The following is a 57671-nucleotide window of genomic DNA, read 5'->3' on the forward strand; positions in this document are numbered from 1 at the left end:
GCCTACCACATCGCGCGGGTATTCCGTCTGCGTGGCGGCCCGATCGACGCGAACGCCGTGGAGCAGGCGATCCGGACGGTCATCGCCCGGCACGATGTATTGCGCACCCGCTTTTCCATGCAGGATGGCGAGCCATCGCAAACGGTACTGTCCGAAGTGCCGTTCGCCATGACACGCCTGGACTGGTGCAACACGCCGGTCTCCGGCATCGACGCGCGCGTCAGTGCATTGGCTTCGGAGAATGCCCGTACCCCGTTCGATCCGGGCGTTGCCCCGATGCTGCGTGTGACGTGGATCGACTTGCCGATGCAGCAGCATGTGCTGGCCGTCACCATGCATCACCTGATCTCGGACGCCGCATCGAACGATGTCTGGGCGCGCGAGTTTGCTCAGGCCTATCTGGCGGTGGCGCAGGGAACGGACCCGATGGCGACGTTGCCGTCGCTCGCCATTCAATATGCCGATTACGCGCAGCGGCAGCATTCAGGTCTGGTGAGCGGACGGTGGCAGGCGGCGCTCGACGGCTGGCGCCGGGATCTCGCCGACGAGTACGGCCCGTTGCAGCTTCCTGCGCCGTTGACGCGCGAAGCCGGCGTGCGTCGCGGGGTATTGCGCCATGGTCTCGATGCGTCCCGACATGCCGCGCTGAGTGCGTGGTGCCAGCAGGCGGGCGTGACGCCGTTCGTCGCGCTGCTTAGCCTATGGCAACTGACCCTGCGCCGCTATCACGGCGAGGGAGATTTCCTCGTCGGTGTGCCCGTCGACGGACGCCATGTTCCCGGCACGCCGGACCTGATCGGCTGCTTCGTCGGCACTCAGGTATACCGGGCGCACCACCGTCCTGCACGCACGTTGCGCGCGCACGTCGAGGAGGTGAATCGCACCCGCGCGGCGGCGCTCGATCGGCTTGACGTGCCGTTCGAACTGGCGCTGGACGCCGCCCGGCGCAGCGGCCGCAACATTTTCCAGACGATGTTCAACTTCAGCCAGACGGATGCCGCGCCGCAATTGCACGTTGGCGACGTTCAGGTGGATGTGCTGACGCTGTCCAACGACACGCCCCAGTTCGACCTGACGCTGGCGCTCGACTGGCATCGGCTCGGCGCGGACCTCGATCTCGAATACGACCGTGATCGCGTCGATGGCGCGCTCGCCCGCGCGTTGCTCGACGATTTCGGCACGTGGCTCGATGCGCTCGTGAGCGACGCCGGCATGACAGCAGGCGCCGTCGCGCTGACCCCACGCGCATCGACGCATCTTCCCGCGGATTGCCTGCCAGACGAGGTGACGGGCGACGGGCACGATGCGCGTCTCGATCCCGTGCCTGTACGCATTGCGTCGCGTGCGGGGCTCGATCCTTCACGCGTGGCGGTCGTCTGCGGCGAAACCCGTGTCACGTACGGCGAATTGATCGGTCGCGCGGATGCATTGGCGCGCCGTCTCGTCGCCGACGGGGCAGGGCCGGACACCTGTGTCGGCGTGGCGCTGGAGCGCTCTGTCGACATGGTCGTCGCGGTGCTTGGTGTGCTCCGCGCGGGGGCCGCGTACGTGCCGCTCGATCCCGAGTATCCCGCCGAGCGTCTGGCCTATATCGTGGCGGACAGCGGGTTGCAGCGGATCGTCACAAGCCCGGATGTCGCCGCGCGTCTGGCGCTTGCGGCAGATATACGGACGTTCGAGGTCGAATCCAGCGAGGCGGAAAGCAACGACGGTGTGCTCGACGTCATCGTGCAGCCCGAGCACCTCGCCTATGTGATTTACACGTCGGGATCGACAGGGCGACCAAAAGGCGTCATGGTGCGGCACGCGGGGCTTTCGAGCTTCATTGCGAGTCTGGGAGAGCGTCCGGGGCTGGGCATCGACGACCGCTGGGTTGCCGTGACATCGCTCTCGTTCGATATTGCCGCCCTGGAGTTGTATTTGCCGCTCGTGACCGGTGCGCAACTGATCGTCGCGGAAAAGGACACGACGCGAGATGGCGCGGCCCTTGCCCGATTGCTCACGCAGACCCGAGCCACGGTACTTCAGGCAACCCCGGCCACGTGGCGCATGCTGCTCGACGTCGATGCGCACGCCACACCGGCCGGACGCGCCGCGCATACGGCGCTTCAGGGACTGAAAGGTCTTTGCGGTGGCGAAGCCTTGCCGCTGGATCTGGCGCAATCGCTGCGGGTGCGCGGCGTTGCGCTCTGGAATATGTATGGGCCGACAGAGACGACGATCTGGTCGCTGGTCGGACGCTTCGATGGCCACAAGGCCACGCTCGGCGCCCCGATCCGGGCAACGCAAGCGTGGGTGCTCGACGCGAGTCTCAACGAAACGCCGGTCGGCGTGCCCGGCGAACTCTATCTGGGCGGGGAAGGGCTCGCGCGTGGCTACTGGCAGCGCGCGCCCCTGACGGCGGAGCGCTTTGTTCCGCATCCGTTCGCTAACGACGGCGCACGTCTGTATCGCACTGGCGATCTTGTGCGACGTCGCGCCGATGGCGATATCGAATTCATGGGCCGCATCGATCAGCAGGTCAAGATTCGCGGCTTCCGCATCGAATTGGGCGAAATCGAGGCAGGGCTGCTGGCTTGTGACGGCGTGCGTGAAGCCGTGGTCACGGCCCATATGGGGCCAGGCGGTGCGCGTCTGGTCGGTTATGTGACGGCCTTGCAGGGTGTCGCGCTCGACGAAGCCCAACTGCGACGCACCATCGGTCGTACGCTGCCCGATTACATGGTGCCGGCGCGCGTGATCGTGCTGCCCGCCATGCCCCTCACGCCCAACGGCAAGATGGATCGGCGTGCGCTGCCGGTGCCCCAGCAAAGCGATACCGCTTATGAAGCGCCGCGGGGGAGCATCGAAGTCACGCTCGCCGAGGCATGGCGTTCGGCGCTGCGTCTGGAAGAGGGCGCACGCATCGGCCGCGACGACAACTTCTACGCACTCGGTGGCGACTCCATCCTGACGTTAAGAGGCGTGGCGCATGCCGCGCAGTCCGGCGTCGAGTCGACGCCGCGCCAGTGGTTCGAAGCTGCGACGCTGCGCGCGTTGGCCGAGGCGGTGATGCGCGACGTCTTGCCGCAAAGCCGTCCCGAGAGGCTCGTTCGCGATGGCGGGCGATTGCGCGTTGCGGCATCGCATGCCCAGCAGCGTCAATGGTTCCTCTGGTCGTTGCAGCCGGAAAGCCCTGCGTACCACATCACCGGCGCGATGCGTCTGAAGGGCGCGCTTGACGTCGACGCCGTCCGTCACGCGTTCGCCGTGATGGTCGACAGACACGAAGTGCTGCGCACCACGTTCAGCGACAAGACGGACGGGGCGGACGCCGCCGCACTGCACCAGATCGTGCACGCCGAATTGCCGTTCGCGTGGCAGCACATGGAGGTCGCATCGCAGGATGACGCGCACACCAGGGCGCAGGCGTTCAACGACGCGCCGTTCGATCTGCGCACGGGGCCGTTGTTGCGTGTCGCACTGCTGGCGTTGCCAGGTGAGAGAACCCGGCCCTCGCGCGAACACATCCTGCTCGTCGCCATGCATCACATCGTGGCGGACGGATGGTCCGTCGACATCGTGCTGCGCGAGTTTGTCGCGGGCTATCAGGCGGCCACTTCAGGGCAGGCGCAGGCGCTGCCCGCATTGACGCTTCAGTACGCCGACATCGCCGAATGGCAGCGAGGCCGGCTTGCGTCGGGCGAGCAGCGGCGTCAGCTCGACTGGTGGCGCGCCGCGTTGGATGACGGCGAGGCGGCGCCGGTGTTGCTGCTGCCGTCGGATCATCCGCGCGAACCGCTGGCGCAGTACACGGAAGCGTCCGTGCCGTTCTCGCTACCACCGGCGTTGACGGCAGGGGTTCGTGCGCTTGCAGCCGCGCGTCGTGCAACGCCGTTCATGATCGTGCTCGCCGCCTTCCAACTGCTGCTCTCGCGCCACAGCGGCCTGCGCGACATTCGCGTCGGGGTGCCGATTGCGGGACGGGAACTGCCCGAAAGCGCGCCGCTCATCGGTCTGTTCATGAATACACAGGTGCTACGTGGGCGTCTCGATGCGTCGCAAACCGTGGCGCAACTACTCGACCGGACCCGGGCGCATGTGCTGGACGCGGCCACCCATCAAGCCTTGCCGTTCGAAGCCCTCGTGGAAGCCATGGCTCCCGAGCGGAGCCTGACGCACACGCCGCTGTTCCAGGTTCTGCTCAATTACCAGCGAGACGACGCCAGCCCCGTGCAAGCGCTCGAAGGGCTGCACGTCGAACGGTATTTGCCGCGTGCGCGCGCCGCGCAGTTCGAATTGACGCTGAGCGCCAACGAACTGGCATCCGGTGGACTGACGGGGAGCTTCGATTATGCCCGCGAACTGTTCGCACCGGAGACGATCGCCCGTCTGTGCGAGCAGTTCGTGTCGCTGCTCGCAGCGTTCGTCGCCACACCGGGCACTCCGCTGGGCGATCTCGCGCTCCTGACCGGCGAGGCGCATGAGCGTCTCATCGAGCACGGAGAGACGCGACTGGCGGCGGAGGCGTTCATCCCCGTCCACCATCGGCTCGAAATGCACGCCGCGCAGAGTCCCGAGGCACTGGCGCTGCTGCACGACGGCGTCGCACTTTCGCGGGCGACGCTCAACACGCGTGCGAACCGCCTAGCCCATCATTTGATCGCGTTGGGTGTGAAACCCGACACGCGCGTCGGCGTGGCGTTGACACGCTCGATCGACATGGTCATCGGCATTCTCGCGGTGCTCAAGGCCGGTGGCGCTTACGTGCCGCTCGACCCGGACTATCCGCCGCAACGACTCGCCCACATGCTGGAAGACAGCGGCGCGGCGCTGGTGCTCGGCCATGCGGCGAGCGACCATGTGGCGCTGCCCGATGGCGTGATGCGTATCGACGTCAATACGACGCATCAAACCCCGGAGACCGCGCCACTGGTGACACTACGGCCTGAGCATCTGGCTTACGTCATCTACACCTCTGGGTCGACGGGCAAGCCGAAGGGCGTGGCCGTCAGTCATGGTGGGCTCGCGGCGCATGCGCGCGTCTGGGCATCGCTGTGCCGTCTGTCGACCGACGACCGCGTGTTGCAGTTCTCGACGATGAACTTCGACGGTTTCGTCGAACAGCTCTTCCCGGCGCTGCATGTGGGGGCGGCCGTTGTACTGCGCGGGCCGCAGTTGTGGAGCGCAGACGAATTCGTCGCAAACGTCGCACGTGACGGCGTCACGGTCGTCGATTTGCCGACCGCGTACTGGAACGTGCTGGCGCAGGCGCTCGATGGCGCGTCGAACGCGCCGCTCCCGGGCGTTCGACAGTTGCATGTCGGCGGTGAAGCGATGTCCGCGCAGGGATTGCAACGTTGGCGCGATCACGCCGGCCTTCGGCATATCCGTCTGCTCAATACTTACGGCCCGACAGAAGCTGTCGTCACGGCCTCGGCATGGACGGCGGGTGACGCCGCGCGCGACAGCGTCGCCAGCGTGCCGATCGGACGCGCCCTGGAAGGCCGGCGGCTGTATATCGTCACGCCGGACATGACATTGGCGCCACAGGGCGCCATCGGTGAACTGCTGATCGGTGGCGATCTGCTCGCCCGGGGGTACCTCGAGCGCGCTGCGCAGACCGCCGAACGCTTCGTGCCGGATCCTTTCGGCGCCCCGGGCAGCAGGGCATACCGCACCGGCGATCTGGTGCGATGGCGCGCGGATGGGGCGCTGGAATACATCGGTCGCGCCGATTTTCAGGTGAAGATTCGTGGCTTTCGTGTCGAACTCGGTGAGATTGAGGCGGCATTGCTTGCGCAGCCAGGCGTGCGGGAGGCGGTCGTCGCCGCGTTCGACAGCGACGCCGGGACGCGACTGGCGGCATACGTCACGGGGCAGGAGGGGCGAATCCCCGATGCCGCCGTGCTGCGTGCCGCGCTGGAAGCCTCGCTGCCGACACCGCTCGTGCCGTCGGCCATTGTGGCGCTCGACGTCTTGCCCATGACGCCGGGAGGCAAGCTCGATCGCGGCGCCTTGCCTGCACCGTGGTTCGAGCAGAACGGATACGTGGCACCCGCCAGCGAGCGCGAGGTGGCGCTGGCGGAAGTCTGGGCCGAGGTGCTGGGTGTGACACGCGTTGGCCGCGACGACAACTTCTTCTCGCTCGGCGGTGACTCGATTCTGGTGCTGCGCGTCGTCGCTCGTGCCGCGGCGCGCAGTATTACGCTTTCGCCACGTCAGTTGTTCGTCCATCGTTCTCTGGCAGCGCTGGCTGCCGCATCGCTGGCGACGGCAGGGGCCGGGATGGCACCGATCCCGCGGACCCGTCAGTCGAGACAAGCACTGCCCATGTCGCATGCACAACGCCGGCTGTGGTTCCTGTGGCACCTGCAACCCGACAGCAGCGCTTATCACGTGGCCGGAGGCATCGGTTTGCGCGGGACGCTGGATGTGACGGCTGTACGCAATGCGTTCGCATATATCGTGGCGCGGCATGAAGTGCTGCGCACGACGTTCGAAGTCCCGGCGGGCGGGACGGAGGCGGTGCAGGTCGTTCATGATTCACCGGACTTCGCATGGCAGGTGTTCGATACGTCCGCCGAAGACGCCCCGGCGAAAGCCCAAGCGTTTGCCGACGCACCGTTCGACCTGCAACGCGGGCCGCTGCTTCGAGTCGGCGTGATGCGCTTGACGGGGGCCTCGTCCGACACGGATGCAGCCGACTATGCGCTGCTGATCGCCATGCATCACATCGTGGCGGATGGTTGGTCAGTCGGCGTGCTGCTCGACGAGTTTGTCACTGCCTACACTACGCAGCGCAGAGCGAACGAAGACACGCTGACGCCGGCACGCGCCGAATTGCCGAAATTGCCGATCCAGTACGGCGACTACGCTGCGTGGCAGCGCGCAACGTTCGACGGCACCGAGCGCGAGCGGCAGCTTGCCTACTGGCGTGCGCTGCTGGGCGATATCCATCCGGTTGCCGATCTGCCGCACGACCACCGGCGCCATCCCACGGGGGTCTACAAAGCCGCCCGGCACCCGTTCCAGTTGGATGCGACGACAGTCGCGTCGGTGCGCGAAGCGGCCCGACGCCACGGCGTCACACCTTACGTCCTGCTCCTCTCGGCATTTCAAGCGTTGCTGCACCGCTGGTGCGCACAAAGTGAGGTTCGCGTCGGCGTCCCTGTCTCTGGCCGAGACCAGCCCGAAGTTGCCAATCTGATCGGTGTGTTCATCAACACGCTCGTCATGCGGGCCGACTTCCCGGCTCGCCTGCGCACCGCCGAACTGGTGGAGATGGTCGGCGAGCGCACGCAACAGGCCATGGATCATCAGACGTTGCCGTTCGACAGCCTCGTCGATGCCTTGTCACCGACGCGCAGTGTCAGCCACACGCCGCTGTTCCAAGTCATGTTCAATCACCAACGCGAAGACTATCGCGTGCTGCGTGAGTTGCCGGACCTCACGACCCGCCACTTCGACACGGGCGGCGAGGCGGCGCAGTTCGAACTGACGCTGAACGTCAGCGAGGCGTCCGACGGGACGATCGCGGGAAGCTTCACGTATGCCCGCGAACTGTTTGAGGCGTCGACGATGGCGCGTCTGTCCCGTCAGTACGAAACCATGCTCTCGGCGCTGTGTGCCGCTGACGATGCGGTCATCGACGACATCGCGCTCCTGGACACCGAAGCGGCCGCACAACTCGACGCCTGGGGCGTCGCGACCGAGGACTTCTCGGCCGATGTGCCGGTACACGTCAGGATGACGGCGCAGGCACAACGCACGCCCGACGCGATTGCCGTGCGCGCCGATGACGAAGTTCTCACGTACGCTGCACTCGAGCGTCGCAGCAACCAGTTAGCGCATGCGCTGATGTCACAGGGGGTCGGGCCGGATGTCCCGGTGGCCGTCGCGCTCGAACGCGGTGCGGGCATGCTCGTGGCACTGCTCGGCGTGCTCAAGGCCGGTGGTTGCTACGTGCCGCTCGACCCGGCCTATCCGGTGGAGCGTCTGCGTTACATGCTCGCGCACAGCGGCGTGACGCGGCTCGTCACGCAGTCGTCGCTTCAGGCAACGCTGCCGCTGCCGGCGGGATCTGCATGCCTTATTTTGGATCGGCTGGGTAGTTTCGACGCCGAGACATATTCCGACATCGCGCCCGACGTTCATATCGGCGCGGAGCATCTCGCCTATGTGATCTACACGTCGGGGTCGACCGGCAAGCCCAAGGGCGTGATGGTGCGTCACGGCGGGCTGTCGAACTTCATGTCGAGTCTGGCGCAACGCCCCGGGCTGAACGCCAGCGACCGATGGGTTGCGGTGACGTCGCTGTCCTTCGACATTGCAGCGCTCGAACTCTTCCTGCCGCTGATCTCGGGTGCGCAAGTGATCGTCGCCTCGCGAGATACCGCGCGTGATGGCGTCGCGCTCGCCGCGCTGTTGCAGACGAGCGGCGCGACAGTGTTGCAATCGACGCCCGCGACATGGCGCATGCTGCTCGCGGCAGGCAAGCCGTGGCCTGCGTTGCGGGCGCTGTGCGGCGGCGAAGCCCTGCCGCCGGATCTGGCCGACGCCTTGTGTGCGCGCGGCTGCGAACTCTGGAATCTGTACGGGCCGACCGAAGCCACGATCTGGTCGATGCTGGGCCGTGTTGTCGGCAAGCCGGTGCTGGGACAAGTCATCGCAGGCACGCAGGCACGCGTGCTCGACGCTCGTCTCCAGCCCGTACCGCCGGGGGTGGCCGGCGAGCTATATCTCGGCGGCAGCGGTCTGGCCCGCGGCTACTTCGGCCGCGCAGACCTGAGCGCCGAGCGTTTCATCCCCGATCCCTTCTCGCCGGACGGCCAGCGCTTGTATCGCACGGGCGATCTGGCGCGCTGGAAGCACGACGGCACCCTCGAATTCCTCGGCCGCACCGATCATCAGGTCAAGATTCGCGGACACCGGATCGAACTTGGCGAAATCGAGTCCCGGCTCGCCGCCTGTGCTGGCGTGGGCGCTGCAGTCGTCGTGGCGCATGAGGGAGCAACCGGTGCGCAACTGGTCGGATACGTCTGTCCGGAGGCCGGGGCGGCGGGCACCGAAGCGCTGAAGGTGGATGTGCTGCGTGGCGAGCTGGCCGCGCAATTGCCCGACTACATGGTGCCTGCTGTCATTCTCGTGCTGAGCACGCTACCGCTCACGCCCAACGGTAAGATCGACCGCAAGGCGCTGCCCGCACCAGACATTGCACCGCGCCACTTCGTGGCGCCTGAGCCGGGTGATGAGACATTGCTCGCGGACGTCTGGCGTGAGGTGCTGGACGTCGAGCCGATCGGCCGCGACGACAACTTCTTCGCCCTGGGCGGTCATTCGCTGCAAGCGATGCAGATCGTCTCGCTATTGGCCACGAAGCACGGCAAAGTGCTCGCCTTGCGCGACGTGTTTGCGGCTGCGACGCTGTCGGCGCTCGCCAGGTGCATTGCACAGGCGTCGCCGGAAACCACGGGCGCTATCGCTCCGATTCCGTTGCGCGATGATTCGCAGCGCGCGCCCCTCACGCACGGTCAGGCGCGTCTCTGGTTCCTCTGGCAGATGGCCCCGGCAAGTGCCGCGTATCACATGACGGGCGCCTTCCGCCTCGATGGGCAACTCGACACGCGGGCGCTGCAACTCGCTGTGGCTGACGTCGTGAAGCGTCACGACGTGCTGCACAGCCGCTTCGAATCGGTCGACGATACCCCCTGGCAGGTTGTCGACGCGCCCGATGCCTTCGGCTGGGCAATCGAAAACCTTGAGCTTAGCGGCGTCGCCCTGAATGAACGCCTGCGGGCGCTGTCGTCCAGACCCATCGATCTGACGCACGGCCCAATCCTGCGGGTTACGTTACTACGTGTCGGTGAGGCGTCGCACGTTCTGCATTTCGCCACGCATCACATCGTGGCCGACGAGTGGTCGGTGGGTGTGTTGGCACGCGACTTCGGTCATGCCTATACGGCCCGGCTGGCTGGCGACGCCCCGGTTTTCACGCCGCTGGCGGCGCAGTACGGCGACTTTTCCGCCTGGCACCGCGAATGGCTCGACGAAGCCCGCGAATCCGCTCAACTCGACTATTGGCGCCAGCGGCTGGGCGACGAGTATCCGGTGCTGGAGCTACCCGTGGCGCGCAAGCGCACCAGCTTGCGAGCCGATCTCGGCGCGCGCATCACGGCCGAGCTGCCGGGCAACGTCAGTCAGGGCGTGCGCGCGCTGGCACGCCGTCACGGCACGACGCCGTTCACCGTGCTGCTCAGCGCGTGGCAACTCACGCTTTCCCGTTACGCCGCGCAGAAGGACGTGCGCGTCGGCGTGCCGGTCGCCGGACGCGTTCACCCGTCCACCGACGATCTTGTCGGCTTCTTCGTCAATACGCTCGTCATTCGCGCGGAGTTTGCCGGTTTACAGACGCTGGGCGACCTGCTTGCACAGACCCGTGCGCGCATGATCGAAGCGCAGGCGAATCAGGACGTTCCGTTCGCCCGCATCGTCGACGCGTTGCAGGTCCAGCGCAGCCTGAGCCACACGCCGCTGTTTCAGGTGATGTTCAATTACGGCGCGAGGCCCGACAAGCCGACGGCACTGCCGGGCTTGCAATTCGCGCTTCTGGCCAACGAGGCGGCCACCGCCCGGTTCGACCTCGTGCTCAACGTCTTTGAAGACGATGCGTTCGGCCTGTCGCTGACGTATGCCTGCGACATCTTCGAGCGCGACACCATTGCCGAAATGCTCGCATGTTATCGCGCCGTGCTCGACCGGCTCGTCCGTGATGAAACGATGGCGACGCCGCCCGACGTGGCACTAGGCGACGTGCGTCTGGTCGAAGTGCCGACGGAGGTCAACGCGAAACCCGGAAGCGGCAGCGTGACCGGCAAGCCATGGCGGCCGGTCACACAGGCGCTGATCGAGACGGCACGCGCATACGCCGCCAAGCGTGCGGTTCATTGCGAAGGCGAACATCTCACCTACGCCGAACTCGATGCGTGGTCGGAGTGTGTCGCCCGACGGCTCATCGCCTCGGGCGTTCAACGTGAGGAACGGGTGGGGCTGTGCCTACAGCGCTCGGCCGCGATCGTTCCGGCGCTGATCGGTGTGCTGCGCGCCGGTGCCGCGTTCGTGCCGCTCGACCCTGAGTACCCTGCCGACCGCCTGGCCTACATGATGGAGGACGCAGGCGTTTCGTGTCTGCTGACCGACGCCGAAACCCGCGAATCTCTGGCGACACTGTTTGCGCAGTGCGATGCCATCGACGTCGGTCAGCTTCATCCGAAGCACATGCCGGTTGGCGTTGCCGTAGCGACCGAAACTGCCGAATCTGTCAAAACGCTGAACGACATCGAAGTCCATGGCGACCAGTTGGCCTACGTCATCTATACCTCGGGTTCGACGGGCCGACCGAAAGGCGTGGCCGTGAGCCACCGCAGCCTTGCGCTGCATCTGAACGACTTCATCGCGACGTACGGCATTTCCTCGTCCGATCGTCAGTTGCAGTCGTCGACAATCAATTTCGACGTGGCGCTGCACGAAATGCTGCCTTCGCTCATGCGCGGCGGCAGCATCGAAATGCGCGGTGCGAAGCCGTGGGATCTGGCGACGATGAACCGCCAACTGGTCGCGCAGCAAGTCACGTTCGCCCGGATTCCGACGGCGTACTGGCAGCAATGGCTGCGAGAGCCGCCAGCGCCGGCCTCGCTCGCCTTGCGGCAAATCACGGTCGGCGGCGAAGGATTGCCCGGCGACGCGTTGCGGCAATGGCGCAGCGGGCCGCTCGCCCACATCCGCCTGGACAATCTATACGGTCCGACGGAGACCACCGTCGCCTGCATGTATCGCCCGACGCAGGATGCCGATTGCGAACAGCCCATCGTGTCGATCGGCGGCCCGTATCCGTCGCGCGATGTCTACGTCTGCGACGATGCAAGCAACGTGCTGCCGGCCGGCGCGCTCGGCGAACTCTGCATTGGCGGGGAGACGCTGGCACGAGGCTATCTTGGCCGTGCGGCGCTGAGCGCCGAGAAGTTTGTGCCGGACCCGCACCGCAGCGACGGCGCACGCATGTACCGCTCCGGAGACCTTTGCCGGCAGCATCTGGACGGTACGATCGATTTCCTCGGCCGCATCGATCAACAGGTCAAGCTGCGCGGCTTCCGCATCGAACTGGGCGAAGTCGAATCGGCGTTGCGAAGCGTTCCCGGGGTGCGTGAGGCCGTCGCCGAACTGCGAGGGCAGGGCGATGACCGCCAGCTTGTGGGATACGTCACGGGCGACGCTGCACTGATCGATACCGGCACGCTGCGCGATGCGCTGCAAACGCGCTTGCCGGCCTTCATGATTCCGGGCACGTTCGTGCAGCTCGACGCACTGCCTCTGATGCTCAACGGCAAGCTCAATCGCGCGGCGCTGCCGGAACCATCGGCGCCCGTTCCCGCCGAAGCCGCACAAGGCCCGGCAACACCGACTGAATCGCTGCTGTTCGATATCTGGCGCGACACGCTCGGCCGCGACGGCTTCGGACGTCACGACAACTTCTTCGCCATCGGCGGCGATTCGCTCGCAGCGCTCCGGGTCGCAGCGAACGCGCAGCGACGTGGCATTGCCCACTTTTCGCTGGAGGGCTTGTTCTCGCATCCGAGCGTCGCGGGTCTGGCGTCGTGGCTGGATGAGGCCTCCCAAGGCCGGCCGGCGAACATCGTCACTCTCAACAGTGCGACGGCGGCCCGGCAACTTTTCGCCATTCATCCCGGCTACGGCCTCGTCGGCGAGTACCGGGCGTTGGCGAGCGCGCTGGACGGCGTCGCGCAAGTCCACGGCGTGCAGTCGCCGATGTACACCGATGCCGACTGGGCGACGCCGTCGCTCGATGCGCTCGCCCGCGACTACGCCACGGCGATCCGCCGCGTGCAGCCCAACGGCCCGTATCGTCTGCTCGGCTGGTCGAGCGGTGCGGCGATCGCGCGTCATGTGGCGGGCGTGCTTGTCGCAGACGGAAACGTCGTCGACTTCCTCGGCAGCGTGGATGGCGAAGCGCCCCAAAGCGTTGCGTCGTTCGACGAAGCGCTCAACGGACCGCTCAAGGACGTGCCCGACATGAAGCAGGCCATGGCAGTCGAAGACGCGGAAATCGACAGGTTGCAAGCCGCGATGCTGGACGACGCCGAACGCTGGCAAGGCGTAGTACCCGAAGGCGAGGACGGCCGCCGATGGCTCGCCACCGTGCTGCGCATCGGCAAACATTTCGACGCGGTGTCGGCCAGAGGGCTGGATGCCGAACCGTTGCCGGTGCCGATGCATCTCTGGCTGGCCCGCAGCGACGGCGACACGACCGCCGCGCTCGACGCCATCGCCGCCACTCGCGCGTGGCGGGAGCATACGAGCAGCGTAGCCGTGGAGAGTTTCGACACGGATCACACGGGCATTGTGCGTCATCCGGATTTCATCGCGTCGCTGCATCGTGCGATTAGCGCATTGCGCCAACCTGACACTACGGCGAGCGCATCTGACACCACGCCGGGCCATCACTCATGACATTTCGTATCAAACGTTCTGCCGGTCATCGCACGATTCTGGCGAGTCCTGCACTCGGCACCCTCTGTCTGGCCGTCCTCGGCGGCTGTACGGCGGATGCGTCGCATTCCCCTGCGGTGGCCAGTCATGTCGAGTCGCAGCGTGATCGCACGCGTTACCGCGCGCTGATCGAACGGACGACGGACGGCGTGCCGCACGTAGTCGCCAACGATTGGGGAAGTCTCGGTTGGGGCACCGCGTATGTGCAGGCGCAGGACGATCTCTGCACGATGGCGCAAGCGTTCGTCACGTATCGCGGCGAGCGCTCGCGCTACTTCGGCGCACAGGGCACCCAACCGACCGCGACGACGCTCGGCGACGTCGGCAATCTTGACTCCGATTTTTTCTTTCGCTTCGTCGCCGACGACACGCGGCTGCAAGCCTACCGCGCCGCCCAGACACCGCAATTCCGCGAACTCGTCGAAGGCTTTGCCGCCGGTTATAACCGCTACCTGAACGACTGGCAGCGCAACAAGACAGCTTCGTCGCATGCTGCCTGCCGTAGCGAGCCCTGGGTGACGGCAATCACGCCGGAGGATGTCTACCGACGCTTGTTCGCCGCGAATCTCGCGGGCGGTATGGCGCGCTTCGCCGGGCGTGTCGCGAGCGCCATACCGCCGGACACGCCGTCGTCGGCACCGCAACGTCAGAGCAGCGGTGCGTCGATCGAAAAGCTCGCGTTGCGTGCCGGGGAATTCGAAGTCGGTGGCGGGCGAGGCATCGGCAGCAACGCGCTGGCGTTTGGCGCACAAGGCAGCGCGCGCAGCCCGGACGGGAAGGCGGCGCAGTCGGTGCTGCTCGGCAATCCGCACTGGTTTCTCGAAGGGCCGGACCGCTTCTACCAGATGCGCTTGACGATGCCCGGCCAGTTGGACGTCAGTGGCGCCTCGTTTCTGGGCGTACCGGTCGTCATGATTGGGTTCAATCACAACATCGCCTGGACGCACACGGTGTCGGCCGCGCGTCGCTTCGGCCTGTTTCAACTGTCTCTCGCGCCGGACAGCGACACGACCTATCTGGTGGACGGCAAACCCGTGGCGATGACACCTGTTGCCATCACGGTGCCGGTGCGCGAGACCGACGGCACGGTGCATCCCCGTATGCGCACGCTCTATCGCACGGCGATGGGGCCGGTCGTCAATCTCGGGGCCATGTCGCCAGCGCTGCAATGGCGCGCTGCGGCGCAGGGCAAGCCCGGTCAGGCGTTCGTGATTCGTGACATCAACGCGGACAACTATCGGGTGTTCGCGAATTTCCTCGCCTGGGGCCGCGCCACATCGCTCGACGAATTCGTGAAGATCGCCCGCCGCGACGCGGCCACGCCGTGGGTGAACACGGTGGCTATTGGCCGCGACGATCCGCGCGTGTGGTTCGGTGATGTCGGCGCAATACCGAATGTCCCCGACACGCTGGCCGAGCGTTGCATACCGCCGCTGGGCAAGGCTTTCGCGGCCCAGGCGCCGGGTGTGCCGTTTCTCGATGGCGCACGCTCGGCGTGCAACTGGCCATCCAGCCCGGATGCCGCACAAGCGGGCGCCTTACCCGCCGACGCCATGCCGCAGATGTTCCGCAACGATTACGTCGCGAACATGAACAACACGCACTGGATCGTCAACCCGGCGCAGCCGCTCACGGGATTCGCGGCAGTGACGGGGCGCGAGGGCACGGAGATGGGATTGCGTCCGCGACTCGGTTTCCGTCTTGCCGACCAGCGCATTCAGGGCAGCGACGGCCTCGGCGCACCGGGGGCGAACGCCGACACGGTGGCGCGAGCCGCACTCGATGCGAGGTCGATGTCCGCGCTGCTTTTCAAGTCGCAGGCCGTGGCGAATGCATGCAGGGCTGACGGCGGCCGTCAGATCGTGACCGTAGAAGCATTCGAAAAGGCGCAAATTCCCGCGCAAGCCCGAGATGTCGACATCGCCCCGGCATGTGCCGTGCTGCAACGCTGGGACAACACGGGCGGCCCGTTTGCGCAGGGCGCGGTGCTGTGGGACACCTGGTGGGCGCAGATCAAATCGGTGCCGGAAGACAAACGATTCGCCGTGCCGTTGGATCCACAACATCCGCTCGACACCCCGAACACGCTGAACGTCGATGGCAAGACGCTGGCCAAATGGCTGGGCGTCGCCGTATTGCGCCTGCGCGAAGGCGGCTTCACGCCGGACGTCGAAACCGGCTCGGCCATGTACGCAATGCGCAATGGCGTGCGAATTCCGTGGTTCGGCGGCTGCGACGACGAAGGCTATTTCGCGTCGGGCTGCAATCGCGACGCCCGCATCGAGGATGGCGCCCTGAAGATCGACGCCCACGCCTTCTCGAACAGCTACATGCAAGTGGTGACGTTCGGCGCCAGCGGCGGCCCGGTGGACGCGCGCACGCTCATGGCCGGCTCACAGTCCGACGATCCGGCTTCGCCGCACTTCGCCGACGGCACGCTGCGCTACAGCAAGCAGGCGTGGGTTGCCCGTCCACTCGATGCCGTGAGCCTCCAAGATGGGGGCCAGTGGCTGGACAGTGCGCAAGCAACGCCGGCTTCGCTGTCGGATAGCGCCGTGGCGAAAACCGTCGCGGCGCGCTGGCTGACGCTAGCAGCACAAGGGGTGCCTGCAAGGGAAGCCAGTGAACTGCTGGGCACCTCCGAGGCCGACCTCGTCGCGACGGAGCAGGGCAGTGTGATCGTCCCGTTGCGCACGGGGCCCGACAATCTGCCCGCGATGCTTGCCAACCTTCACCGCTTGGGACGCCTGGAGGTGATGGTACGCACGGAACAAGGCATTGGCGAGCGCGTCATTCATTCGTCAAAACCGCTCTTCGATGCTGCGGGCAAGGCGACCAACACGCTGGCCATGACGGTCGATGCGTCGCGGTGGGTGTCCGCGTATGCCGTCACCCGCGACTACGGTCCGAAGCGCGAGCCTTATCGTCAATTGCAGTTCTTCGACGCGCAAGGCCGCAATATTGCCAAGATCACCGCCTTGGACGAAACACACATGACGGACTACGATGCATTGGTCGCGTCATTTCGGGCAAGCGCAGACAACGTGCCGCCGCCGATTTCGCGTGCCGGGGCCGCAGCATCGGCCGCCCCGGTCGGCTCGCAGCCGGCAGTCGCGAAAAATCAATGCCGGCGCGTCGAGCACGACGGCCGTCGTGCAAGGCTGGCATTGGCCGACGCCCTTGACGCCGCGAAGGCGAACGGCTGGCCAGTCCGAATCGGCGTCAGCAATGACGGCGCTTCGTTGGCACAGGAAGGGCGCATCGGGAACGTCCACAATATCGGCGGCGGATGGCTTCGCGTGCAAATCCGTGAGTTCACGTTGCATGTGCGTGCGTCGGGTATCGCCGGACGGTGCGACGACCGTGACGGGCAATACGGACAAATCACGTTGCTTGATGGACGCGGTGCGCCATCCGTCTCGCTGATGCTTGCGCCGCAAGCCACCGCAGCGCAGCGTCAACGCTGGCTCGCGTTGTGGCGGGCGAACGCCACCTCGGCGCTGCCCGCACCGCAACCGCAAAACAACCACAAAGACAATATCGCTCGCGTGGCGCGACATGAGCGTCGCGCGGGCCGGAACCCTCGGAAAGTTGCATGAAACGTCGTAATTTTTGTGTCGGCGCCGCTGCCATGCTGGCGGGTGCCGGTTCTCTGGTCCATGCGGCCAGACGCCTGCCAACGGGATCCGCGTTGCGCATTCTTGCGCCCGATCGGGGCGCAGTGTCGTCGTTGCTTGCCCTGGGTATCGAACCTATGGCTGGCGCGGATCGCGCCTTTTACGATTCGATGGGTGCTGAACCGCGCATGCCGCCTGGCATGAATATCGTCAGTAGTGGCGATCCCATCGAGCCCAACCTCGAACTGATGATCGAGCTGGGCATCAACTGGTGCGTGACCGTGACCACCCCGCAAATCGCCCGCGAACGCATGGGCGTGATCGCGCCGGTGACACATCTGGACATCTTCACGGGCCAGATCGGGGCGCTCGATCGTGCTGCCGAGGGACTGCGCACGCTGGCTCGCCTGACCGGCCGGGAAGATCAGGCCACCGCATATATTGCGCAAGTCGAAGTGCGCATGGCGGACGTCGCCCGCACGCTAGCCGCCAGTGGCCGGCCCGCGCAACGGCAAACGTATCTGGTGACGCTCAACGACGGCGGGCGCTCGATGGTCGCGTACGGACGTAACAGCATCATGTGGGACGTGATGACGCGTGTCGGCCTGCGCAACGCGTGGACACGCAGTACCAATGAATACGGGTTCAGTGTCGGCGGCGTCGAGTTGCTGGCCGAGGTGCCGGACGCCGACATCGTCGTCGTGGATTTCGGCGCATCGACGACGGCGGCCTTGCGTCAACTTGCCGTCAGCCCGTTCTGGAACCGTCTGGCATCCGTGCGCGCAGGCCGTGTGTACCGGATTCCGCTCATCGATCTGTTCAATTCGTATCCCTCGGCAACGACGCTGCTGCGCGGGCTTGGCGAACTCGTTCGCCGCGAGGATTTCCGTCATGTCTAGTGTGGCCATTCCGACGCCGATGCCGCCGCGCGAGAAGTCGCCGCTGTCGTTCGTCCTGCTCCTTTTCGTACTCGCGCTGGGTCTGACCTGGCTCAACCTGCACAACGCGTTGCCGGCCACCGGCTGGCGCGGATTGCTGCCCGGGGCCGATCCCGACGACATGAAGCGCGTGGTGATCGAGTATTCGTTCGCGCCGCGTCTGGCTGTCTCGCTGCTGGCGGGCGTGGCGCTATCGCTCGCGGGCGGGCTGTTCCAGCACGTCTTGCGCAATCCGCTCGCCGAGCCGACGACGCTGGGCGTGGCCGCAGGGGCCAATCTGGCTATGACGGTGACGACGTTGTGGTTCCCGTCGTTGCTGATCGAGCATCGCGATGCCGTGGCGCTCGGCGGGGCGATTGCCGCGTTCTCGCTGGTGTTCGTGATCGCCTGGGCGCACTCGCTCTCGCCACTGGTGCTGATCCTGTGCGGACTGGTCGTCACGCTCTGTGCAGGTTCCATCGGCTCGGTGCTTTCGCTGTTCTTCCATGAGGGCCTGCTCGGCGTGTTCGTCTGGCAATCGGGGGCGCTCAATCAGAATAGCTGGTCCATCGCTCAACAATTACTGCCTCGCGTTGCACTCGGTGCCGTTGCGGCGGCGTTGCTGGTGCGTCCGCTGTCGGTCATAGCGGTAGGAGACGATGCGTCGCGCGCGCTGGGCGTGTCGCTGCGCTGGTTGCGACTGTGTGCGCTCTTCGTCGGCACGCTGCTGTGCGCGTGGATCGTGAGCGCGCTGGGTGTGATCGGATTTGTGGGACTCGCCGGACCGGCGCTCGCCCGTCTGGCAGGCGCACGCACGCTCGGACGACGCCTCGTCTGGGGGGCAGTGATCGGCGCCTTGCTGCTATGGCTGGCGGATCAAATCGTGCAGTGGCTCGGCCTGTGGCTGCCAGAGATTCCGACGGGGATCGCCACGGCGCTGCTCGGCGCGCCGCTGCTGCTCTGGCTCTTGCCGCAATTGCACGACAGCGCACACGTTCATCGACATGGCGGGCCGGTGGTGCAGCGCACGCAACGCAATCTCTGGGTGGCCGTTCTCGGGGCGTTAATCGTGCTTGCTGTGATGACCGTGGCGTCAATTCTCGTCTCGCAAGGGTTAGCCGGGTGGCGTTTCGACACCTTCGAGTCGCTCGGTCGATTGACGTCGCTGCGTGTGCCACGCGTGGTCGGCACGCTGGCGGCGGGCGCGATGCTGTCGGTGGCAGGGGTTCTGATTCAACGTCTGACGGCGAACCCAATGGCGAGCCCGGAAGTTCTCGGGATCTCGTCGGGCGCGTCGCTCGGGCTGATCGTGCTTCTGTTTGCAGTGAACTCGCCGTCCCAGACCATGCAGCTTGCCGCGGCCTCGGCCGGCGCGTTCCTCGCGCTGGGCGCGATGTTCCTGCTCGCGCGCCGCGATGGCTTCTCGCCGGAGCGCCTGATTCTGACGGGTATCGGCGTCAGCACGGTCTTCAGCGGCCTGGCGTCGCTGATGATGGCCAGCGGCGATCCGCGCATGGCGATGCTGCTGGCCTGGATGGCGGGTTCGACGTATGGCGTCGGGGCAACGCAGGCGAGTGTGGCGCTGCTGATCGCCGTGGTGCTGCTGCCGCTGGTGCTGTTCGCGGCACGCGCCCTCGACATTCTGCCGCTGGGCGAGGCCGTCGCCCGGTCGGTCGGTGTGAACGTGGAACGCGCGCGTTTCGGGTTGCTGCTCGCCGCTGCCGTGCTCAGCGCCGCGGCCACGCTCATCATCGGCCCGATTTCATTCGTTGGGCTGATGGGCCCGCACATCGCACGAATGATGGGGCTGCAGCGCCCCGTGTCGCAGATTTTCGGCGGCGCCTTCGTCGGTGCCGCGATACTCGTGCTGGCCGACTGGATCGGCCGCAACGCGCTGTTCCCTGACCAAATGCCGGCAGGCCTGTTGGCCACGTTCGTCGGCGGACCGTATTTCCTGATGCTGATCTGGCGCGATCGTGCCTGATACGACGACACCGACCACCGAGGATCACCTCACGCAGTGCAAGACCGGATGACACGATGATGGAAGACACAGAACTCGCCGCCACGCCATTGCAGGCGGCACGAACCACGACCGATGCGCACGACGTGCCAGCGCCGATGTACGACCTGCGCAACGTTTCGTTCAAGGCAGGCGAGCGCACCTTGCTGCAACCGCTTTCGCTCACGCTAGCCCCGCGCCGCGTGATCGGGCTGATCGGTCATAACGGTTCCGGCAAATCGACGTTGATCAAGTTGTTGGCGCGTCAGCAGGCGCCGGCCAGCGGCGAAATTCGCTTCGAGAACCTACCGCTGAGCGACTGGCAGGGCAGAGCGCTCGCGCGCAAGATCGCCTATCTGCCGCAGCACACGCCCCCAGCCGCCGGTCTGCTCGTGCGTGAGCTGGTGCGCTTCGGGCGATATCCGTGGCATGGGCCGCTCGGCCGCTTTTCGGCACACGATCTGGCGCGTGTCGACGGGGCGATGGAACTCACCGGCGTGGCGCGCTTTGCCAATCGTCTGGTCGATACGCTCTCGGGCGGGGAACGCCAGCGCGTGTGGCTGGCCATGCTCGTCGCGCAGGACGCCGACTGTCTGTTGCTCGACGAACCCATCGCCGCGCTCGACGTGGCGCATCAGGTCGAGGTGCTGTCGCTCGTCCAGTCGCTGTCGCGCACCCGTGGCCTCGGGGTGGTGGTCGTCCTGCACGACATCAACATGGCCGCGCGTTTCTGCGACGAGATCGTGGCGCTGCGAGGTGGCCGTTTGTGCGCACGTGGCACACCGGCCGAGCTGATGACCAGCGAGCGCCTGGAAGACATCTACGGTATTGCCATGGTGGTGATGCCGCATCCGCAGACCGGCGAGCCGGTTTGCGTCGTCCGTTAAGTTTCACCATTGGGGGAAATTGCTATGACCGACCGTTCCACGGGTCAATCGCCTGACAAGACGCGTATCGGGCACGAGTTGTTCAGGCTGTTCCGGCCCTTCCTCCCGATGAGCCTGTTCTCCACGGTGATGGGCGTCGTGGCAGGTCTCACGACGGCATGGCTGCTTGCGACGATCAACGACGGCCTGCATGCCCCTGACGGCATTACCGGCAAGACTGTGGTGACGTTCGTCGTGCTGTGCGCCGTCACGCTCGCTGGGAATGCCATCTCCGGCGTGGGCAACAGTGTGATCGGCCAGAAGATCATCGCGGCGCTGCGCAAGGACATCTCGGCACGCATCGTCTGCGCACCGATTGCCGAAGTCGAGCGGTACCGGGTACACCGCCTGCTCGCGACGCTCAATAGCGACGTCGACACCGTCAGCGCCGTGACCTTCAACTTCCCCGGCTTCATGGTGGCCGTGGCGATCGCGCTCGGTTGCGTGGTCTATATGCTGCTGCTCTCGCCGCTGTTGTTCCTGATTGCGCTCGCGGCGATTCTGATCGGGCTGGGCATCAATCACTATGCGTCGCTGCGTTGGGACTTTCACTACCGGGGTGTACGCGGTGCGCAGGACGAGCTTCAGAAGCAGTACCGCGCCATTACCGAAGGGGCCAAAGAGCTGCGCCTGAACCGTGCCCGCCGTCAACGCGTGTACGGCGAACAGCTTTCCGGCGCGGCCGACCTGATCAGCGAACTGAAGAGCCGTGCCATGCGCCTCTACTACGCGGCCAATGCGATAGGCAGCATGCTGCTCTTCGTGGTGATCGGGTTGATTCTGCTGCTGCAATCGACGCTGGGCGTCGACTCTCGCGCGGTCAGCGGCTTCGTGATCGTGCTGCTCTATATTCGCGGCCCCATCGAGATGATTGCGGGCGGCTTGCCGACGCTGATTCAGGCTCGCGTCTCGTTCCAACGCATTGCCGAACTGACGAGCCAATTCCGTAGCCAGGAGCCGCGCCTGATCGACGGCCCGGCACCGGGCGAACCGGTGTTCCCCGCGATGCAGAGGCTTGCTCTGCGCGGCGCGACGCATGTGTTCCCGGCCGCGGGCGACAGTGCGCCGTTCCAGCTCGGACCGATCAATCTCGAGATTCGTCGCGATGAAACGTTGTTCATCGTTGGCGAAAACGGCTGTGGCAAGACTACGCTGATCAAGACACTGCTTTCGCTCTATACCCCGGCGCAAGGTGAGTTGCTCGTCGACGGCAGGCCGGTCCCGGCAGAGCAGCTCGACGATTTTCGTCAGCAGTTCTCGACGGTCTTCTCGGACTACCACCTGTTCGACGACCTCGTCGGAAGCGACGCGCAAACCCTGACGCGCGCACAGGCCTATCTGGAGCAACTGGGGTTGGCACACAAGGTCAGCATCGTCGACCGGGCGTTTTCGACCGTCGACTTGTCGGCTGGTCAACGCAAGCGTCTGGCGCTGGTGCATGCGTATCTGGAGAACCGTCCGTGGATGGTGCTCGACGAATGGGCGGCCGATCAGGACCCGACATTCCGCCGTTACTTCTATCAGGAGATGCTGCCGGACTTCAAACGTCAGGGCAAAACGCTGATCGTCATTTCGCACGACGACCGGTATTTCGGCCTTGCGGATCGCGTAGTGCGCCTGCATCAAGGCCGCATCATCGAGGAAGCCAGCGGCAGCACGTTTGCTTACGAGGCCAATGTGGATGCCTCGGTGAGCGCACCGGTGGAGTGATTCGAGTCACGTCATGCCATGAAAAAGGGCCGCCAGACTGGCGGCCCCGGGAAGGGGGAAGCGGAAGGGTTAGGCGGGGGTATCAGATGCTGGAACGGCCGAGCCATTCACGCACGTGATCGCCGCGCTCGGCGCGAGGCGTTACCTCGACATTTGCAGGTGGCGTGCCGACGAACAGGAACCCGAGGATGCGCTCATGCGGTTCGAATTCCAGCACCTCGTGCAGATCGCGGTCGTAGGCATCAGGCCCGGTGGCCCAGAAGCCACCGTAGCCAAGGATATGCAATGCGTTGAGGACGTTCATCGTCGCGGCGCCCACGGACAGCAGTTGTTCGCCTTCAGGCACGCTGGTCCTGGTCGAGACCGACGCCGCGATGACAACGATCATCGGCGCCGCGAAAGCCTTCTGGCGCCGTTGTTCATGCGTTTCCGCCGGGAGATCGGGCTGACGCTTGGCCGCGATGTCCACCAGCACCTGACCGAGATCCTCACGGGCTTCGTCGCGAATCACCACGAATCGCCACGGGCGCAACCGGCCATGATCAGGCGCGCGCACTGCAGCCTCGAAGACAAGATTGAGTTCGGCGTCGCCCGGTGCCGGTTCGACGAGGGGCCAGTGCGATTGGCGGCCGAGCAGGGCGTCAAGGGCGAGTTGGCGAGTGGCGTTCTCAGGCACGGCAAAATCGGTGTTCGAACCCATGGGAAATTCCTCCAGTTTTCTGAATGCCAATGATCGGTGATTTCATCGCAAAAATCAAAATGATTCTCATTCACTAATTGAGAATGAATTTCAAAGATAAGGCAGACGAGCCAAGGACGCCCTTATGACGGCACGCGCACGGAAACTCCCTTGTAACGGCCGGTGGCCGGCGGACATCGATGTCTGGCACGTGTCGCTGGCGGCCATCATCGCCGAGCAGGGAGAGAATCGAGACGCCTCTCGCTATCTCGACGCCTACGAAATGGCGCGGGCAGGACGATTTCGCTACGATGCCGACCGTTATCGCTTTACGGTGACGCGTTCGGTATTGAGGGAGTTGTTAGGCGCGTACACGGGGATCGCGCCTGAGTCGGTCATCTTCACGCAGAACCAATATGGCCGCCCGGAACTGGCATCGTCGCTCTCGGGGAAGGGAGCAATGATCTCCTTCAACGTCTCCCACACGGGCAACGATGCCTTGATTGCCATTTCCCGAGCCCGCTGCGTTGGTGTCGACGTTGAGGTGAAACAACGCGTACTGAACTTGCAGGAACTCGCGCCGCTCGTTTGTACCGCACCGGAGCGCGCCGTCATCGAAGTTTTAGCACCAGCGGCGCAACGCGATGCCTTCCTTCGTTGCTGGACAGCGAAAGAAGCCATCCTGAAAGCCATCGGGTTGGGGATTGCGGAAAGCTTGCTGTGCCTGCGCGTGGATGTTGGCAACCGCGCTACGCAGCGCCCCGTGGTCGTAGATCGCACACGACTCGAAGCCGCAGCCTCTCTGAACTTCCGCTGGATCGACGATTTACCGGAATGTCAAATTTGTCTGGCGTGGGAGGGGCGGTATTGAACGACGGCTACTTTGACTCCACGACCTGTCCTGACACGGCGGTACGGCAACTCGTGTGCAGGACTACCCGGGATGTAAAAAACGATTTCCCGTTTCCGGCACAGAGGCTCGGCGCCTCCAGCCCCCAGTGGCTGCATCAACCTCACCGCCCCCCCCGACAGAGCGCACTGCCCCGACTACGCCGGCCGCCAATGTGCGCGTGGTGTATCGGGCCGGTGAGTCATCCGGCATGCCGTCGAGCCGGCTGGAACGCCCGTCTCCCCCCGCAACACCTGCAGTACTTGACGCAGTGCTGGACATACAAGAATGCCGCGGGGCCGATGTGAATCGCGCAGGCACTTCATCACGGCGCTGTTCTGCAATGGCGGCACTCGGGCCGACGCAAACCGCGCGCTCGGTCAAGAATCTGAGCCAAGCAGGCTCGCGTGGCTGAACCTAGAACCCGTCGCCGTATGCGTACTATTAGCTCTGATAGTTGGCTGTGGTCGGATCCTATGGTGTTATGCAAACAAGGTGGAACATACATCTTGTCCTTGCGGCCTCCGAGTCCCAGGCTCAAGCAGAGGTACCCCTTGCCCAGATCACATGAACGGCTTGTAGGGTTTCCTGTGCGGCCAGCCAATTTTGACGTGACCCTCGCCGGAAGTATTTTCAGCAAACTGCTCGTGGAGATAGTTGTGGCGTCCAGCGATTCCTGTCGACCTGTTCCCTTCTGCCACATCGGCGCTGACGTGCGTCGTTCACCTTGGCCACCCGAAACGAACATGCATCCCATCACTTGCTGCGAATTCACTCATCACGACAGTCAAACGGAGAGGGCGAACTTGACGATGAATTCGCAAAGTCAAAATATTTTGTTTTATATAAAACTGCATAAAAATTCTCGATGTGTTTTTGTGCTTTAATAATTTTGTTCGCGTCAATTATCGCAAACTAACAGGAGATGTATAATGAAAAAAATTGCTTACGTCTTGGAGTACGGAGTTATTCATCCTTATTCTGTTCAACCGGATGGTTCTCTATCTCCATTGGGAAATCCGGTTTCATGTGCAAATGCGGTTGGTATCGCCTGCCCCAATGTGTCAAAATTTTCTCCAAAGGGAGACTATTTATTTGTTGTTAGTGAATCCGCCGATCAGAGCGAGAAAACAGGGGCAATAAGCATTTACCATGTTGAAAGTGATGGTTCGCTAACGCCAAAAATCGACCATTACACCAACGGAGTGTCAGATGATCCAAGCTATGTTATTGGATTTTACGTTGGGTCGAGTTTATACTACTTGTACATTGATAATTTTCTTATTGAGAATCCACTTACCGAACAGATTCCTGGTTTTCGGTTCTTATCATCTCAAGCCTCACCTGAAGCCCTGACGCCGTGGACCAAAAATATACAAGGCCTTCCAGATACCGTGATTGGAGACATCGCGACGCTAGAACTTGTTCCCACGCCTGGAGCAACTCCATCCTATCAGGCCCAATTCGTGTTGGCGATCTATCAAGACACGCCGGCCAAGAAATCACAAATCGTTGCTTTGAGCACGAACGCTTTCGGGCTTGCCTATCGTGGTAGCGGGGAAATAAACAGCGCCAACATAGACAGCGACAACGAAGGAAATTCCTTGGCGGCCGATCCTAACGGAAAATTCGTCTACGTCATTCTTGATTCCATGCCGACCAGTGCTCCCAACCCTCTTCAGGTTGTCGGATTTAAATTGGAGAATGGCGGCCAACAATTTATACCGTTGGGAAATGTCGCTCACTTACCGGGCTCAGGTAACGCCGGCGTCGTGAGTCAGAATGGAAAGTATCTCTTTGTCGCCGTCGCGGCAGACATCCTGACCAATCAGGGAGAAAATGTTGTTATTTCGTACAAGATCGGAGTGGATGGTTTATTGACAAAATCCGATCAAAAACCATGCGGTTTTCTGGGCGATAACACAGTGACGTTGGTTATTGAGCCAAGCGGGCGTTATCTTTATGCTCTATCCGAGTTTGGAGGGACCATACAGGTTTATGAAATTAATGACGATGATGGGTCCCTTACGACCAAACTAACGATATCCGTCGACACCCAAGTCAATAGTGTCTTGATTGATATGGTCGTGATCGACATGTAATTTCCCGGCGCCGGCGAAGTTGGCGTTGTTGCATAAATCGAGCGAGAGGGCGGAAGGATGCCGGTGGTGATGGATTCATGCGATGTGCATGGATTGCTGACGTGCAAGGTCCGCCATGCGATTGATCACGCCCACGCGAACCGCAGCCTCGATTACCTGCGAGTCAGTGCGCCGTGCCAGGGGGGCGATTACCGGTGGTCTTCAGGCGGCGACATATCGCGTTCTCGGCACGCGATCGTCGGTGGTAGCCGCAGCCTTTCTTCCACTCGCGGCGTCTGTTGTCAAACGAAGTAAAGATGAGACGCTTCGCGACGAGTCATTCCGGTTTGGCGCATATGGTGCGTCATGTCTCAGTCCCGAATTTCGAGCCCGTTATCAGCACACCATTGCCTGGGCGCTTTTTCGATGGAGTCGTCCTGGAACGCGTACCAGCGCTCCAGGACGACTTCTCGCTCGAGCAAATCCTTGAAGCCCCTTTCCGCCGGAAGAATCCTTCGATCTGTTCGTAACGCGCAGGGCGAGGCTTCTTCCGAGATCCAACTCGTTCCTGTGCGATATCGCGAGGTAGCGCTTCGGGTGGTCGTTCCCCCATATTCAACGGGGCTCAGAAGTAGAGGTCATGCCGCGATGAGCAACTTCCGTTTCGGCGGTACGCCGCCAATGGCCAAGTTTGGCCGCTCGTGATTGTATGTCCACAGCCACTTCGTCGCAGACTCCTGAACGTCGCTCACCGTCTCGAAGAGGTAATGAGTGAGCCCGTCGTATGGAACCGTTATGTTGTAACGCTCGATGTACACGTTCTGTTGTGGTTTGCCGGGCTCGATAAGCTGGAGCACGATGTCACTTCGAACGGCCCACTCCCTGAACGCATCGCTGACACATTCGGGTCCATTGTCGCTACGGATCTTCAGCGGCTTGCCACGCCATTCGATTACCTGATCCAGGGACCGGATCGCGCGTAGCGCGAGCTTGCCAATCAATGGCTAACAACGCTAGGGCGTCCCTGTCCGAGCGCTTACGATCATTTTCTGAAAGCCGTATGTTCAACAACAGGACATTATTGATGTCGCCAGATTGAGGTAATCGACCGGCATAAGCGGACTCTCACTAATCACTCAGCACGAGAAGCAATTCGTCATTGCTACCCGAACGTATGAATATTCATCTTGTCAGCGGAATCTTGTACTCTCGATCAATCAACGAAAATGATATTCGTGCATGCGTAACCGCTCGGCGCGAGAAAGATGTGGTCAGTCTATGGGGAAAAATCGCCGACTGGGTTCTTGGCACAAAAAGCGAGGCTGCCAAGGTCGCTCTCTTTCGCCTCTCCCACGCGGACACGTTAGCACAACAACTGTCCTCGTTTTCTGAACTTAGACAGTATGTGGCGCCTGCACGGCAAGACTCGTTGACGTGGCAGATCTCCGACAGTGACTCTCCCGTTTTCCGAATAGGGGATTTTGATATCCCGTGCCACGCCGCTACGGAAAACACCATGGCGAACCTCCCCCCCTTCGATCTCGATGACAGATGCCGCCTGCTTTGTTCGATGCACTACGATGGCCAGAATGTTGTCTCTGAGTATCACCATTTCGCAGCGGAAACCTTATTGTTGCCAGAATCGGACGGGAACGCTGATCCAGTGCTCGCGGCCCAGGAAAGGTTTGTGAGCCTGACGCCCAGCCTGCTCCGCTCCCTAAAGCTCATTGGCCTGGACCAAAATGATGTCCAAGGCAATTTCGCTCGTGACATTCATCAGACCGTTGAGCGCATGGTCTCTCAAATGACGGGAGACAAGGACACCGCTGTACGGGCGGCTCGGAATGCAGAGAACCTGTCGATCTTTGCCAGCAATATCATGCGCGAGGTCAATGCGCCGGACACGTCGATCTCCCGTAGTGACGCCGCACAAACACATGGCCGTGAGCCGGTGCTGATCGACAGCCCGCTAGACGCCATTCGCGCCATTCGTCTTAGTGCGCTGAATTCGCATGAATACCTATCGCCCTCCGCCGCCGCGCTTGAGCTGCTCACCAATTTGCTTAAAGCCGGCCAACTGCGCGAGGCGAACTTCGCCTATGCGGCGTTCGCCGAACGGTATCCGCGCAATGCACGCTACGTCGCGGGCATAGTGCCCGCCAAGGTGCTCAACCACTACTGGATGGGCCACCTCGACTATCTCGGCAGCCAGCGCGTGCCGACGTGGCAGGCGCAGAATCCCAAGTGGGCGGACAATGGCGTGGAAGCGCTTCTCGGTGGCACGCTCGATACGTGGGCGGAGCAAGCGTTGGCTGAAATTCGCATGACCGCAGCGCGATTGCCGGCGTTGAGCGTTTGAACCCGCCTCGGCCTTCCTGGGGCGTCGCGGCATGCGCCATGCATGCATGGGGTGAAGGGGCGTGACGCGCCAGCCTGGTTTGCCGGTGAAGACTGAGTATTGTCATTCGAAGCACTGATCGGTTGCGCCTCACGGGGCGTCCCGCCTTGGCCGCCATAGCTAGCACGGCAATGGGCGCAGCGGTAGGGGGCCCAAGCAGTTGAACACTGAGCCGGTACGGTGCCTCATAACCGCAGCGCTGGCACGCGGTTGCCAGAGCTCCATGGTGCGCTTGGCAAGTGCGTAGGTTCGCAATCTGATGCGGTGCCGATACAGCTGCCGTCCACGCTCTGATCGATGAGCGCGGCGCCTGGATGCTGCATGCCAGATGCTGCTTGCGGGCAAAGTCATTGGCCTACGCCGCGGCCGCTGCGGGCTTTGCCGACCGGAGCCACATGTGACGCGCCATTTCTCGAAGACGTTTAGCCTGACGCCTGGACGCTGGGCCCAGATCGCGAGAGTTTCAGGCTAGGCGGAACACACCCACGATCGTTCAGTACGGCTACGGGGTGCCCCCCGTATCCTCGATCCGTCAACTTTTGAACGGAGAGAACGATGTCCCAATCCACGACTTTTTCCGCAGCGCCGACCGACCACGGCCAGTGCCGGAGCCTTGATCTGCGCGGCAAGATCGCACTGATCGACGGCTACTGGTAACCGCGCGTCGTCGCGGAGATGAACCACTATCAGTTCAAGGTCGTAAAGGTTGAAGGCGACTTCAAGTGGCACCGCCATGCAGATACGGACGAAACCTCCATCGTCCTTGAAGGGGAACTGCGCATCGCCTATCGGGCGACGGCTCGATCGTGCTGCGCACCGGCCAGACGGCAGTGGTGCCCAAAGCCGCCGAGTACAGACCGTGTGCGCACGGCGAAGTGAAGATGCCGCCGATCGAGCCGCGTGGCGTGGTGAACACTGGAGATGGTGTAGCCAACGAACGGACGGTGCAGAACGATCCGTGGGTATGAGGCGAACCGCGCGGACTCATGCCGTAACTGACGACGAAATCAGCCGCCAATTTTATCCTATCAACCCGTCGGCTACGTTTGTGGTGTGACGGGCGGGTTCCCGTGAGGACTCGTAAGGTTGGGATCGGGTTTTACACGTACCAAGAACCTCTCGCCAATCACAACTAATTTCAGGGGAATCTCACGAAAGTATCATGTTCTCGTCATGGAAACTATGATTGCAGGTCGTAATATAGATTCAACCAACGGTTCTGGACGATATGTTGGGTTGATGACGACGTAGCACGCCTTAATAAGGAAGAACAGAAAATTTAAAGCTCATCACCTGTGGAAATCAATCAAAAACAAGAGCAGTACGCGCTGCTGAAGATGGCAGCATTCATTGGCTTAAATAAAGGAGCATTGTATGCGCACTCTTTCTCTCGGTGAAGTTGAACTTGTTTCTGGTGCAGGCGTTAACACTGGTGACGCTATTAATGCAGGCGCGGCGTCGGGTGGGGGTATCGGTGTAGCCGTGGGTGGCATTGGCGGCGCCATGATTGGCGGCCCAGTAGGTGCCGCAGGTGGTGCAGCTATCGGCGCGTTGGTAGGATCATGGGTCGGTGGCGCAATTGGCGGGGTGGGTTCGCTTTTCGAGTGGTGGGGGTAAATAACCTTTCCGACAACCCAGCCCAACCTGACCGTATTTTACAGCAGGTGAATCCAAGAGTAGACACTGCTAAGGATGGCAGCATTCATTGATTTAGATAAAGGAGCATCGTATGCGCACTCTTTCTCTCGATGAAGTTGGACGTGTTTCTGGTGCGGGCGTTAACGTTGATGACGCGATTACTGCGGGCCAGATTATCGGTGCAAGCGTCGGTGGCGTTGGTGGCGCTGCAATTGGCGGCCCAATTGGCGCCGTAGGTGGCACAGCTGTCGGCTGGTTGGCAGGGTCAGTGATCGGTAGGGTAATCGGCGGACTGGGCTCGCTTTTCGATTAGTTGGATTAAATATTTGTCCGGCAACCCAGTTCAACTTTATTTTACGGAAGGCGGATCTAAGTTTTAGATCCGCCTTAAATATCCTACATGGAATATCGGCGCAAGACTAATTTTCTGCTCAATACAATCGCCACCGACCGGCATCATGTTTGTCTAGCAGGCTGTCGATAAGTCGGACCGCATCCGAGGGCTCTTGATGCTGACGGCATGCACGCCGTGGATCAGTTCATCCGGTTTGAAATCGAGCGCCCCGGCACACCGAGGCGGGCATGTGCGTTCGATTCAACCACATATTTTGTCGATACGCGACTCCCGATGAGGGCGAGTATGTAACGGCCAATATTCAAATCCGCTTGCGACAAACACTTAAATCGGTCAGCTTTGATGGCGTCAAACCCTCTCTTCCGGCATGAAGCGCTGCAGGCCCAGCGCGCCAGCGGGCTAAGCGAGATTATCCTCGTGCGCCCCCTGTCGCTGACGCTGCTGACTACGGCGGCGAGTGCAATGGCCGTCTGCGTGCTTCTATTTTTCACGTTCGGCACCTATACGCGGCGCACGACGGTCAGCGGCGTCGTGATGCCGGACGCGGGGCTGGTGAAGGTCTATGCGCCGCAGCCGGGCATCGTCGTCGAGCGGGATATTAGGGAGGGCCAGCACGTTACGCGTGGACAGACACTGTATACGGTGTCCACCGACCTGCAGAGCGCAGCGGGGGGAGCCACGCAAGCCGCGCTGATCGCGCAGGCGAGGCAGCGCAAGGCGTCCTTGCTTTCGGAAATGGACAAGACGCGCACTCTGCAGCAGGACGAACGCGCAACGGTGCGCGCGAAAACCGCGACTTTGCGACACGAGCTTGCGCAGATCGAAGACCAGCTCGCAGCGCAACAGTTGCGCACGTCGATCGCAGCTGACGCTGCGAAGCGCTATCGCGGCCTTTTGGCCCAGGACTACATCTCGAAGGACCAAGCACAACAACGCGAGGCCGACCTGCTCGATCAGCAGTCGAAACTGAAAGGACTACTACGAGAGCGCGCATCGACAGCACAATCGCTGACGGAAGCGGACAACCAACTAGCCGGCCTTGATCTCAAGCACCAGAACCAGCTCGCGCAGATCGATCGCAACGTGATTGACGTCGATCAGAACCTGATCGAAAGCGAGGCCAAACGCCGGATCGTTGTCACTGCGTCGCAAGATGGCGTGGTGGCGGCGGCGGTTGCCGACGTCGGCCAATCAGTCGATACGTCACGGCCACTCGCGAGCATCGTGCCGAGCGGCGCGCAGTGGCAGGCGCATCTGTTCTTGCCGAGCACGGCGATCGGCTTTGTGCGGATCGGCGAGCCGGTGCTGATCCGCTATCAAGCGTTCCCCTATCAGAAGTTCGGCCAATACCGCGCAGTTGTCGTATCGATCGCGCGCGCAGCGCTGTCCGCGACAGAACTCGCGAATGACGGCGGCCCAGCGGCGACGCCGGGCGAGGGACGCGACGCGACCTTCTATCGCGTGATCGCTGCGCTTGATGATCAGAAAATCACAGCGTCTGGCACGAAGCAACCGTTGCAGGCCGGCATGACGCTGCAGTCGGATATCCTGCAGGAGCGCAGACGCCTGTATGAGTGGGTGCTCGAGCCGCTTTACGGTTTGACCGGCAAACTATGATGGGCTGCGCATGATGTTATTCGATCGCCTCTCGTTAGGCCTCAGCCGCAAGCTGCCGATGATCCTGCAGACCGAAGCCGCGGAATGCGGGCTCGCGTGTCTCGCGATGGTGGCCAGCTATCACGGCCATCACGTGGATCTCGCTACGCTTCGTGGACAATTCTCCGTATCGCTGAAGGGGGCGGGGCTCGGACGAGTGATCGAAGTCGCGCAACACCTCGGGCTCGGAACGCGAGCGGTTAGGCTCGATATGGCGGAATTCGGCCAGCTTCGCTTGCCCTGCCTGCTGCACTGGAATTTCAATCACTTCGTCGTGTTGAAAAACGTGAGCGGCAGGATCGCGACGATTCATGATCCGTCGCATGGTATCCGAAAGATGCCCCTCACCGAGGTATCGGAGGCGTTTACCGGTGTCGCGCTCGAGCTATGGCCGGCCGCCGGGTTCGCACCGCGCGCGGCGCGTCCTGCGGTGAAACTGCGCGAATTGCTGGGTCCAGTGTCGGGACTGTCGCGTTCGATCGCGCAGATCCTTACGCTCTCCATCGCGCTCGAAGTCTTCATGCTGGTGCAGCCGTTCTTCCTGCAGTGGGTGATCGACGAAGTGATCGTCAGTGCCGATCGCGACCTGATGACAGTACTGGCACTCGGCTTCGGCCTGTTGCTGCTGATGCAGCAGGCAACCGGCACAATTCGGGCGTGGGCGCTGATGTATGCCGGCGTCACGCTGAATATACAGTGGCGCGCGAACGTCTTTTCACACCTGTTGAGCCTGCCAGTGCGATATTACGAGCGGCGCCACCTCGGCGACGTAGTGTCGCGGTTCGGCTCGACCGAGATAATTCAGCAAACCCTGACCACGTCGTTTCTCAGCGCGGTAATCGACGGTCTGATGACGATCGTCACGCTCGTGATAATGATGATCTACAGTCGCGTGCTCGGGCTCGCGGCGCTCGCGACCATGGCGCTCTACATGCTTGTGCGGTGGCTCTGGTATGCGCCGTTGCGGCGCGCGACCGAGGATCAGATCATGCATGCCGCGAAACAGCAGAGCCATTTCCTTGAGACCGTGCGTGGCGTGAAGACGATCAAGCTGTTCAACCGGCAGATGGAGCGACGCGCGAGTTGGATCACTCTGCTCGTCGAGCAGCTCAACGCCGGCCTACGTGTGCAGAAGCTGCAGATCTTCTACCAGCAGCTCAACGGCCTACTGTTCGGAATCGAGAATCTGCTGATCATCTGGCTAGGCGCGCGAATGGTGATGGACGGCCAATTTACGGTCGGCGCGCTGATGGCGTTCAACGGGTACAAGGGACAGTTCGACAGCCGCGTGGGGAGCCTGATCGACAAGTATTTCGAGCTCAAGATGCTGCAGTTGCAGGGTGAGCGGCTAGCCGACATCTTGCTCGAGAAGGCAGAGCCGGATACGAGCTTGCGCAGCGTCGCCGGCGAGGAGGGAGCACTCGAAGCAAGCATCGACATCGACGGTCTGTCGTTTCGTTATGCGGACGGCGAACCACTAGTGCTGAACGGTGTGAGCGCGAAGATCGCGGCGGGCGAATCTGTTGCGATCATCGGTCCATCCGGTTGCGGTAAGACGACTCTGGTCAGCGTACTCATCGGCGTTCACGAGCCGACGAGCGGCACCGTGCGTATCGGCGGGCTTGACGTCAACCGACTCGGCGTCGAGCGGCTGCGCGACCTCGTCGGCACAGTGCTGCAGGACGACGTGCTGTTCGCTGGCTCGATCGCGGACAACATCAGCTTTTTCGATCCCGGAGCCGATCCAGACTGGATCGCCGAATGCGCGCGGACTGCCGCCGTGCACGACGACATTGCGGAGATGCCGATGGGCTACAACACCTTGGTCGGCGACATGGGCACCGTGCTGTCCGGCGGACAAAAACAACGCGTGCTGCTAGCGCGCGCGCTCTACAAGCGGCCCCGCATTCTCATACTCGACGAGGCGACCAGCCATCTCGACGTGCAGCGCGAGATGCAAGTTAACACTGCGGTCACGCGGCTCGCGATGACGCGCCTCATTGTGGCCCATCGCCCGGAAACGATAGCGTCGGCGCAGCGCGTGATTATGTTGAAGGGCGGCAAGGTCGTGCTAGACCAATCGACCGCAGCGATGGCCACAATGACGGCCGCAGATCAGCCCCCGCAGGCAGCCGATTCGACCGCACCGGGCACCTGATGATGAAGCTGATACAGCGACTCGCGAACCTGCTAAGTGCGGTGGCACTGATCGCGTCGGTATTTCCGGCGCACGCGCAGCGGCTCGACGTCCCTTTGACGCACACAGACGTACCGGCAACGCCGGGCGCTTCGATGGCATCGAGTATCTCATGCGACGGCGCGAAGGCTGGTGATCGCCCGCTTGCGCTCGAGGATGCAATCCTGCTCGCGATCTGTTCGCACCCACTGCTGGAGGGGGCTTGGGCGGACGCTCGTGCGGCAGCGGCCGACGTCGACGTGTCGAAGGCTGCGTACTGGCCCACTCTGAACGCGACGACCGGCGTCGAGCGCGACAACGCGACGACGAACTACAATTTGGGTTATTCGCAGAATCAGAGCAGCACCAGCCGCTATGGCATGCTCAACCTGAGCTGGGTGCTGTTTGATTTCGGCAAACGTGGCGCGACGCTGGATCGCGCACGTGCCTTGCTACGTGCGGCCAATGCAGCCAACAACGATGCGCTGCAGAGAGTTTTCTATGATGCTGCGCAGGCGTTTTACGCGCTACGCGACGCGCAAGCGGCGCTCGACGCGGCGCACGCGGTCGAGCGCGGCGCGCAGGAGAGTCTGGCAGAAGCCAACGCGCGGCATGACGGCGGCACGGGGACGCTGGCCGACTCGCTTCAGGCACAGACCGACTATCGCAAAGCATTGCTGGAGCGCGTGAACGCGGAAGGGGAGCTGCAGTCCGCAGTCGGCACGCTCGCGACGACACTGGGCGTCGATCCCGACACGCCGCTGCGCATCGCTGACGCGGGCCCGTCGCCGGATCTCGGCGAATTTACGAGCGGCGTTTCCGACTTAATCGCGGAAGCGAAGCTTCATCACCCGACGCTGATCGCCGCGCGCGAGAAGCTCGAAGCGGCGCGCGACCAGATCCGCATCGTGCGAACGCAGACGCTGCCGACGATCTCGCTAATCGGCAATCTCTCCCGCAACAACCCGTCGTTTCAGCAGCAATCCGGTCCGCTGCAAGTGCAGAGCAGTCACGGCAATTCCATCGGAATCCAGATCTCGATTCCGCTGTTCGATGGATTCCTGTCCGGGCACCGCGTCGCCCAAGCGAAAGCGCAGGCCGAAGCGCAAGAAGCCAACGTGCGCAGTACGGAACTGAAGGTATCGCTCGACGTGTGGAAGAGCTACCATAACCTGAACACTGATACGGCGAACCTCGACAATTCGCAGCATTTGCTCGATATTGCACTGCGTTCGCTCGAGGTCGCGCGCGGCCGTTACAAAGCTGGCGTCGGCACGTTCACGGAATTGCTGAACGCCCAGCTGGCGCTTGCCGATGCGCGCCGGCAGCGAGTACTCGCGGTATCGAAATGGCGGGTCGCGAGACTGAAGCTGGCGGAAAGCCTCGGGAGGTTGGGCGCGTGGAATATGGGCCGGTAACACAGACGCGCACGGCGCGAGGTGGACGTCGGATCAAGACGACGCGGCGATGCACTGCTGTGTCCGCTGGAGCGGGTGAAGCGTCAGCCCCAACCCGCCCGGATTCTGCAGCCAGGGCCTAATTTGAAGCTGGCGCCGGAGATTGAGGATCGCCAATTCTTCGACCTTCAGCGGGGTTTCTCAGGGAATCATGGACTCGCATACCTTCGCTTGCGATCTGTGCCATTCTCTGCGCAGACAATTCTGCCTCATCCCTCTCCCTTTCCAGGCCAGCCGGGTACCTGTCAAGCGCTGTCCTCAAGGAACTCATTCGCTGGTTAAGGCTATAGGCTTCTTGCGCGAGGTCCATCGCTTGCTGTCTGAGTTCTTGCGCCGCAATGGGGTCCCGTTCAGTGGTACGTTGATGATAGTAATTACGCAAAAACTCGGGTCGTTGCTGCCGCAGGGCGTCAGCCCGGCTTTCGATATCCGCGGCATCTCGACGGTAAGTACTCATCCATTGAGCTACAAGTTCAGGTTGCGGTCGGAGGGGCTCTGATGAAACAGGCGACGTAAAGGGATCAAAAGACGTCCAGTCGATGGTGGGGCGGGGTGCATACACCATTGAACTCGATTCGCCATGATTCGCTTCGGCCGTCGATTGTGTTCCGATACCCCCCCTGCTAGTGGAAAGCGTATCAGTGGAGGGCGAATCTGGCAGCCCTGTTCCCACAATAGGAGGGGACTGGCTGCTTCGCACGCCTTCTGGACTCGAAGCGCCATCGTTGACACGCGAGATGCCGTTTTCTCCCGGCGGCGATGGAAAGTACTTCTCAACCAATGCGTACAGCGCGGCCGCTGTATCGATGTCCAAGTTGCCGTCATAGTTGCTCGGGCGGAAATGAAGCTGAAATGCGCGGACAAGTTGCGAGAACGCTTGAGGCATACCCTGCGCAATCGAGGTGTCGTAGCCGTAGACGCGGAATTTCTGCGTGACTTCCCCAATCGACGGCAGTCCCTGAAGATTAAAGAGATCGACATATTTCTGTTTGGTCGCTTCGTCGTACCACGCGCCGATGCCTGAGTCGTGAAATGCCTTCCATGGGAAGCAGGGGCCGGGGTCGCTTTTGCGCCCAACGGCAATGTCCGAATGACCGACCACATGGGTGGGCGTAATGTCGGGATACCGCTGAAGGATGTTCTGCGCGAGCTGACGGGACGCTTCCAGTTGTTCCGGATTGTAGGGCGGGAAGTGGATATCGCCGCTGCAGCTATCGCTTGCGGCGAGGTTCACGTGCTCGATGCCGATCGAACTATCGTTGAGGTTGGTGCGATCTGCCCATGCGCTGTTGCCCGCGTGCCACGCGCGGTTGGATTCATCTACAAGGTTAAATACCTGAACGTTGGTGCGGCCGGAGTCCCTATAGGAAGGATCGGTTGGATCGGGGACTAGGTAATGCGCACTGACTTTCGACTTTTCGCTCGCTAGCGATTGGATCGAGTCCCTGAAATTCTGGGCCGTGTAGTGCATGACCAAAAAGCGCACGCGACTGTTGTAGCTGACGGTCGAGCGATAGCTGTTGTAGTCGATCGGGGCTATGGGTGCCGATGCACCGGAAGATACCGTGGCAACATCGGCTACCATCCCCGTCTGCTGCCCTTGAGGTGCCGTGGTCGCTGTGGCTGAAACGGCGGCGAATTGGGCAGAGAAGGCAGAGCCACCTGAAATTGGCATCATGTCAGCACCTCGATTTCGATTCGATAAATTGGCAGGGAGACAACCGAACGCTTTATCCAGACCCCACGCGATGGAAAGTGCCCGCTCAGCAAAACACTCGACTTGGAGCATCACGCAAAGCCAGCGTAGGAGTCAATAATATCTCGCTGCCCAGCCCGAAAATTGCATAAATCGTTCACGCCATCCTGCACAATACGCGTCGTGACACGCCAATGATGCCTCGATGCGCATGTCCGTAACGAACTCAACGGGGCAGGCTCAGTTGAGGCCGAGCGTCGCAACGAATACGGCGAGCATGCCCAGCGGCAGGCCATTCGGGATGGCTATTAGCGGGCGCGCAGAATTGACTCACGTGATTGAGGCGTCGCAAGACAGCGCAGGCGGCGGCATTGCGAGCGCGAATCGTGCTGGCCTGCGCCGATGGCATCGACGACGTTAGCTGCCGGGCACGCGTCACGTCATCTCCATGCCTATAGACTGACGTCGTCGAAATCGAGGTATGCCGCAGGTTATCTCTGACCGTGGTCAGGTCCGTGCCGCGCATGAACGCACGCGTTGCGTGCGTGTGTCGCATCCAATAGGGACTCGCGCAGCGCAGCTTTTCTGCTAATTGCTATCTGCCTGGAGGATATCGACGCTCCGACTGAAAAATCGCCGCATTATCTTCCGCAGACGTAAATGGCGAAAGCAGTGCGAGTGCGCACGTGGTGCACCGTGACGAGGATTTCCCTGTGCCGGCGGTTAATAGCAAAAAAAGCAAGAGCGCGACGAATAAAAATGAAGGTTTTTTGAAATCAGGAGTTTCGGAAAAAGCGTAACGTTTCATCTGAGAGATCGGCAGTAACGCGTTGGGACATGTGACTGGATTCTCCTATCGACACCAATCCGTGCATCGTCGAACTTTGCAGTAACGCCCGGTGCAATCCGTTGATCTGTTTCGCATCAAGCTGCCCAAGCCGCCCAACGTGCCAGCCTGAGGAGATGATCAACGTATCACGTCCGAATTCGTTGTCAGGAACTCTCACTAAGATGATCGTCCCAACCGCAACACCACCCCAAGGTCCCCGTATTGCCGCCGGCGCGGCCTCTCATGAGGGGAGTGCCCACCGCACGAATGGCAGTCAGAGCGGCATGGCCGCCAACATTCGCGCCGTTTTTTGCAGCGTGGGCCAATCGTTCGCGAGCAAGCTCGGCCAAGCTCGCGATTTTGTGCGAAACATACCGGGCAATTTCCAACACGCCGTAAGGTCAGTTTTTCAGTTCGGAACGGCAGAGACAAATCAGCCCCAAAGCTCATCCACGGTGGACGAGTTGAGAACGGATCTCGCATTCGCGACGCAAGCGTCAATGATGGCATCGGGCAGCGCCATCATTGAACATGGGCATGCGCCACTGCCCCGGGAGCTGTCCGCGGCAGTGCACAACATGCTCAATGTTCTGGAGCCCGGTTTTTTCGATCGCCAACCGAGACGGGTCAAGGACGCCACAGAACGCCTGAAGCCACTTGCCGATAAGCGACAATTGACGCGCCAGGATCTGTTGACGCTTATCGACGCCACAAACACCTTGCGACACCTTCCGCCGCCAATGCAAGATCGGTTCTCCCCCACACAACGCGCCAGCATCAAGCAGTTGGAACGCACCACCCATCAGTTCCTGGGGCCGACAACTGCCTTGCTCGCCAGTCTGGAGCGCTTGAGCGCCGACTTGGAAGCCAAACAACGCGTGCCGGACATCATTGAATACTTGAAAGAACACCGTCCCGACATGCTGGAGCTCGACCCGGCCTTGGGGGATTACCGGCTAAACGAAACTGGCATGAGAGACTACGCTGGCGTCAAACGCGTATTCGATATGCGCACCAAGAAACGCCACATGATCGAGCCAAACGAGAAGAACATGACCGATCACGAAAAGAATGTCTCGAAACTCATTTCGAACGGATACGCTCGCTATCAGAACGCGCTACGGGCACCAGACGATCGGTTTGAGACAAAAAAGACGCTGATTGAATTTGCGCAAATCCTTGAGAGTCTCGTGCAGGCGAAACCCGAGCGGGTGCGCCTCGAGCGTTACGCGAGCGTCTTTCCGGGAGGTATCGCGCATCCGGATATGCTGGTGCAGGGGCGCGAATACACCGAGCCCGGTATCGTCTTCGTCGGCGGTGAGAGGCCGGCCGACAAAGGCTATCGAATGATCATCAAACTGACGAAGGGGTTCCCCGTCGATGCGAGGGCGTTTTACGGTCACCATCGCGGTGATGACGAAAAACTACAGTGGCTCACGCTCCCCGGGGCGAAGTTCCGTTTTGACCGCTGCGAGGAAGGCCGGCTGGAGAAATACACCACGTACCACTTCACACAGATTGAGCGTTGAATGACAGTGCATTCTTGATGCTGCTCTCGTGCAGCCGAAACGCGCAGTTGGTCCGGCTCAGCCCCACGATGATGGAAACGGGGTTCCAACTAAAGTGAAACTGGATGACCGGCGTTTGGCCTTTGGGAGCTCGGGTACGAGAACCCGTGCGGGGCGCTCGCTGATAGCCCACTCGAATTCCACCTGACCTCATGCCACGTTACCCATGCCAATCACTCCCTCCAGCTCATGTTTGCTAGCTGCGCCGGTTCGGCCGTTGAGCGCACCTTTCTCCCCATCCCAGCAAGTCAATGAAGCCCAAAGGCTGGCGGTTGAGTATGTGGGTCAGGAGGGTGAACCGGGGCACGAGCGGCGCTGCACCACATTATTGGCCGCGCTCGCCTGGACTCATTGCCAGTTCAGCCAGATAGGTGGCGCCGACATCAAGCTGGCGCGCCGGGATTTGATTCAACATCTGGCCCGTTCATGCCGAGAAGAGGTAGACGCCGAGGCATTGGCTGATACTCTCGCAAGCCTTTGCGTTGTTAACGCGCGCAATAGCCAGTTCCCTGGTTCCTCGCCAGTTCATGTGCTGCTCGCCCGTGAAGTGCTCGCCACGCTGGATACTCGTGTGGACGCGCATGAGCTTCTGAGTGATCTGATCCGAAGCTTGTCTGGAGAACATGACAATGGCGTCGATGAACTCTACCGGTCTGCGCTATGCGCATGGGTGGCTATCGGGCCACAGGAGTGGGGCGACAAGGGGGGACGCGCGATCGCCAAGGACAGGATTCTCAATATGGCCGATGGCAAACTGGATTTGCGTGGATTAGGGTTAGACTGTCTACCCGAATTGCCTGCGGGCCTCACGTCGCTTGACGTAAGCTGCAACAATCTGACCGAGCTGCCGGCCTTGCCCGTGGGTCTCGTGACGCTCGACGCAAGCGTCAACCAGTTGACCCAACTGCCGGAGTTGCCCGAGGGCCTCACGACGCTTAACGTATGCGTCAACCAGTTGCCTTATCTGCCGGAACTGCCTACGAGCCTCACAGGGCTTGGCGTGAGAGACAATCGCCTGACCAAGCTGCCAGAATTACCTAAGGATCTCACGTGGCTCAGCGCGTATAACAATCAGCTGACTCGCCTGCCAGCCTTGCCCACGAGCCTCACGGAGCTCTGGGTGTATTGCAACCAGTTGACCGAGCTGCCAGACTTGCCTGCGAGCCTCGCGCTGTTTGATGCCAGTTGCAACCAACTGACCCGCCTGCCGCCAAGCGTGTTGAGCATGCCGCACGATGGTCAGGTATATGTTGAGAACAACCCATTCTCGCCGGCCCACTTGCAACGACTGCGTGTGGCCACGTCTGTGTCAAGGTACAGTGGGCCACAGATCCACTTCTCCGTCGAGGCTGCCGATGTGAGCATCGCAACGGCGCGCCCCCTTCCCGAAGCGGTTCGGGACTGGTTCAACAGCAACGAGCAAGCACAGGTTCACCGATGGCGAGCGCACAGCGAGGAAGCGCACGCTGCGGAATTCTCTCTGTTTCTGGACCGTTTGAAAGTATCGGTCAACTATCATGCCGGCTTCAAAATGGCGGTCGCCAGTTGGCTATCCCAGCTCGCCCAGGACGGGGAGCTTCGCCAGCTAGCCTTCCAGACCGTCCAAGGGGCTACCGAGTCCTGCGAGGATCGGGTCGCGCTTACTTATAACAACCTGACGAAACTCAGTCATGCGCACGCAGTCACCCGTGGCGAATATGATGCCAGGCTCGACGAGATCGTCGATCGTGGGCTCGGCGCATTTCGCTTGGACGCGCTGGAGAAGATCGCCCGCAAGAAAGCCCAAACGTTACCGCTGGTTGACGAAATCGAAGTCTACCTGGCCTATCAGGTCCAGTTGCGTGACCGGCTGAAATTGCCTACCGACATCGCAGACATGCGCTTTTTCCATGTCTCAGGGGTGGTGCCGAAGGATCTGAGGGATGCCGAGCAAGAGGTTCGCGCTCAAGAGTCCGCAGAGTTCCCTCAATATTTCCTGGTGGAATGGGAGCCTTGGCAGCAGGTACTGGCGCGGTTGGATCCTGAGGGGACAGAGCGAGCGCGTCGGAAATTGCAAGACATACTCCCCGCATATGAACAGGAAATGGCGGCGCGGCTGGCCAATCTTAGACTGCCGGAAGATCCCGATACGCAGGCACAGGTCGGGGTTGGCATCATGAAGGCACAGCAGTTGGAGGTCTATAAAGAGCTCACTCGGGAGTTCTTGCGCAAGCGGGATAAGGAGGCGCTCATGGACCAGATCATGAGCACTGGGGGAAACCTTACTCCGCCAAGTCCACCCGCTGGCTGGCCAGCTTTCGGTTGATGCAGTTACCGGAATTGGTCCGGCGCCAGTTGCCCCAAGGCGCTATGCGGACGAACCGAATTGTAGTCGATTCGCCATGTTTCGATACGTTTGCGTACGTCTTCAAGGCCGACAAACGCGTGCTGGTTTAGATATTCTTCCCGTAGCCCACCGCAAGTCAGATTCATTCGAAAGCCGTTTATCTGGGTCGTATCAGACCCACCATCGGCATGCCCAACGCCGTTGCCAGGCGGCTCATGAGCGAAATGTAGTAGACGAAACGTGGGCAGGCCGTAATCTATGAGTGGCGCCTATCCACTTTCAAAGAATGAGCGGTCATGCAGATATTTAGAACTGGACATGATGTCCGAGCGTATGCGCGAAATCATGAAGGCGTCGCTCTTCGCGATCAGCGCGACGAGGACACCGAAATCGTTCGCAACCTAATTCGTGATTTCTCAGGGAATCCATTCTTCCTGGAACGGGTGAGGTCGGCCGTCATGTATCTGCACCGGCAGTTGAATTTCGGGGCCGGTGATGTGCCGTTAAGCGCCTCGGGATTTGCTTTTCTTGTCGGAACGGGGAATCCTTCCCCTGACAGGGAGCAACTGGAATGCATGTCAGCGGCCCTTATTCGCCTGTGCACCCGCCGTCATGCCACATTTGACAAGATCTTTTATAGCGAATCACACCTTCCTCGTCACATCGCCGAAATCCTGCGAGATTTGACTGACCTAGTGAGCGTTGCTCACAGCCTGCCAGTGACAGTGGAGCACCGAGCCTCTTCAGAAGAGCCGCCTGTCGAACCAGCCGGATGCCATGCGGATTTGCTTGTGGTGCAACACGGCGCCTAGGAAAGCTCGGCTTTCCCTGTCACAGGCTTGCCTTCCTTCAGCACGCCAACAATCTGCGCTTCGGAGAATCGCTTGCTGGGCTTCCGGACTTGAGCGGCAGTCCACGCCACCGTCCTCCGAGGCTTCGTAGGGTGGCCATCGGCACGCTGCAACCTTTTCCTTGCCCCCGGCCTCAGCGTGCCTTTTCGCACAAGCGATCTCACTGTGTGGGAATTCAGGTTACGAGCTCGCGCCCACGCTGTCACATCGAGCTTGGAATTGTGGGCCAGTGCGTCACTCAGCGCCCGCAAGTCGTCCGTCTCCACCTTCCTAAGGCGCGGTGGTTTTCCGTCGGCCACATCCAACCGGCTCTGTACCTCCGGCGTTAACGCGCCTTTGAATACACAACTCGCTATTGTTCCGGGATGAAGGTCGTTCACCCGTGACCACCCTGTCACATCAAGCTCGGGGTTGTCGGCCAATGCGTCACGCAGCGCCCGCAAGTCGTCCATCCCCATCGTCCTGAGGCGCGGCGCTTTCCCGTCGGCGACATCCAACCGGTTTTGCGCCTCCGGCGTCAGCGCGCCTTTGCATACATAATTCCTTATTGTCCGAGGCTGAAGGTGGTTCGTTCGCGCCCACCCTGTCACATCAAGCCGGGGGGCGTGGATCAGCGCGTCACGCAGCGCCCGCAAGGTTTGGATGCCTACCTTTCGACGGCGGATTCTTATTGGAGGAGATATCAAGCCATCACCTGTCCCGCTGCCTGCGTCCTGGGACGCTATCTGTTTTTCCGCTGCGCGTGCTTCCGGCAGATGCTGTTGTTGAACCGGGCCCGACGGCATGCAGGCCAACGCTCCAGCATTGGCCTGCGGCACTGGCGCGGCATTCATGCAGGCTTGCATCCCTTGGAGTATCAGGGCTGTTGCTTCAAAGGACAGCGGGCGCTCAGGCGAGCTTGATGGCATCTCGGCCAATGCTTCAGCATTGACGTGCCGCTCGAAACTCTTCTGAATAGCCTCAAACCTGCCCAATAGTTGCGATGTTCCGGGGGACGGCGTTTGTTGGGTGAAGTTCAGCAAAGCGTCCATCGCCCCGGCATGGATAGGCGGTCCCGTTCGCCTAGCGGGCTGATCTGCCTGGTGTACTAAGCGCACGTTGACGCCGACAATAGTCGACTGCGTGGATGTTGACGTCGACCGGCGCACGTTTCCCGAGGCCTGTCCGGTGCCTATCGCCATTCTGAGGGGCGGCAGGAGTTGGCCCAGGCCCAACGGCATACGGGACCACCCATCAGCTTGGCGCACTTCACACACGTTGGCGCCAAGGGTAGTCGACTGCGTTGTAGTAGTAGGGAGTGCCGACGTTGACGTCGTCACGGGGAACCGGGAGCGCGGGGCTCCAGCGCCGGAAACGGGATACATTGAACTTATCTCACGGAAGCGCTTTCGATCGCAGCGTGCCCGTCATCGTCGCAGCCCGCCGTGCGCCTTTTATTGTCGCAGAGGCTCATCGTCCGCATTTGCACAAATCGCTCATTCGGTAGTCGGTAAAGGCGATGATTGCTTCAATGTGGCGAGGTGGCCTCACTCGTTCGGACAGTATTTTGATATTTTTGTTAAACCGTTGACGAAGCAGAATCATCAACGTTTCTTCTGACTATAGGACTGACACCATGTCCCGCGCCTTTTGCCTCGCCGCGCTGGCCGTGCTCTATATCGATGTTATCTGCCCCCTCCAGAGGGACGCCTTTTGCGAGGAAAAGGATCGGTGGAAGCTTAAGTGACAAAGATAAATTATTCAGCAGACCTTAATAACCGGGTGGGCGCATTTTGGGCTGACCGAAACCTCGAGGCGCGGAAACTGGAGCTGCGCCGCAAGGAGCGCACCGGCACGTCGCACGATTTCACGGTGCCCGCGATGGCAGAGAACTTGGCATTCATTCGGGCGGTTCATGGCTCGCCCTACAAGTCAGCGGGAATGACTCCCCTGCCGAAGCCTCACGCGCTTGCCCTCATCACCTTGCTGTCCGTGCTGCCGGGTGGTGGATTTGCGGCCCGGGCGAGCGCGGGTTCCGATCCGCATTCGGCTTCCATCGCTGGCGGCAGGGTGCCAACTGATGTGTTGCCGCCCGTACTGTCGCAGCGCGTCGACGTCGGTTTGAATGCGCCGGTTCACAGAGAACTTCCGGCAGCTCCCATTTCGTTGTTCGCAGACCCCGCGAGTGGGGCCGTCTCGTCGTCCTCGCAGGCAAGGGACAAGCGCGCGGCGGACTCCACGCCTCAGTCGGTGGTCATACCTCTGCCCCGTGTGCATAGCCGTCGGGAGTTGGCCAGACGAGCGCTGTTTCTGGCCGGGCTGAATCCGGACAAAACCTACTCCGTCCGGGATGTCTTCCCAACGGGCTCCGAGGTGCCGGGAGACGCAGATGTCGAGCACTCGATGAGTCTGCAGGATATCTATGTCGAGCACGGAAAGGTCAAATTTCCTGCATTGACTCGTCGCGTGAAGGATGCTCCGGACCTGGACAGGTTACCCAATCTGGACAGGTATTTTGACGCGGAATTCGAACGGGCGATGAAAGTCCAGGAAATGGACATGGCGGAAGCCGTCCAGAGCTACATTGACACATCTGGCATCGATTCCTGGTCAACGCCCGCGAGAGTATTTTCTGTCAGTTGCCAGCGTCAGGCTTGGATGCCTCTTGGCCACTACACGTCGCCTAATCACTATACGATCGACGGGAAATATGGCCATATCCTTGATGTTGCTCAGGGTAGCCAACGCCGAGTGTATGCCGTTTCCATCTCGAATAGTGAGCTGACCATCGATGAGGTATGGGATAAATACTGGCTCACCAATAACCTGAAAAAGTTCTTCGGCCGGTCCGAACATTGGCCTGCATTTCTAAGGCCACCAACCAGTTATGCACGGACGTCTGATGCTGCCAAGGCTATTGCAGAAAAGCTAGTTGACGTAACGAGAAGCCGGCAAAGAGAGGAGGCATTCAGATCAACCGAAATGGAAGAGTATGTCGACCAGTACCGTTTGGATCTTGCTTTGGCCGCCACAGATATAGTGCCAGTGGGTGCTGGAGTCAAAAGAGGCATCAAAGTCGCTTCAAAAATCGTCGGGACGGGTCCCGCAGCTTCGAGCGGTGTGTCACATGGCGCCGCGGCTGCTGCCAGGTCGCTAAAGAAAGCGACCATTGTCAGAGATGCCCCGCCAAAAATAATTGGTAGTGGCACGATTGGCAGGGTTTATCAGGTCAACACGGATCACCTGATCAAGGTGTACAACAACCCGTACGGTATAAAGAACGGTGCACTTTACCGGTCAAGCCTGGATCGTGCCAGAAATAGTGAGGAGGCATTCACGCGACTCTATGGTAAGGGCACCGCGAAAGTCGCGATAAGAGACGGCTTCTATCCAACACAGCCGATCGTGGCTTTGCAAATGAAGAAAATACCTGGGGAATCGCTGGATTCGATATTAAAGAGCGGCGACCGGGAACTCATCGAGGAAATCCTGCAGCAATTCCGGGACAAACCTGTGGCAAAGCGGTTGGTAGACAGGTTGGAGTCGAAGGGGATCGTTCATCACGATATCAACCTTGGAAATATCCTCTACGACCGGGGGACGGGGCAGTTCAACCTGATTGATTTTGACAGTGCCACCTTCGATCCTTTAACCAATTCACAATCTGCGAATATGTTGAGGAAGCTCGAGTCTGACTTTGCGGAGTTCGCGCGGCGAAGCTGATAGGAGGGTAAACCCTGATCAGATTCCGATCCATTTTCCGGGAGTTGATCCTTTCACCGGCAGATGGATCGTCAATCGGAAGCCGGTTGAAATTGAAGCCGGTACTTTCGCTAGTCTGATGCACAGCCCGCTGCTGGCATTCGCCTGATTCCTTATTCAACCAAGCCTTCCGATAGGCATCCTCAGCAAGCTGGCGATTTCCACCGGAAACCGCTGTCGCCCAATCGCCTTGCTGCAAAAGGTCAGTTTGCCCAAAAACTCGCATCTCGGCTGGTCCGGATTTAGCCGAGCAGATCACCCATTATCTCTAGATTTGGTTGGTACGAAATTTCACGGACAGGTCAGCGGCTCTGCGCTGGCCTCGCGAAGGGTTCAACCCGATTCGCAATGTCCGTATAGAGAACACCGTTCAGATGATCAATTTCATGCTGAATAATCCGGGCGTGAAAACCTTCGGCTATTCCTTCAATCCGTTCGCCGCAGAATCCCTGAGCAAGATAGTGAATACGTTCTGCGCGGGTAACCCACCCACGGTATCCTGGAACGCTGAAACAACCTTCCCAGTCTTCGACGGAGCCTTCTGAGGATGTGATCGTTGGGTTTATGAGCACTGTGGCAGGCACCGGAGGTTGCCCCGGAGCGCGATCACCTCCGGCGAACTCGAACACGATGACTCGTTTCGAAACGCCAATTTGCGGAGCCGCCAGCCCAACGCCTCGCCCATCACGCATTGTTTCGAACATGTCGTCAATCAAGTCCCTGAGCTCAGGTGTTTGGAACACGTCGACAGGGATCGCGATCTGGCGAAGAAGCGGGGCACCGGGCAACAGAAATTCTCTTTTCATGATAACTCCTAGAAAGTTGGGGCGACTGCACCTTGCAACCTCTGCTAACGGTACTCTTAGTGTGGCGTGAAAATCCACCTCGGCAAGTGGGGTTACTGCACGCCGTATAAAGAGTTCTCGAGTGAGCTTTTCATAGACCGCCAACTGCGCCGTCACCGCCTGGTCGTAACCGGACAGCATGTCCTGCAACTTTTGACGCGCACGCTCCTTCCCCTCAGGTTCCGAGCGTGCCAGCACCTTCTGCCAAGACTCCCATTCGATCAGGAAGTACTGCGGGAATTCCGCATGCTCTCGGGCAAGAACTTCCTGCTCGGCATCCTCCAGATCCTGCGCATCCACTCCGGAGACATCGAAGAAGCGCATGTTTGCGATGTCAGTGGGTAAGTGCAGCCGATCTGGGCGAGCCTGGCCAACCATCCGGCGCCTGCCGTCTTGAATTCAGCGCTGCAGTTGATAGACGCTTTCAAACGGTCGAGAAAACGGGAGAACTCCGTGGCATGCATTTCCTCACTGTGCGCCTGTCATTGATGCACCTGCGCTTGCTCGTCGTTGGCGAACCCATCCCGAACCGCTTCGTGAAGCGGGCGCGCCGCTGCGTTGACTGCATCATGACTCGCTATGGAGAAGTGGATTTGAGGCCCACTATATCCCGGCGCAGATGTGATCTCACGCAGTCGTTGCAGGCTGGAGGGCAAGCTTGGCGGTAGGTGGGTCAGTGGGTGGTCAGTATCAAGCGTCGTGAGGCTCACAGGCAAGGTCGGCAACTCCGTCAACCGGTTGGCGCCTACGTCAAACGTCGTGAGGTCCATAGGCAATTCCGGATGGCTGCGCAAACCCAAATCACTCAAGTCCAGTTTGCCGTCCTCCATGTTGAGAATCCTGTCCTTGGCGATCGCGCGGGCGTTGTCCGCCGGCGCGACAGCTACCCATGCGCATAGGGCAGACTGGTAGAGTTCAACAACGCCACTACCTTGCCCCTCGTGCCGCTCAGGTATGCTCCCGATCAGTTCGCCGAGGAGCTTGCTCGCGTCAACTTGAGCCTCCAACGTGGCGAGCACGTCACGGGCGAGTTGAGCATGCACAGGTGAGGGTTTGGTGGACTGACCACCGGGCGCATTTTCCGAGCAAAGGCTTGCGAGAACGTCAGCCAATGCCTCGGCGTCAACACCTTCGTGACCCGATTGCGCCAGGTGCTGCGTAAGGTCCCGGCGCACCGACTCGATGTCGGCACCGCTCATTAGGCTGAATTGGCGATGGGTCCAGGCAAGCGCGGCCAATAACGCCGTGCAGCGCCATTCATGACCCGGATCGTCGCGCTGGCCCGCATACTCAAGCATCAGCCTTTTCGCTTCATTGACTTGCCGGGACGAGTAGGGCGGCGCGTTTAACGGCTGAGCCAGCGCGGCTAGCGAAGGTGATTCAGTGGGGCGGATCGGCATTATGGTTGAAATGGCAATGGAGGAGGGCGTCGCCCTGAGGGGCTCCCAACGGTTCCGCTTGATTCAGGCCATTCTGGCATCGTTCCTACGTTGCCAGCAGTCGGCTTGGGCTTGCGCTGACGGAGTGCCTGCGCACAGCCATCACCCAGTTGGTTGGGGGCATGTTGGACGATAAACCGCATGAGCGGCTATCAAAAAACGAGCATCTGCACACCATCACGCTGGTACGCGCGCACCGTCGAGCTCGGCCCAACGACCGCCAACACCAGCACTGGAAGTCACCTCGAACGGCGGAGCGGAAAGCCGTTCAGCCCTACAGAACGCAAGCCGTAGAAGGGATGCTGTTTTTATGTCGCCCCCGGCCAAAATCCCTCGACAGAAGACTGGCGCGTCGGGCAGGACAGCGAAGAGCACCGACGCCATGTTGCGGACGTGGAAGGCCCTCGGCCAGGCAGGGATTGTGGCCGAGGGTGGGTTCGACGGGGCGGCTAGGCAGTACGGCGTCGCGTCTGCCTCGCTGAGAAATTATCTTCGTGCGGGCGAAACGCTGACAAAGCGCGCTGTCAGCGCGCGATGGCATATGTCAGAGAAAACACTGGTCGGAGTGTCTCAACGTTGACCTCCATGACGCCCGCGGCCATCGTCGGATTGTTGCGTAACCCGATCAACGTTTTCTTGGGATCGAAACTGCCATCGCGTAACGCCCGCGCGGTGGCTTTGGTGTAGGGCACAGTGCGTACTCGGCGAGGGGCGGCCTTGCAACTGGCTTCGGCCCGCTCGAATGAGCGCATCCATTGATTGAACAGAGTCGTGCCGGTATCGGATTTGAGCGCGTCCGTCCCCGCCTTGATCGCCATCGTCAGAAAATCACGCGTGGCAAGCTCCCCGTCCTCTTTGTCGAGCAATGCGCTCACTTCGGCGGGAAGCTCACTGGTTTGTAATCGGACTTTAAGTTGAGCCTTAAATGCCTTGGCAATTTGCTCGCGTATCTCGTCCGGTTGGGCCAGATAACGTGCCGCCGCTGAACTCGCGCGGCCCATCAGGCGGTACCCGCGCAGTGCCTCGATAATTTCCCCGGCACGCCCAACCCGATATATCCCACTCGAGTCAATCGCCGCCTGTGCTGTCTTGAGGGGCTTGAAGGAGCGCGCCGGCCCCCGCTGTTTGGCGCGCACCTCCATGGTGTTCTCGATCAAGCGCGCAAGCGCTGGGCAGTCGGTGTACAGGAAGGCGTCGTCCCCGTCTGTGTCCATGTCGCGCTTTCGCAGTTCAGCGATCGGCAGTGCGCCACACTGGCCCGGTAACAGGATGTCCTTGACGCGCAGGCTGCCGGTGCTCTTCATCTGCGCGGGAATCTCATTGCGCTTGCGCCCGTCCGTCCATGAGGAGTGCATTTTCATGTCGTGGCGGGAGCATGCCATGTCGAGTGTGTGGTGGTGCTGCGGCCAGTGTTCGTCGGGGACAATAATCAACATGCCTTTGCCGTGCAGCATGCTGCCGGTGTCGGAGGTATCGTCAAAGCCCGTATAGCTGTACTGAATCGCGAAGTGCTCGGCAAGAAACCTTGCGGTCAAATCTCCCGACGCTTCGGTAACTATCGCGCTGGCGGCAACGGGCAGCAGATTCTCCTTGTCATACGGCGGCTTGCCGATCAACACTGGCGCCTCGCGGTTCGCGGCAAGGCCCGCGCACAATTGCGCCGGCAGGTGAAACTGATCGTCGGCCGAGGGAACCGCCCGGATTCTCATGCTCTCGTAGGGACCGCGGACCAATAGATTGTGCAATTGCAACGGAGTAACCTGCGCCGTGTCGATCGTGCGCAATTTCGCGCGCATCAACTCGCGCGCCTCGTCAAGTGCGGCCCGATCGCGCGCGAAGTGTTGCAATGCCTGCGGCGCCATGGTGCCCGGGGCGACCCTCGACATGTCGCGGCGCTGCTGTGCTGGCGCAGCCTCCCACGCCCGCATCCGCTCGCGCACGGCGGGAATGCGCTGTGCCACACTTGCCTTGATAAAGCCACAGCCGTCGTTCGGACACAACGCCAAGGGTACGCCGTCAATTTTAGGCTTAAACGGATGCGATGTCCCGGGCACGTCGTCGAACCAGCCGATGGTCAACGTGCCCTCGCCAACGTGGGTATGCGGCACTGTCTCGAGCAGCGCGCGCTGCATGCGCGCCCAGTCTTCCTTGAGCGGTGCGAGCTTGCGCACAAGGTTCATCAAGGCGCTGTCCGGCGCGCTGTCAGCATACGGCACCGCAGCCAAGACGTCGTAACCGCGAGACGCCCCCGCTAGAATGCTCTCTACCGGCTGATGTCGGCCTTTTAGCAGGCGGCTACCGCCAAACATGTCGAATCGCCAGAGTTGATTATCGTAGCGAAACGTGCGGGCCAGCATGAAGCGGCTCAGCGTGCCCGGCAGCTTGACTTCGACTAACGGCAGATGCGTGATTCGTGCAAACAGGGAATAGTTTTCGTCCCCCTGATGCTCACGCGGCAGTTCGCGCCCTATCATATCCACGAGCACGTGACGGGTCTTGCCGACGGTTGGTGCGACCTCCTGGAATTCGCCTCCCATGTCCCGACGGATGAGCGTTGGATCAAAACTGCTCGGTGGGTAGGTTCTCGCGATGCGCTCATGTTCCAGGTGCATGAATCGATCCATGGCCTCGTCCACGTCGTCGCTGGCCTCGATCTGGGCGATCAGATTCCAGCTCATATCGCTCAGATCGCGCTGAAGTGTTTCGCGGGTTTGCGCGAGAGTAGTATCGACCCAATTGCGCACTAGGAGCGCGTGCGACTTATAGGCATGGCTTTTCTGTGCTGTGCCTGCGACGACATTGTAGGTCTTGAGAAGCTGATAAAAAGTCAGTGCCGGACATCGCGTATGGAACGTCTCCGACGGCGCCGTTGGCCGAACCGCGGCCCCCCCGTCTCGGGGTTCGTTCAGGAGGCACGTTGCCTTGCGCGTCACGTGAGGATAGAGTGCCATCAGGAGACGCAAAGTCTCTGCACGATGCTTTGACAAGTCCGTGCTACGCAGCAAAGGAAGCAGGCCAACACACAGGTTGCCCAAGGTCTCCAAGTTGTCGTTGGGCAATCCGCTCGGCAGCAAGCTGCGCAGTCGGGCCAGGGTCGTGGTGGCCAGTGTCCCCAGGGCCTCGCGTAACTGCAAGGTGGCCATGGCCTTGACTATCAGGGCAATTTCAAGTATCTGGGCATCGCGCATCATGTCGTGCGCGAGCACATGATCGCCCAAACTTTCCAGCAGGCCTGCAAGGATAGTGGGCGGATCCTGATCAATGCGCGGCAACGCCAATCGCGCCACGGCGTTGGCCATCTGCGCCATTTGGCGCAGGTCGTACGGATGCCACGTCTCGTTTTGACCATGCAAGTACTCGACACAGGTCCACATTGCCTCTTCGCATGCGTCGACGTCCAGAAACTTGCTCAGCGCGTTCACGGTATGGGCAATATTCTGCGCGTCGAACGTGTCCAACGCTGCATTGTTGAGCCCGACAATGCGCTGCGCCAGGCACCGTGCCGCGTCCCTCGCATCGGCATCATCGGGCCATTTGCTCAGCGCGTTCAGGGTATTAGCAATGCCTTGCGCCTTGAACTTGCCGACGAACGCATTGCCCACCTTGACAATATGCTGCGCCAGGTACCGCGCGGCGTGTCGCGCGTCTGCCTGATCGGGCCATTTGCTCAGTGCGTTCAGGGTATGGGCAATGTCCTGCGCGTTGAACTCGCCAACCAACGCATTGCCCACCTTGACAATACGCTGGGCCAGATGCAGCACGGCGTCTCGCGCATCAGCGCTATCCGGCCATTTACTCAACGCGTTCAGGGTATGGGCAATGTCTTGCGCGTTGAACTTGCCAACCAACGCATTGCCCACCTTGACAATATGCTGCGCCAAGCACCGCGCGGCGTCCCCCGCATCAGCTTGGTCGGGCCATTTGCTCAGCGCGTTCAGGGTGTTGCCAATTTCCTGCGCGTTGAACTTGTCAACCAACGCATTGCCCACCTTGGCAATATGCTGCGCCAGGCGCAGCGCGGCGCTCCGTGCGACGGCGTCATCGGGCCATTTGCTCAGCGCGTTCAGGGTATTGCCAATGCTCTGTGCGTCGAACGTGTCCAGCGCCGCATTGTTCAGACCGACAATATGCTGCGCTAGGCACCGCGCGGCGCTCCGTGCGACGGCGTCATCGGGCCATTTGCTCAGTGCGTTCAGGGTGTTGGCAATGTCTAGCGCGTTGAACTTGCCAACCAACGCATTGCCCACCTTGACAATACGCTGGGCCAGATGCAGCACGGCGTCTCGCGCATCAGCGCTATCCGGCCATTTACTCAACGCGTTCAGGGTATGGGCAATGTCTTGCGCGTTGAATTTGCCAACCAACGCATTGCCCACCTTGACAATATGCTGCGCCAAGCACCGCGCGGCGTCCCCCGCATCAGCTTGGTCGGGCCATTTGCTCAGCGCGTTCAGGATGTTGCCAATTCCCTGCGCGTTGAACTTGTCAACCAACGCGTTGCCCACCTTGGCAATATGCTGCGCCAGGCGCAGCGCGGCGCTCCGTGCGACGGCGTCATCGGGCCATTTGCTCAGCGCGTTCAGGACACTGCCAATTTCCTGCGCCTTGAACTCACCAACCAGCACGTTACCCACCTTGACAATATGCTCCGCCAGGCACCGCGCGGCGTCCTGCGCATCAGCTTGCTCGGGCCATTTGCTCAGCGCGTTCAGGGTGTTGGCAATGTCTTGCGCGTTGAACTTGCCAACCAACGCATTGCCCCCCTCGACAATGTGCTGCGCTAGGTCAAGCGCGGTGCGGCGACACCATTGATCGCGAGGACATTTGCAAAACGCATTGAGATACATGGCTATCTCACGTCTCTGCAAATTACGCATATCCAGCTTGCTGGCAATCGCGGCAAGACCGGTCGCGCAATCCGCCACTCTGGCGAACTTACTCAGTTTGTTAGCCACGTACACCATCGTCTCGCTCGGCGATTGGCGAAACCAGGTATCGCTTTGCAGACATTGCGCCACATCATTGACACACGCGCTTAGCACTTCCTCGCTCATATTCTGAGACTGGTTCACTAGACTTCTCAGATGGTCGTCCATCACTCTGGCGTTATCCCTAAACGCGCCGTCGCGCAAGCGTCCACGTAGTGTCTCGAACGAGCCATTGTGGCCTGCACGGGTGGCCCCTTCGAACCGAGACGGACCATCGTGGCACTGGCCCGAGCCAGCAGAACCATATTCTCTAACCCCCACGTTTCTTCTCGCGCCTGTGGCACCAAATTGTTTGACATTTCGTGCGAAGCTGCCACGCCATTGCGGTAGAAATGAATGCTCTGAGGAGCGACTAGAGGGGGCTCCTTGCAGGCCTATCGGCTCGCCCGTCAGGGGTTCGTGCGGTGCTTGCGCCACGCGATGCGGTGGGCATGCGGATGAGGTCGCCCGGCCTCCGAGACTGTACGCGCCCGAGCTTGATGCTGAGGACGAGACCTTGCGCACTTGCTTTCTGATGGGGGATCGTCCGTCAGCAGGCGCCGGTCGTTTTAGACCTCGTCCTCCTGAGGTTCGCAGGCAGTGGGGGGGAGGTGAGGGGGCTGTGATACGTGGCATGCGTAGCCGTCCTAGTGCTGTGAGTTATAAATTTGCTTCATTATTGGTATTGCTGCCAGCGGCGACGAAATGCAGCTTGAAGGTGTGTTCGGATTCACGCAACTCCTCTTCAGTAAGGATCACGGATCTTGCTTTGTTGACGGAGTCAACGATGAGGCCGTGTTCATAAAGTCGGTAAGCGCGTCCCAATCGAAGCTCTTCCAGGCACGGTTATGGTCATGCAGGGTCAAGTAGAGGAGCGAGAGAACGGCGGCGCCGATGGCAGCAGTGCCGATGTTCATGGCGGTTATTCCGAGACTCTTTGGATCCGCGTTTAGACATCGTTTAGACATCGAGGTAAGGTCGGATCGCCTCTTCAAGTTGCCGTGTCGAGCGAAGCGTGCCACGTTGAATGTACTTCTCGGTGAGCGTGGCGAACCAGCGTTCGACCTGATTGAGCCACGACGCGGAAGTCGGAGTGAAGTGAACATGGAAGCGCGAATGACGAGCGAATCCGTTTTTGATCGAAGGCGTCTTGTGCGTACCGTAGCTGTCCTACGGTCCAGCGCCTGGATCTGACTCTTCTCATCCACGCACAACACCATTGCCTTCAGGGGGGATCGAGATACAGGCCGACGATATCTCGAACCTTGTCAACGAACGCCAGTGACAGTCACCGCCAAGGGCACGCCTCGCCGGTCTTCCCACGGAATGCCGGCGTGCAGGACAAACAGAATGCCGTTTAGGGCTGCTCGATCGTCCATACGAGGGCCCACCTTTCGATGAAGGCGTCGCAACCGGCAGCAGCGGTTGAAGCGCCTTCCACAGCGCTTTACTGATTTTTCTTCGAGTCATGCCACTTCTAACACCGATCGGCATCCTTTCGATGACATTGTTTTGTTAGCCGCTCTTATTGCGACAGAACCCCATTGCTTCCCATCCCCACTTGTTCTCCCGCCCGAAAACGTATACTCGTAAATGCAAAATAGGAGCGCTAACGGTTAAATTCCTTGCGCTCGCTTCCACAAATACGGCAGTTCTACTGCACCTGAGACACTAAGTTCTGAGGTATTTTTCCAAAGTTCTTCACGTAGAAAGTCTCATCCTTTTTTGCATTGAAAATATTATGGATGGCGTCTATTAACTCATCTTTGGTAATTTTCAATTTTTTGAACATCCACCGACCATCGTTTTTTACAATATCATCAATTTACCTAAATTGATTTTCTCCTGCCGGTTTTTTAATTTCAAATAAAAGATATCAATTTTCTATATTTGATCGTATAAAATCCTCGCTTACCTCTCGCGCGCTCGAAAGTGAGGTGGCCTTGTCTTTTATTCCTTTTGCGCTCGCGGTGTGCTTAATAGCTCAAGTTAATACGTCGTCATACGTTGCATGCGCCGGGCCGGTGAAGCCGACCTCACTATAAATGTCCTCCGCCCCCGGGGCGATGCTGAGATCGATATAGAGTGTCAGGTATGTCGAGTTCGGCTCTATCATCTCAGGGTGATCGTTTTTGTCGTCGACTGAGCACTTGCTGAGGTGTGCTCGAAGTATGTTTGGCGATGAAAATTCGCTCCGAGAAGCGTTTGCCAAGTGTGCGTCGGCAGAAACAGCACTGGTTAGCGCAGAGACCGCGTTGGCGAGATTCGATAAAGATCTAGAATTTCGATAGAAGTTTTCCTGCAATTCGACGGGTGCCGCAGGAAACATCGATTGAATGCCAGATGCGTGATTTTCATTAAAATTGCTTTTTTTATTCTCTGGCTGAAGTGTTCCTGAACCTCGAAATCGAATTTGCCCGCTGCCTTGTCATTGGAATTTTCTGACGTATTACTTCGACGATTTATTGTATCATTTATTTTTTCGGGCGATCTATTGAGGACTTTTGCTGCCTGTGCGGCATACTGCCCAGCCAGAAAAAGAGCATAAAATGCTGCTATTCGCGAAGAATTTTTTACGCTGATTGGCGCCATCTCGCTCCGGCGAGGCGAATTAGGATTGTCATGCATTGACATATGCAAATATCCATTACTTCTCCTATTGCCATTTAGAATTGCCAAGTTCCGATTCATAAAATTCTTCCTTATGTTGAAGACGAGTTGCTCGCGCCTGTCGCAATAGTCCGCGTGCCGCAGATTAGATGCCTGGGAGACAATAAAACTTCGCAGGGGCGTCGCTAAGATGCGAGGTAAGGCGTTTTCGCCTCAGATCTACCGTTTTTCGGCTGCTTTGACTGGGGGGAGGGGAGGGCAACAGATCGGCTAAAGGGGAAATTCACGTCGTTGTGTCACTTGCTCGGCCTACGGGGATCATCCCGCGACCTAGTCTTGTCGGAGATGGCGTTGCGCCAGCGTCTCCGGCGCCGCCGACGCTGCGTGGCACCGGGTGCTTTTGCGCTACGCGTGCTACGGGAGGAGGCGGTTGTTGGAACGAACTCGACGACGCTGCGGGGCAACGTTCCAGAACAGAGTGGGTGGGCGGGCGCGCCGCTAGCCAGCGAATACGGGGACGGCCTGGTAGCTGTTGGCCTTCTGAGGAGCAACGGGGCCGTCCGAAGCCCGGTAGCATTCGGGAACCCAGCCGCGCGCGCACTGGCGCCCGGCGGAGTAGTAGGCGTCTGCACGTGGTGTAAGGACTGCGCAGATGTCGTCCCAAGACATTGACGGGCTTCTTCGCCGGAAATGATATGCATGGCTTCACTCCACAGAAGTTCTCGCGATCGCGACGTGCCGCCGGTCGTCGGC

At 60.9% G+C, this 57671-nt stretch carries 23 protein-coding genes and 8 pseudogenes (1 of these 31 cut by a window edge); 17 read left to right on the forward strand and 14 right to left on the reverse strand.

The genetic code is table 11. The features are described 5' to 3' along the window. The 6 genes from PHO31112_RS16075 to PHO31112_RS16100 form a co-directional block, all read left to right on the forward strand. Nucleotides 1-13506, forward strand: partial view of a non-ribosomal peptide synthetase gene (locus tag PHO31112_RS16075; protein ID WP_150621409.1) — the 3' portion only. Its footprint begins 201 nt before the window's first position; only the last 13506 of its 13707 coding nucleotides appear in the window; the start codon falls outside the window, past its left edge; it ends in the stop codon at nucleotides 13504-13506. Further along, entirely contained in the window at nucleotides 13503-17144 is a 3642-nt protein-coding gene (locus tag PHO31112_RS16080; protein ID WP_150621410.1) for a penicillin acylase family protein, read from the forward strand. Before PHO31112_RS16075 ends, PHO31112_RS16080 begins: the two co-directional genes overlap by 4 nt. After that, on the forward strand, nucleotides 17141-18061 hold the full coding sequence (locus PHO31112_RS16085; protein WP_150621411.1) for an ABC transporter substrate-binding protein: 921 nt from the start codon (nucleotides 17141-17143) through the stop codon (nucleotides 18059-18061). Before PHO31112_RS16080 ends, PHO31112_RS16085 begins: the two co-directional genes overlap by 4 nt. After that, nucleotides 18054-20063 carry a Fe(3+)-hydroxamate ABC transporter permease FhuB gene (gene fhuB, locus PHO31112_RS16090; protein ID WP_217427037.1) on the forward strand — a complete coding sequence of 670 codons (2010 nt, stop codon included), beginning with the start codon at nucleotides 18054-18056 and terminating at the stop codon, nucleotides 20061-20063. Before PHO31112_RS16085 ends, fhuB begins: the two co-directional genes overlap by 8 nt. A gap of 137 nt (nucleotides 20064-20200) precedes the next feature. Beyond that, the gene (locus PHO31112_RS16095; RefSeq protein ID WP_246178293.1) at nucleotides 20201-20968 is read left to right on the forward strand and encodes an ATP-binding cassette domain-containing protein; all 768 of its coding nucleotides are present in this window, start codon (nucleotides 20201-20203) and stop codon (nucleotides 20966-20968) included. A gap of 24 nt (nucleotides 20969-20992) precedes the next feature. Continuing rightward, the gene (locus tag PHO31112_RS16100; protein ID WP_150621412.1) at nucleotides 20993-22717 is read left to right on the forward strand and encodes a cyclic peptide export ABC transporter; all 1725 of its coding nucleotides are present in this window, start codon (nucleotides 20993-20995) and stop codon (nucleotides 22715-22717) included. 82 nt (nucleotides 22718-22799) lie between these two features. Here PHO31112_RS16100 and PHO31112_RS16105 read toward each other — a convergent pair whose 3' ends face one another. Further along, the gene (locus tag PHO31112_RS16105) at nucleotides 22800-23417 is read right to left on the reverse strand and encodes a nitroreductase family protein (protein ID WP_150621413.1); all 618 of its coding nucleotides are present in this window, start codon (nucleotides 23415-23417) and stop codon (nucleotides 22800-22802) included. 124 nt (nucleotides 23418-23541) lie between these two features. Between PHO31112_RS16105 and PHO31112_RS16110 the strand changes: the two genes are divergently transcribed. Both PHO31112_RS16110 and PHO31112_RS16115 read left to right on the forward strand, forming a co-directional pair. Next, nucleotides 23542-24267, forward strand: coding sequence for a 4'-phosphopantetheinyl transferase family protein (locus tag PHO31112_RS16110; protein WP_150621414.1), 726 nt, complete (start codon nucleotides 23542-23544; stop codon nucleotides 24265-24267). A 950-nt stretch (nucleotides 24268-25217) separates the two neighbouring features. Then, nucleotides 25218-26387 (forward strand): beta-propeller fold lactonase family protein, encoded by a 1170-nt coding sequence (locus PHO31112_RS16115; protein WP_150621415.1) that lies wholly within the window; start codon nucleotides 25218-25220, stop codon nucleotides 26385-26387. 75 nt (nucleotides 26388-26462) lie between these two features. Here the strand turns inward: PHO31112_RS16115 and PHO31112_RS27670 are convergent. Beyond that, a pseudogene (locus PHO31112_RS27670) lies at nucleotides 26463-26661 on the reverse strand (IS5/IS1182 family transposase); the annotation flags it as partial. Nucleotides 26662-27004: 343 nt separating this feature from the next. Continuing rightward, nucleotides 27005-27352 (reverse strand): annotated as a pseudogene (locus PHO31112_RS16125) (integrase core domain-containing protein); the annotation flags it as partial. Between the two features lie 188 nt (nucleotides 27353-27540). Between PHO31112_RS16125 and PHO31112_RS16130 the strand changes: the two are divergent. From PHO31112_RS16130 to PHO31112_RS16155, 5 genes and pseudogenes are all read left to right on the forward strand, one after another. Then, nucleotides 27541-28725 carry a hypothetical protein gene (locus PHO31112_RS16130; RefSeq protein WP_150621417.1) on the forward strand — a complete coding sequence of 395 codons (1185 nt, stop codon included), beginning with the start codon at nucleotides 27541-27543 and terminating at the stop codon, nucleotides 28723-28725. 594 nt (nucleotides 28726-29319) lie between these two features. Further along, nucleotides 29320-29732 (forward strand): annotated as a pseudogene (locus PHO31112_RS16140) (cupin domain-containing protein). 1364 nt (nucleotides 29733-31096) lie between these two features. Then, a complete protein-coding gene (locus tag PHO31112_RS16145) occupies nucleotides 31097-32374 on the forward strand; it encodes an HlyD family secretion protein (protein WP_174995744.1) in 1278 nt (425 codons plus the stop codon). Between the two features lie 10 nt (nucleotides 32375-32384). Further along, on the forward strand, nucleotides 32385-34571 hold the full coding sequence (locus tag PHO31112_RS16150) for a peptidase domain-containing ABC transporter (protein ID WP_150621418.1): 2187 nt from the start codon (nucleotides 32385-32387) through the stop codon (nucleotides 34569-34571). A 2-nt stretch (nucleotides 34572-34573) separates the two neighbouring features. Then, entirely contained in the window at nucleotides 34574-36007 is a 1434-nt protein-coding gene (locus tag PHO31112_RS16155) for a TolC family protein (protein ID WP_150621458.1), read from the forward strand. Between the two features lie 118 nt (nucleotides 36008-36125). Here the strand turns inward: PHO31112_RS16155 and PHO31112_RS27935 are convergent, their stop codons facing one another. Both PHO31112_RS27935 and PHO31112_RS27680 read right to left on the reverse strand, forming a co-directional pair. Continuing rightward, entirely contained in the window at nucleotides 36126-37835 is a 1710-nt protein-coding gene (locus PHO31112_RS27935; RefSeq protein ID WP_281355101.1) for an N-acetylmuramoyl-L-alanine amidase, read from the reverse strand. 316 nt (nucleotides 37836-38151) lie between these two features. Then, a pseudogene (locus tag PHO31112_RS27680) lies at nucleotides 38152-38402 on the reverse strand (tyrosine-type recombinase/integrase); the annotation flags it as partial. A 351-nt stretch (nucleotides 38403-38753) separates the two neighbouring features. Here PHO31112_RS27680 and PHO31112_RS16170 point away from each other — a divergent pair. Continuing rightward, the gene (locus PHO31112_RS16170) at nucleotides 38754-40100 is read left to right on the forward strand and encodes a hypothetical protein (protein WP_150621419.1); all 1347 of its coding nucleotides are present in this window, start codon (nucleotides 38754-38756) and stop codon (nucleotides 40098-40100) included. Between the two features lie 13 nt (nucleotides 40101-40113). On the opposite strand, the pseudogene PHO31112_RS16175 reads toward PHO31112_RS16170, so the two are convergent. Then, nucleotides 40114-40274, reverse strand: a pseudogene (locus tag PHO31112_RS16175) (IS630-like element ISCARN39 family transposase); the annotation flags it as partial. 82 nt (nucleotides 40275-40356) lie between these two features. Between PHO31112_RS16175 and PHO31112_RS16180 the strand changes: the two are divergent. Beyond that, on the forward strand, nucleotides 40357-42444 hold the full coding sequence (locus PHO31112_RS16180) for an NEL-type E3 ubiquitin ligase domain-containing protein (protein WP_174995745.1): 2088 nt from the start codon (nucleotides 40357-40359) through the stop codon (nucleotides 42442-42444). A 5-nt stretch (nucleotides 42445-42449) separates the two neighbouring features. Here the strand turns inward: PHO31112_RS16180 and PHO31112_RS28220 are convergent, their stop codons facing one another. Then, nucleotides 42450-42611 carry an integrase core domain-containing protein gene (locus PHO31112_RS28220; RefSeq protein WP_150621421.1) on the reverse strand — a complete coding sequence of 54 codons (162 nt, stop codon included), beginning with the start codon at nucleotides 42609-42611 and terminating at the stop codon, nucleotides 42450-42452. A 150-nt stretch (nucleotides 42612-42761) separates the two neighbouring features. Here PHO31112_RS28220 and PHO31112_RS16190 point away from each other — a divergent pair, with 150 nt between their 5' ends. Continuing rightward, nucleotides 42762-43277, forward strand: a complete 516-nt coding sequence (locus tag PHO31112_RS16190) for a hypothetical protein (protein WP_150621422.1) — start codon at nucleotides 42762-42764, stop codon at nucleotides 43275-43277. Here PHO31112_RS16190 and PHO31112_RS16195 read toward each other — a convergent pair. Beyond that, nucleotides 43274-44338, reverse strand: a complete 1065-nt coding sequence (locus PHO31112_RS16195) for a hypothetical protein (RefSeq protein WP_150621423.1) — start codon at nucleotides 44336-44338, stop codon at nucleotides 43274-43276. The two genes, PHO31112_RS16190 and PHO31112_RS16195, sit on opposite strands and share 4 nt — an antisense overlap. 700 nt (nucleotides 44339-45038) lie before the next feature. On the opposite strand from PHO31112_RS16195, the gene PHO31112_RS16200 reads away from it, so the two are divergent. Then, nucleotides 45039-47018 (forward strand): OspG family effector kinase, encoded by a 1980-nt coding sequence (locus PHO31112_RS16200; protein WP_150621424.1) that lies wholly within the window; start codon nucleotides 45039-45041, stop codon nucleotides 47016-47018. Nucleotides 47019-47359: 341 nt separating this feature from the next. Here PHO31112_RS16200 and def read toward each other — a convergent pair whose 3' ends face one another. From def to PHO31112_RS16230, 6 genes and pseudogenes are all read right to left on the reverse strand, one after another. Beyond that, nucleotides 47360-48280 (reverse strand): peptide deformylase, encoded by a 921-nt coding sequence (gene def, locus PHO31112_RS16205; RefSeq protein WP_150621425.1) that lies wholly within the window; start codon nucleotides 48278-48280, stop codon nucleotides 47360-47362. Nucleotides 48281-48384: 104 nt separating this feature from the next. After that, on the reverse strand, nucleotides 48385-49200 hold the full coding sequence (locus PHO31112_RS16210) for a hypothetical protein (RefSeq protein ID WP_150621426.1): 816 nt from the start codon (nucleotides 49198-49200) through the stop codon (nucleotides 48385-48387). A 665-nt stretch (nucleotides 49201-49865) separates the two neighbouring features. Continuing rightward, nucleotides 49866-54395: a DUF1601 domain-containing protein gene (locus PHO31112_RS16215; RefSeq protein ID WP_174995747.1), complete on the reverse strand. Its 4530-nt coding sequence runs from the start codon at nucleotides 54393-54395 to the stop codon at nucleotides 49866-49868. 573 nt (nucleotides 54396-54968) lie between these two features. After that, nucleotides 54969-55225, reverse strand: a pseudogene (locus PHO31112_RS16220) (DUF6429 family protein). Nucleotides 55226-55274: 49 nt separating this feature from the next. After that, nucleotides 55275-55584, reverse strand: a pseudogene (locus PHO31112_RS16225) (transposase); the annotation flags it as partial. Nucleotides 55585-55621: 37 nt separating this feature from the next. After that, nucleotides 55622-55778: pseudogene (locus tag PHO31112_RS16230) on the reverse strand (transposase); the annotation flags it as partial. Nucleotides 55779-57671 lie beyond the last annotated feature (1893 nt).

The organism is Pandoraea horticolens, assembly GCF_902459555.1.
In the GTDB taxonomy this organism is placed as follows: domain Bacteria; phylum Pseudomonadota; class Gammaproteobacteria; order Burkholderiales; family Burkholderiaceae; genus Pandoraea; species Pandoraea horticolens.

What these genes read in the sequence shown, in the direction of transcription:
- PHO31112_RS16130 (WP_150621417.1), top strand. Translation starts at nt 27,541, where the DNA reads ATGAATATTCATCTTGTCAGCGGAATCTTGTACTCTCGATCAATCAAC.
- PHO31112_RS16085 (WP_150621411.1), top strand. Translation starts at nt 17,141, where the DNA reads ATGAAACGTCGTAATTTTTGTGTCGGCGCCGCTGCCATGCTGGCGGGT.
- PHO31112_RS16210 (WP_150621426.1), bottom strand. Translation starts at nt 49,200, where the DNA reads ATGCTTGAGTATGCGGGCCAGCGCGACGATCCGGGTCATGAATGGCGC.
- PHO31112_RS16170 (WP_150621419.1), top strand. Translation starts at nt 38,754, where the DNA reads ATGATCGTCCCAACCGCAACACCACCCCAAGGTCCCCGTATTGCCGCC.
- PHO31112_RS16080 (WP_150621410.1), top strand. Translation starts at nt 13,503, where the DNA reads ATGACATTTCGTATCAAACGTTCTGCCGGTCATCGCACGATTCTGGCG.
- PHO31112_RS16155 (WP_150621458.1), top strand. Translation starts at nt 34,574, where the DNA reads ATGAAGCTGATACAGCGACTCGCGAACCTGCTAAGTGCGGTGGCACTG.
- PHO31112_RS16105 (WP_150621413.1), bottom strand. Translation starts at nt 23,417, where the DNA reads ATGGGTTCGAACACCGATTTTGCCGTGCCTGAGAACGCCACTCGCCAA.
- PHO31112_RS16115 (WP_150621415.1), top strand. Translation starts at nt 25,218, where the DNA reads ATGAAAAAAATTGCTTACGTCTTGGAGTACGGAGTTATTCATCCTTAT.
- PHO31112_RS16100 (WP_150621412.1), top strand. Translation starts at nt 20,993, where the DNA reads ATGACCGACCGTTCCACGGGTCAATCGCCTGACAAGACGCGTATCGGG.
- fhuB (WP_217427037.1), top strand. Translation starts at nt 18,054, where the DNA reads ATGTCTAGTGTGGCCATTCCGACGCCGATGCCGCCGCGCGAGAAGTCG.
- PHO31112_RS16150 (WP_150621418.1), top strand. Translation starts at nt 32,385, where the DNA reads ATGATGTTATTCGATCGCCTCTCGTTAGGCCTCAGCCGCAAGCTGCCG.
- PHO31112_RS16095 (WP_246178293.1), top strand. Translation starts at nt 20,201, where the DNA reads ATGTACGACCTGCGCAACGTTTCGTTCAAGGCAGGCGAGCGCACCTTG.
- PHO31112_RS16190 (WP_150621422.1), top strand. Translation starts at nt 42,762, where the DNA reads ATGCAGATATTTAGAACTGGACATGATGTCCGAGCGTATGCGCGAAAT.
- PHO31112_RS27935 (WP_281355101.1), bottom strand. Translation starts at nt 37,835, where the DNA reads ATGCTCCAAGTCGAGTGTTTTGCTGAGCGGGCACTTTCCATCGCGTGG.
- PHO31112_RS16215 (WP_174995747.1), bottom strand. Translation starts at nt 54,395, where the DNA reads ATGAGCGAGGAAGTGCTAAGCGCGTGTGTCAATGATGTGGCGCAATGT.
- PHO31112_RS28220 (WP_150621421.1), bottom strand. Translation starts at nt 42,611, where the DNA reads ATGAATCTGACTTGCGGTGGGCTACGGGAAGAATATCTAAACCAGCAC.
- PHO31112_RS16110 (WP_150621414.1), top strand. Translation starts at nt 23,542, where the DNA reads ATGACGGCACGCGCACGGAAACTCCCTTGTAACGGCCGGTGGCCGGCG.
- def (WP_150621425.1), bottom strand. Translation starts at nt 48,280, where the DNA reads ATGGTTGGCCAGGCTCGCCCAGATCGGCTGCACTTACCCACTGACATC.